The organism is Marinomonas vulgaris (genome assembly GCF_018145875.1).
GTDB lineage: Bacteria > Pseudomonadota > Gammaproteobacteria > Pseudomonadales > Marinomonadaceae > Marinomonas > Marinomonas vulgaris.
The window spans coordinates 1-57,671 of record NZ_JAGSSV010000017.1; the positions used below are offsets into that span (position 1 = coordinate 1).

Here is a 57,671-nt window from a genome sequence, read left to right on the forward strand (position 1 = left end):
GACGCTTGTTGTTGAATTCGCTGTCGGCAAAAGTGAGTTGATGTGACATGGTCAGGCTCGAAGGTTAAAAATGAATTCTTCGTTAGGAACAGGTGCATTGACCCTGCTTGGTGGCGTTGGTCAGTTTGTTGAGCTTGAGAAAAGTGCGATAACCTTGGGCTTCTTCATCGCCTTGATCGTCATAACTTTTGTTTTCTCTGCTGCCCGCGGATTGATAAAAGGAATTGCACGGCTGTCTCAAATTAACTTTTGGTTACTGATAGCCTTGTTTGTTTTCACCTTGGTCTTTGGGCCTACGTTGTACATTTTAGGTATTGGCGTTGAAGGGTTAGGCGCTTTCCTACAGAACTTTTTCCGCTTGAGCTTATTTACAGGTCAGGCTTCTGGTGATCTTTGGCCACAATACTGGAGTGTATTTTATTGGGCTGTGTGGTTTGCCTGGGCTCCAATAACAGCCATGTTTTTGGGTAAAATCGCCAAAGGTTACACGGTTCGAGAATTTATCCAAGTGAACCTTATTTATCCAAGTTTGTTTATTTTATTATGGATCTCTGTGTTCTCTGGATCCGCTATTTTCATGGATCAGTCTAGTACTGGCGGTTTGTATGATGTCCTTAATAATGGTGGTATTGAGCAGCTGCTGTACCATATTTTTAATGAGTTACCATTAAGTGGCTTAACATCATTAATGTTGGTATTCATTGCTTTTATCTCTTATGTGACGGCGGCCGATTCAAGCACAGATGCCATCGGTGATTTGTGTGTGAAAGATTTCAAAGCAGACTCAAAAGAGGGTGCAGGGCTTCCGATTAAAGTACTGTGGGGGACAATCATTGGGCTAGTGGCTTGGATCATGGTCAGCACCGTGGGTGTTGCTGGTATTAAATCTTTGTCTAATTTAGGTGGTTTGCCGGCGACCTTAATTATTTTAAGTTGCAGTTTAACCTTGATAAAGTGGCTTCATAATCCATCTGAACTGAATAAGTAAAGAATTAATATGGTATCTGCTGCCTATTATAGTAGGTGAAGAAATCTATACTTCCTTGTTAAACGAAAAGCCGAACATTACGTTCGGCTTTTTTGTTCTAAACACGACTTTAGTATTTTGTCATTGTGCACAAAACAGCAATCTCTCTTTTTTAGTTTCGCCTCTTTTTGAACAAGTCCAACCTGGGTAGTGCGTCGAGGCGTTTTTAGATTGAACAATAAAGAACGGCTGTTGCTGTGAAGGCAGCCATGTGGTCAAGTCTCCTTGTCGCTGCTTTGCTTTTCCAGCGGAGTAATATTGGCCGGAGAAAGGGCGTTTGTGTAGAAAAAATAAATCACTTTCTGAGGCTGCTGCTTGTTGTGCCCAAACAGTCAAAATCGCTTTTTGTGACTTCGGGTGGACAATGTCAAAACGCAAGACACTAACGAGCACGATAAGCAGAATGGGCGTAATAAATCCTATTTTGTATAGCCAGCTCGGTAAAGGTCGTTGTTGATTCAGGTGCGCCAACAACAAAGCAGCGGGTGGTAAGCAGGGCATGGTGTAGCTGGCGAGAATATTGCCCGAAAAGCTGAACAGCAACAGCGGCGCCAACATCCACAACACCAAAAAACTGCCCAATCCATCGGACCTTTCTTCGGTATCTTTGCCTTCTTTTATTGAGCGAATCCATTGCCACAGCAAAATAGGGCTCCACGGTAACATAGAGATAAACGCATACACCCAAATGGTGCCGCGGGTTCTTTCGTGTGCTGTGCCATATAGATCTCCCTGCCAACCACTCACGATAAAGCGTTTTATGTGTTCACCAACGATAAAGTAGTCTAAAAAACCGGGAGTTTTGTACTCCGCCATGGCGTACCAAGGCACTGATATCAATAAGAAAAGTACGCTGCCATAACCCCAAGGCAATGCTTCCCAAAGTCGTTTCCAGCGTCCGTTCGGTAGTAGCCAAAGCGTTAAACTGATGCCGATTAACACCACCGCAAGCGGGCCTTTAGATAACATGCCCAAGGCGAGCCCAACAAAGAATAGATACCCCCATAACTTGCCTCGACCAGACCACGCTTGCCAAAAGCTCACCATGCTCAAAGTAATGGAAAAAGTGAGTGCCGTGTCTGTCATTACCGCGCCGCTGAGCAATATAAACGAAAAAGTAGACGCTAATAAGACCGCACTGAATAAGCCTATTTTGGTTGAGACAAAAATATTTTTAGCGAACAAGTAGACCAAACCAATAACGCCGATACCAACCACGAGGTGAGGCACTCGGGCGGCAAATTCATTGATGCCAAAGAGGTTAAATCCGATGCTGCTCAACCAAGTGAAAATGGGTGGCTTGCCCCAGAACGGTACATTGTAATCAAACATTGGCGTGACCCAGTCGCCGGTTTCGAACATGATACGGGCCATTTCAGCGTACCTTGCTTCGGTGGTGTCCATGAGCGGGTAGAGGGCCAAAGAGACAAGACGAAGCACTAGGCAACTGACTAATAACATCCATAAAAATCGACTGGAAGGCAAAGAAAAAGCGTGTTTTAACATTATTTGGTTTCCATCGACTGAAAGGTGGGTTTCTGCATGGCGTCTTCCATAAGCACATACAAGGGACGTTGTTTGGACTCGATAAACAGCCTGCCGACGTATTCACCAAGCACGCCAATGGACAAAAGCTGGATTCCACCAAGAAATAAGATAATCAAAATGGTTGACGGGTAACCTGCCACCGCATCGCCCCATACTAAGGTCTTGGTAAAAATAACTATGGCCATTACGAAGGCGATGAGTGAGGTTGCAAGCCCCGCCATGGTTGCCCAGCGTAAGGGTTTGGTGCTGAAAGAAGTGATGCCCTCTAATGCCAAATGCATCAGCTTGGGATAATTCCACTTTGTGGTGCCGGCCAGGCGTGCATCACGATCAAAAGACAAGACGGTGCGAGTAAAGCCCGGCCACGCGAGTAGTCCCTTCATGAATCGAGTACGCTCTGGCAAGGTGTTAATCACGCTCACTACTTTTTGATCCATCAAGCGAAAATCGCCGACATTTTCGGTGATTGGATGGTCGCTAACGTGCGACATAAAGCGATAAAAGCAATGGGCTGTGGTGCGTTTTAGCCAGCCTTCTCCGTGGCGTTCTTGGCGTTGCATCTCAACGACTTGTGCGCCCGCTTGCCACGCCTTGACCATATCAGGAATGTATTCCGGCGGGTCTTGCAAATCAGCATCAAGCAAAATCACACACCGACCAGAGGCGGCTTTCATGCCAGCGCTCATGGCGGCTTCTTTACCGAAATTACGGCTCAGCCTAAGGCAGCGTACTTGATGTAACCTGTGGGTGAACTCGCTGACCAACGACCAGCTGTTGTCTTGGCTTCCATCATCGATATAAATGATTTCACAATGTTGTTGCAGGTTAGACAAGGCTGCGCAGACTCTTGTGTGGCAAGTAGTGAGTACTTCCGCTTCATTAAAAAAAGGGATGACCACGGTTACTAGGGGTTGCGCCTTAGTGGCGTGAGCTAGGTGTTCATAAGCTTTATAAGACACTGTATTCATCAGAATTTTCCTAACATGTCAGTCGATGAGGCTATGCTAGAGGGGTGAGTGTCGCAAAAAGATGATTCACTTTTTTTTCATGCAGTTGTGTAACAATATAATGGTTTAAATCACCCAATTTACGCTGGGTAAATTGCCTGCCTTTTTTACAGAGAATTCAATGAAACTACTGTTAGTGGAAGACCATAAAGACATCGCGGGTGTCATTTTCGACTATTTTGAAATCAAACATTATGTGTTGGATTATGCCAATAATGGGCTGCAGGGCTATGAATTGGCCAAAGTGGGGCATTATGACGCTATTATTCTAGACATCATGTTGCCTAAAATGGACGGACTGACAGTCTGTAAATCGCTGCGCGATGCGGGAATTGATACCCCGATTTTGATGCTCACCGCACGAGATACAAAAGACGATATTCTGGCTGGGTTTGAACATTTGGCCGATGATTATCTGGTTAAGCCCTTCGATCTAGACATTCTCGATTCTCGTTTGCAGGCGTTGGTCAGAAGAAAAAAAGGCCATGTCGCCAATCGAACGCTTACTTTCGGTCGGCTTGAATTGGATATGAAAACACGCATTGTGCAACGCGAAGGCAGTCGTTATTCATTGAACCCTTCCCAGTACACCATTTTGAAATGCCTGATGCAAAAAGCGCCGGATCTGGTCTCAAAAGATGAAATTGGCGATGCACTGTGGGGCGATGAAGAGCCAGACAGTAAGGTGTTAAGAAGCCATATTTACCAGCTTAGAAGTTTAATCGATAAGCCCTTTGAGCACGCTTATTTAAGAACCGTTTCAAAAGTGGGTTATCACCTGGTTAAGGAAGGTGAGGAATGAAACGAATAAAAACCGCAAAGCAGCTAACGTTCACGTATTTTTCGATTGTGGCCTTTGCCATTATTGCTTTTCACTTTTCCATGTTTGAGTCCATGATTGAAGATGTTGAAAGCATTTACGCTGAAAATCGCATGTTAAAAGACAGAAATACTGCGATAGAACAGCTGCAAGGGACGAACCTAACCTATTTGTCCGTGCCACCATTCTCCGAAGCCTATGTTGGTAAAGCAAGTTTGCCTGCAGGTGTTATTTTGAATCCAGCCATGACAGACGATAAGCCCTATGAACTGGATGAGAGTTCGGACACGGATCGAGAGGTTTTTTCGATGCGATCGCTAGTGATGCTCAACGGACAGCCGCAAGAGTTGTATTTATTGCATTACGATGAAATCTACGAAGTCAGCGAAGTGCAAATGTTTAAGACCCAAAGCACTCAGCTGTTTTTGTCTATTTTGCTGTTAGCGGTGAGTTTGTGGGTGGTGATGCGCATTTCCAAGCGCTTAACCACGCCATTGGCCTTGTTGTCAGACAGTCTTGGTAAACGAAGTTCCAGTGACTTGTCGGCGATCGCTTTACCAGAAGGAGCCGTCACCTTTGAAGTCCACCAGCTGGTGGAGCGTTTAAACGCTTATCAAAATCAAATTAACACCATGATTGAACGAGAGCGTGCTTTTAATCGTCACGCCAGCCACGAACTTCGAACACCATTAATGGTGATGAAAGGCGTGGCGACCTTACTGGGAAAATCGGATTCAAAAGATTTTCTTGAAAGACAACGACAGCGGATGAACAAAGCCTGTCAGGAAATGGAAGATTACATTACCACCTTGTTGTCTTTAACAAGAGCAGAAGATTTATCTTCAATAGCGTATCGCTCAATCGAAAACAACGAACTTGAAGCCATTCGAGATGGCCATTTAGGGTATCTGGTGAATAAATCAGTGACGGTTCAGATAGAGCAGGTTGGACAGATCATGACGCAATTGCCTGTTCCTACTTTTCACATCTTGGTTGGTAATCTTCTTAAAAATGCCATGGCTTGCACCGAATCGGGACAAATCACCATCGCTGTGTCTGACGATCGTTTGTCTATTATCGATACTGGCTGTGGATTGCAGGGTAAGCCCGATGGTGAAAGCTACGGTTTAGGCTTGATGATAGTGCGTGATATTTGCACTAAATATCATTGCGACTTTTGTTTAGTGGACAATGAGGGTGCTGGCTGTACGGCAACAGTGAGTTTTCCCCAGGCGCGTTAACTTTTATGATTTGACATGGACAAAAACCCAAAATCGGGAGAAGGCATAGTTAATTAGCATGCCAAGGATTACGCCGGGGGCCATTGCTAAATACGGCCACAAAACATGAAGCGTGTGATGGGTAACACTGTCATGAAAAGACAGCAAAACCACATAACACCCCCAATTAGGCACAAAGGCAACGACAGAACCGCCGAGAAATTTTAACCACTGTCGAACCGCAGCCTGTTTGAATTGGCTTTTATTACGGCCTGCGGCAAAGGTGATGTTTCTGTTTAGCCACCAGTTTGATGTGGCTGCTATCCAAAACGCCAAGCACCTTGCCACAGCAAAAGGCAGCCACAACGAAAACAGCAGCATACAAGCCACATCGACAACAAAGCCGCTCGCACCCACCAAAGCAAAACGCATAAAAGCCTGATCAAAAAATCTCGTCATGGGCCGAAATATAACCCTTCGGACATCGAAAAAAGGTGAAAACGAGGGGTTAGTTAGTGTTTATTCAAATTTTGATGCGAATTATTAAAATAGTCGGTGCGCAAAAATATAAGCTAACCGATGAAAGAAGCTGGTCAAATTGAGGTTGATCTTAAGGAGTTTTTACCAACCTCTGCAGATTTAAAGAAATAGTTCTCACTTATTTTTAGCAAGCTTTTCTGTGTTGGCTTGGATATCGCTGACCAATAATTCTACTTTTTGGTAGCCTTGCTGTGCATGATCTTGGGTATGGATTTTCCAACAACTTTACCACCAGAATTTGGTTTATACACAGCCATTGTCTCAGCAACTTTAGCGGCCTTGTCGATAGTCGCCGCTACTGTGGTGAGTAAAGCGACGACCATGACTTCGGTGGACTACATTAGCTTAATGTTGACACTAACCCTAATGGTCGGGGTAATTCAGCTGGTACTTGGTTTCTTAAAAGTGGGGGTGCTGGTGAATTTTATCTCTCATTCCGTTGTGCAAGGGTTTACCGCTGGTGCGGCTATTATCATTGCAGCAAGCCAGTTAAAAAACCTATTAGGGCTTAACGTTCAGAGCGATGGCAGTTTGTCGTCTTATTTTTTAGGTGTGGTCGTAAATATAGAACAAACCAATATGTTCTCTCTTAGTATTGGCTTGGCCACTGTGTTATTCGCTGTACTGCTTAGGCGTTATGTCAAACGGGTGCCCTATTTATTAGGGGCCATGGTACTTGGGGCGGCGTTGTGTTTTGTCCTTGGGGCAGAGCAGCAAGGCGTTATTGTATTGGATGCGTTATCCGGTGCGCTTCCCGTGTTTCGTTTGCCCAGTGTTGATGCTGACGTTTTGTCTGTATTGCTTTCTGGGGCTATTGCGGTTGCATTATTGGGTCTAATCGAGGCGGCTTCTATCGCTAGAAGTATCGCTATGCGTTCTAAGCAGCAGATTGACGGCAATCAGGAGTTTGTGGGGCAGGGCATGTCGAATATCATTGGCAGTGTCTTTTCCTGTTATCCAAGCTCTGGTTCTTTTACTCGCTCTGGAGGGAACTACGATGCGGGTGCCAAAACGCCCTTGGCGAGTGTTTTTGCGGCGTGTTTTGTCGTGTTATTCTTACTGTTTTTGCCGTCGGTTACCCACTATATTCCAGTGCCTGTGATGGCTGGAAGCATCATGGTCATCACATGGAATTTATTTAATATTAAAGGCTTTTTGACGACACTTCGTGCTGAAAAATCAGAAGTACTGACTTTTTTAGGCACTTTCCTGTGTACCTTATTTTTACAACTTGAATACGCTATTTATGCTGGAGTCTTTATTTCTATTGGTTGTTATCTTTATCGGACTTCAAGACCAAAAATCACCCGTGTTGCCCCATTAGTACAGGAAGGGGCAAAACGACAAATACGCAATATTGTGCGTTATGACCTTGCGGAATGCCCAGAAATAAAGCTGATTCGTGTTGATGGTTCAGTGTTTTTTGGTTCATCAGATCACTTACAAAAGGCGTTGCAGCAACTGCTTGCTCAGCAGCATCGTAAAATCATCTTGATTGCAAAAGGCATTAACTTCATTGATTCAAGCGGGCAGCATATGTTGCTTGATGAGATTAAAAAGATAGAAGCTGCTGGTGGACACGTGTTTTTCAGCTCTTTGAAGGGGCACGTATGCGATGATTTGGAAGGCAGTGACTTCAAAAACTTTCTGGATCAGGGGCGTCTCTTTACCTCTTCCACAGCCGCCATAAACACCATGATTGCGAAGGTGGAGCCCGACAAATGCGCAGCTTGTGTTAACCGGGTATTTTTAGACTGTCCCAATAAAGATAAATAATACCAACAGTTTCTTTTTTCAATAATAATCACGTAATTGACTCGTTAGGATTTTAGTTTTATCAAGAAATTCATTATTCGAGAGGTTAGCTTCCCATAGGGCGGCATGAGCAATTTGACGCTTGATATATTCGCTTGATAGAAAACAGGTCTCATTTTCGAAAAAGTAACAAAACCCTCATAGCCGTGATAATGCCCCATACCACTTCCTCCAATGCCACCGAATGGAAGGTCATGCTGGCCCACATGAAATAAGGCATCATTTACCGATACCCCACCCGAAAGCACATTGTCTAAATAGTGTTTTATCGTAGCTTTATTATCGCTAAACGGATAGAAAGCCAATGGACGATCGCGCTTAACAATGTAGCGAATTACTTCCTCGGCTTGTTGGTAGGTTTTGACCATTAAAATAGGTCCAAACGTTTCTCGCTGACTGATGATCATCTCATCTGTCGTGTCTAAAATAAGCATTAATGGAAATTTCCGAGTGTTAGTGTCCGGCTCTTGCTCGCTTAAATTTATCACCGTCGCCCCTTTCGCCTGGGCATCGTCAACCGTGTCGAGCAAACGCGTAAAGGCTGTTTTGTCTATAATCGCGGTGTAATCGTTATTATGGATATCTGGGCAATGCTTTTTAACCCATTTCTTACAAGCCGCGATAAAAGGCGTTAATTGTGTTTGGTGTACAAAGGTATAATCGACGGTAGTACATATCTGCCCCGCATTAAACTGCTTAACAAACATAATCCTTTCAACCGCTTTTACTAACGGAAATTCAGGGTCGATCACCGCTGGTGACTTGCCGCCTAATTCCAAGGTAACTGGTGTTAAATTAGAGGCACAAGCCGCCATCACTTTTCTGCCTGTCTCTCCTGACCCTGTGAACATTAGGTGATCGAATGGCAAGGCCGAAAAAGCAATGCCGACTTCGCCCGTTTCGGTGAAAAACTGCAGTTTATTTGAGTCAAAATACTTTGGGCTCAACGCTTTAAATAATTCAGACAAAGCCACTGAGTTTTCCGACATTTTCACCATGGCTCTATTGCCTGCGGCAAATGCCGCAGATAACCCAGAAAAGCTTAAGTTAAGCGGAAAGTTCCAAGGAATGATAAAGCCAACAACACCAATACCTTGAGGAATAACTCGGTTTTTAGCCCCAAAATACAAGCTGTGATCGACACTGCGCTTTTGAACTCGCATCCATTTTTTAAGATGCTTAATGGTACTTGTGATATCACTGATCACGGTAATGACTTCAGCCAATAGGGTCTCATGATATGAGCGATTACCGTAGTCTTGATTTATCGCTTCAATGATAGCTTCACGATTTTCGGTGAGCATTAGCTTGAGGTTAAGGAGATGCTGCTTTCGCTCCTCGTAGCCTTCTTGACCTTGCAAGACAAAAGATTCACGCTGCTGAGCAAGACATTGCGTTAACATGTCTGTGGTGTTTTCTACATCTACTTTAAAGGTATCAAACGCAGTTGTGTTATCCATAAATACTGTCTCTCAACAATCAATAAATGTTACGGCATTTTAGGGCGTACTACCGAGTTGCAATGACAAAACTACTCTGACGAAACAATAGAGGCAAGGCAGGCATAGTCACATACTGTCATAGGGATGATAAATGTTGGAGCTGCTTTAACACATGCCAGTCTAGTCAGGCGGTCAACTAGTAACCCGTTTGCGCGTTAGCGCTATCCCTAAAATGATTAATAACATCGCCGCCAGGCTGTGCCATTCAATGCTTTCGCCTAAAAGAAGCGCACCAGTAAAATACGCCACGATAGGAATCACGTAATTGATGTATGAAAGAAACGTAGGGCCTGCCGTGGCGATAACGGAAAAACTTTGCTGCCAAGGTAAATCTTGCCACAGCCACAATGGCACGACAGCAATGCTTGAAACAATCGTCATGTCCGCTGCGGTGACAACCGGGTTATAAGAAGGTAATAGTCTTACCAAAATGGCATTTATTGCATAGCTTAAAGTGGCGAGTAAAATCAATAAGCCACTCAGTAAGTTACTGTGAGCGCCAACTAATGACGGCCAAAGCACAACCACCACGCCAGTAATACCTAACAAAAAACCGAAGCTTTTAAAGCGATTGAGACTGTCTCCTGACACAAAATAATGCGCCAAAATCATGGTCGCCAGCGGCATAAATGCCACCAACAACCCGGTAATGCCTGAGCTAATATTCTTTTGCCCGGTGGAAATCAAAAAGAATGGCAACACAGTTACTCACTATGCACGATAAGGTTTCCTTGGTTAAAGGCTTCTGCGGTAATTGGCTTGCTGACATAGTACCCTTGCCCAAAATCGCATTGGAACTCTTCCAACAACTGCCACTGCTTCCTAGTCTCGATACCTTCCGCAAGTGTCTTTATATTAAGCTTATGCGCCATAGCAATGATGGCCTCTACAATTTTCTGATCATCTTCATTACTTTCAAGCTCAATAATAAAGCTACGATCAATTTTTAGCATATTGACGGGGAGCTGTTTTAACTGGGATAAAGATGAATACCCCGTGCCAAAATCATCAATAGAGAAGCAGATTCCCATATTTTTTAAAGTGTGTAGAATTTTTTGAGCGAGTGGGACATCCGTTAAAATGGTACTTTCTGTGACTTCAAATCCAACTAAGTGAGCAGGCACTTGATATTTAGTCAACAAAGTCTTTACACGCGTAACAAGGCTAAAATCTGATAATTGGGCCGGAGCTAAATTGATATGTATAGTGATATCAGGTCGGTTGTCTAGCTTGCGTTGTGCTAAGTAAGCAATACTACTTTCTAACACCCAATACCCTAAGTCCACTATTTTTCCTGTTCTCTCTGCTATAGGGATAAACTCATCAGGAAAAATTAAGCCTTTCTCTGGGTGGTTCCAGCGGACAAGGGCTTCCGCGGCAAAAACTTGATTCGTTTTAAGATTAAATTGAGGTTGAAAATACACTTCAAATTCTTCTCGTTGAAGAGCAGCCGCTAGATCCTTCTCGCCTTTCACTAAATTGTGAGTAGTAAGTTTAATGTTTTCGTTATAAAAGGCATATTGATTCTTTCCTTCTTTTTTAGCCTGATACATGGCTAGATCGGCATTCTGCATTAAAGTAATTAAGTCTCGTCCATGGTCAGGAATCATCGCAATGCCAATGGAGGCGCTAATACTGTACTCTTTTGATCTGAAAGTAATTGGCCGTCTAATATATTGCAGTATCTGTTCAGAGCGTTGGGCGATGTATTCCCTTGTGTCTGTATTAGCCAATAACAGGGCAAATTCATCCCCGCCCAACCTAATTACTAAATCCGATTTTTGGCTGAATTTATCAAGGCGGTTGGCAATTATCGTCAAAATTTGATCACCAACGTTATGCCCCTCTGTGTCATTGATTCGTTTAAAGTTATCTAAATCAAGAAAAATAAACGCTGTAATGGGATTATGTTTAAGCTCAAGGCTTACAGATTTAGATAAATTATCCTGAAGAAAACGTCGATTTTTTAATCCTGTTAATGAGTCTTGATAGGCTAAGTTTTGTAGCGCTAAGGTTTTCTCTTTGACTTGCTTCTGTAGCTTCAATGGTTGAATTAGCATTGCGTACAACGAAAAAGAGAGCAGTAGAGAAATACATAATGTAAGCAAATAACTGACGCTTCTGTTTGTTCCAAATGATGAGCTAGATTGCCTGCTGATACTCAAAGACAAATTACCAACAGGCAACATAAGATTAGTGATCGCGTAAAGATCGCTCAGTGGCTGGGCCGAGGAGGCTAAACTAATCGTTTTTTGGTTCGCGGTGTGCTGACGTGTTAAAGAAAATTGAAACCCTTCGCTTTCCAGTGTTCTTAATCGTGTTGCATTTAACAAGCTATCCAAATAAATAACCGCAGAGGCAAAGCCCCAAAAAGTCTCTTTTTGAGTTCCTCTGTTAAGGAATACTGGCACTCTACAGATTACGGCGGCACCACCTTGAACTAGATCAATTGGGCCGATGATAAACATTTTTTGAGTTTTTACGGACAAAGACGCTTCTTTTACGTACTTCGGAGTGGTGAGAATATCCAAACCAAGAATAGGCTGATTATCTTCAGGGTAGACATCTGTAATGATGCCATCTGGAGCAAGTTGGAGGTGTTTAATATCACCAATTGAGTTCACTAAAGTATCTGCGTAATCATCAAACCAATCAGTTTTTCCGTTATTTTGTTCGATCTCATAAGCAAGTATTTGTGTCGAAGTAAAAGCAGCTGAAAGTTGCCTCTCCAAAATAGCAGACTGCGTGCGAGCGATGCCGCTGAGCAATAATTCCTGCTGGCTAGCGATAACGTGTTGTGTTGATTGCACCCAAGAAAAGCCAAGAAAAATCATACCGATAAAAGCAAATGCAGAAATAATGCCTGCATGCTGCTTCTTAAATTCCAAGCTTCTCAATTAACTCTCCTTAATTATCAATAAGATAAGCATAAAAAGATGCTGATTTTAATCCAGTATGAAGTTTGGTCTATGAATGTATTTCAATTTCAATCTATGACAATAAAATATTTGTTTTTGTTAATTTAGTACTAGATAATTGAGTGTATCTAAACGTAAAAAGTTAAGACAATCAAGCAATAAAAAGAACTCGTTAGTGGCCACAACAATCTGTGGCAGCAACAGAAATTTCACAAAATATGGCAGAAATTCAAACTGCTATCGATAAAACAATGGCCACAACTAACGATGCTCATGGAGCTAGCGAAGATGTTAAGAATATTGCTGGGCAAATAGAAGCGATTGCCTCTAGATTTAAAGTTTAGCTTGCTTATGCCTAAGAAAAAATGGCCTCAGACTCCCCTATATAAGTAGGGGAGTCTGAGGCCTTGGGCGGTAATTAACAGTACATTTTCAACAATTGCTTCTCTTGGCAGAGATGTATGGTTCTCCTGCCTTTCATTTCAAAAGACACCATTAACGGCTTTTTTTTACTGCATAATACCTCTACCTCCTACATAGGCAAACAGAGCTATTTCATATTTCTTGACAGCATTTAACTTAACATGTTAATTATATTTCTATGTTGTAGCTTTGGATTATAAAAATTAGAGGATCATCGTAATGCAATATCACTTGAATGGTTTTAAACCAGGTAATTATCAGGTTTCTGACAAGGCTCGCAAGCCTTATCCCACCCCTCCTATTGTTGATTTGCCAAGCCAAGTAGATGTTTTAATTGTCGGTACCGGCCCTGCTGGTTTGACAATGGCAAGACAACTATCAGAGTTCGATGATATCAAAACATGTATCGTGGATATGGCGCCAGGCCCCTTACTTTTTGGCCGCGCCGATGGTATTTCATGTCGTACGATAGAGATCATGGAAGCCTTTAACAGCAGTGAAATGGTGGTGAAAGAGACGTATCAGCTGAAGCAAAATACCTTCTGGGAGCCGGACGCAGAGAACCCTAATAACATCAAACGAACTGAAAAAATTGCCGACGCTAGAGCGGGGTTGTCTGAATTTACGCATGGTATTGTAAACCAAGCACGATTGCATGAATTACTCATTGATGGCATGCGCAATTCAGTGACCAATCTAGAACCGCATTACAGTCGTGAGCTCGTAGACTTAATTATTGACGAAGACGCAACTCAAGATGTTACAGCTTACCCGATAACAGCCACCTTCAAGCGTATCGATGAGGCGGGTAACGACAAAATTGAAACGGTGAAAGCACGTTATGCGGTCGGCTGTGATGGCGGTCGCAGCCGTGTCCGTAAAAATTTAGGCATTACTATGCAAGGCGATTCCGCCAACAAAGCATGGGGTGTTATGGATATATTACTTAACACCGATTTCCCTGATATTCGTGTAAAAAGCTTCATACAGTCCAAAGATCACGGAGCCGTCATGACGATACCTCGTGAAGGTGGTTATCTTTGTCGTTTCTATGTGGAGCTGGATCATATTGATAAAGACAAGCGCGCCAGTGATGTCAAACTGACGGAAAAGGATTTGGTCGCCAAAGCTCAACAAATTTTCCACCCTTACAAGCTTGATGTTAAAGAGGTCGCTTGGTGGTCTATTTACGAAGTTGGGCAACGAATTGCGGAACGCTTTGACAATCGTCCACTTGGTTCCACAGAGGAAATTATTCCTCGTGCGTTTGTTGCTGGGGATGCATGTCATACTCACAGCCCAAAAGGGGGTTGGGGGCTTAATACCTCTTTGCCAGATACCTTTAATCTTGGGTGGAAGCTGGCGTCTGTATTGCAAGGCAAATGCGATCCTAAATTGCTTCATACTTATGAAACAGAGCGTCGCAAGGTTGCCCAACAGTTAATTGATGCTGATCGTGAATTGTCTAAACTGGTGGCAACGCGACCTGCAGCGGGTGAAAGCACAGATCACGCGAGAGTAGATACCGCCAAAATCGAAGCCTTTATGAAGCGTCAAAGCGGTTTTGTTTCAGGTGCCTCTATTGAATATTACCCGTCTTACCTTTGTACTGGTCAGGAAAATCAGGGGTTAGCGACAGGCTTCAAAATAGGTCAGCGCTTCCACTCAGTTCAAGCACAACGAACCGCAGATGGTCGTATTCAGCACCTTGGGCATTTGGTCAAAGCCGATGGACGCTGGCGTTTATTTGTCTTTGGTGGTGAGCAAAGCCCTACAGACAATTCTTCAGAGGTGTATAAGTTGATTGATTATTTGGCAAAAGATAACACCTCACCTGTGGTGAAATATACGCCAGACGGCGCCGATATCGACTCGGTAATTGACACCTATGCGATCTTTCAACAAGAAGATCTATCGATGCATGATCTCCCTAACTACCTGTGGCCAGCGAAAGGCAAATATGGATTACACGACTACGAAAAAGTCTTTCAAAAGTCTGCTGAACATGACCCTTATCGCTTTAGAAGCATAAATACAGAGAAAGGTTGTGTAGTGGTGGTTCGACCAGACCAGCACGTTGCCACTATCCTTCCGTTAACGGCGCACCATGAATTAGCGGAATTCTTTGATCACTTCATGATAGAGCAGCAATAAATGCCATTAAGCTCGGAAAGCCAAGCTTTCTGAGCTTAATATTATTAGGGAAGATGTTGAAAAGTCTGGTTCATTAAAGCTGACTAGAGCAAGGAGTTAATCTGTTTAAAACACCCTAAACAAGGTTAAATAAGCTTGTTTAGGGTTAAAGGCAGTAAAATAGATGAGATATTGCGATTTTTCGAATCAAAAAGTTATCTATGTTACGACTTCTTCATCTTAGTTTCTTTAAGCCTTTGTTATGTCACTCTGTTTCCATTGATCGTAAACATTAGTGTGATTGACATTCCAACGAACAACAATATCTGTTCCTGCCGCAATTTCACAATGGTCTTTTGAAATGTATTTACTCATTAGGCGTTGCCCAGACTCTGTTACAACAGAGCAGGTGTAGCTTTCTCCAAGAAATACGGTTTCTTCAACAGTTGCCGCTATTTGATTCATCTCGACAGTGAGTGGTTCTTGTTCTGCTTGTTGCTCCGACAATACGTGTAGGTTTTCTGGTCGAACCATCAGTAGAATGTCAGCTTGTGTCTTTATCGGGGTAGTTTGTTCGCGAAACTTTAACGTTTGTTGTTCGAATTGAGCCTCAGACGTGGATACGGCACGGACTTTGATAAAATTAGAGTTGCCCAAGAAAGACGCCACAAACGCATTTGGTGGAGAATCATATAAGTTCCGACCTGAGCCTAGTCCAACAATCTCGCCTTCTTTAAAAATTGCGATACGTTCAGAAAGGCGCATCGCTTCGTCTTGATCGTGTGTTACATAAATAATAGTAATGCCCAAGCGTTTATGGATTTGACGCAATTCGTCCTGCAAGTCTTCACGAAGTTTTTTGTCTAAAGCACCAAGTGGTTCGTCCATGAGTAATATTTCAGGTTCATACACTAACGCTCGAGCAATGGCGACACGTTGCTTTTGACCACCAGATAATAGCGTCGGCGGTCGCTCGGCAAAATCTTCCAATTGCACAAGTTTTAAAATGTCGTCGACTTTTTTATTGCGTTCAGCCTTTGGGGTTTTACGGATATCTAATGGGAAGCCTATGTTGTCTCTGACGCTCATGTGTGGAAAAAGCGAGTAGTGCTGAAATACCATGCCAATACCACGTTTGTGTGATGGCACATTAATAAGAGATTTATTGTGTAATAGGATTTCACCTGAGGTCGGTGTTTCGAAGCCAGCTATCATCGATAGCGTTGTACTCTTACCTGAACCACTTGAGCCTAGGAAAGTTAAAAACTCACCTTGTTGAATTTCTAAATTGATCTTATTGACGGCTGTAAACCGTCCATATTCTTTATTAAGTAACTTAAGCGTTACGAGTGGTGCAGAACTTTGTTGTGTAGTCATAGAAAACTCCTAACGTTCAGCCTAGAGGCTGCGCTTACGTAAAATGTTGGCGACAAGCATGATGAAGATAGATATAAAGATCAGTAAGGTAGAAGCAACTGCAATGACGGGAGTGAGGTCTTGCCTAAGAGTCGACCACATTTTTACAGGCAGTGTTTGTAATTCAGGGCTTGCCATCATCACACTGATCACCACTTCGTCCCAAGAAACCAAAAAAGCAAATAACGCACCGGCAAAAATACCGGGTTTAATCACTGGAAACGTGACTTTGAAAATGGCTTCGAGTCGACTAGCACCACATATCACGGCAGCGTTCTCAATGGACTTGTCGAACAACTTTAGAGAGTTGATGATTGAAATCATGGCGAACGGTAGGGCAACGATAACGTGGCTAATTACAAATGCAACTAGGGTTCCAGTCAAACCTAAGCTGAGAAACATGCTGTAGGTAGCGACGGCAATGATTACAACCGGCACAATCATTGGGAGCGTGAATAGGCTGTACAGATAATCTCTTCCAGCAAATTTACCGCGCACCAACGCAAACGATGTGGGCAATGCAATAGCGGTTGCGATAATCGACGTCATAAGCGCAACTTGTAAGCTGGTTAATGCGGCTTCTATCCATTGTGGGTTGTCAAAAAAACGCTCGTACCATTTTGTCGTCCAATGAGGTGGTGGAAAGATCAGCCATTGTGACGAACCAAACGACAAGGCGACAATGAAAAAAATTGGGAGCGCTAAAAACGAAGCAATAGCACCGGTTATAAAATACAAAGTGGACTTTAATTTCCACCCGATAGATTGAGGGGTCAATAACATATCAGCTGCCTTTGTTCGAGGATGTTGGTGAGTCTGATTGCACTTTTAGATAGATATAAAATATCACCAAGGTCACCGCAATTAGGATAGAAGCGGAGGCGCTTGCTACTCCCCAGTTCAAGAAATTCTGAATCTGCTGAACGATAAATTCAGGAAGCATCATGTTACTCACACCGCCCAAAAGAGCAGGTGTGACGTAATAACCCAGCGACATAACAAACACCATTAGAGCACCCGAAAAAATACCTGGCTTACACAAGGGAATGAAAATCTTAAAAAAAACAGAACGAGCTGAAGCACCACAAATAGAAGCCGCTTGTAATACCATGGGGTCGATTGTGCTCATGGAAGCCTGCAGAGGAAGCACAACGAAAGGAATCATAATGTAGGTCATTCCGATAATGACGCCAGATAGGTTATGAACCAGCTCTAAAGGTTGATCAATTAAACCAATGCCCATTAGTATTTTATTCAGGACACCAGAAGATTGCAGCAGAACCAACCATGAATAGGTGCGTGCCAGCAAACTGGTCCACATTGACAGTAAGACGACATTGAGTAAAAAACGTCCCCATCCTTTTGGAAACAAGGTGATACACCAAGCGAGTGGAAAGCCAAGCAGTACAGCAAACACAGTGACCAATGTGGCCACTAAAAAAGTGTTACCGAGAATCTTAATGTACGTGGATGTGGCCAGTAATTCATAAAAATTTCCTAAGCCGAACGAGGGCACGGTAACGCTTTTTATCAGAAGAATAACAAGAGGGATAAGAAAGAAAATACCTAAGAACAAACAAATCGGAAAAAGAAGAGACAAGTCCTTCCATTTTCGACTACTAAGAAGTAAAGACATATCAGTCACCTTAAAGCCCGCTGGGAGCGTGGTGTTCCCAGCGGTAAACGGGTTAAAAAGAGCCAGAAGTAGAGGTTACTTCAGTAACCAGCTGTTCCATTGAGAACTAATAGCCTGTCCATTTTTCGCCCAGTACTGATAATTTAGAGACACTTGATCTTCAGAATAGCTGGTCGGTAAATAAGCGTTTAGACCTTCATCGATAAGGGCGCTACTTTCATTATTAATTGGTGAATACGCTGTTAGAGTGGCAAAGTCAGCTTGGCCTTGCGCACTGGTTGAATAAGCTAAGAACTTCATTGCCGCGTCTTTATTTTTAGCCCCTTTAGGGATGACTAAAAAATCCGACATAACAAGATTATTGTCCCAGCTTACGCCAACCGGTAAGCCATCTTCTTGCAAAGAAAACACGCGCCCATTCCAAAACATGCCCATGCTCGCTTCACCAGAGGCGAGGAGTTGCTGTGATTGCGCGCCGCCGCCCCACCAAACAATATTATCTTTAATGGTATCTAGTTTTTTGAAGGCACGATCAAGATCCAGAGGGTATAGGTCTTTTTCAGCGACACCATCAGCAATAAGTGCCATTTCTAAAACACCCGGGCTTGGCCATTTATACAAAGCACGCTTACCTGGGTAATTCTCTATATCGAAAAGTTGTGACCACGAAGTAGGCTCGCTCGATAAGCGATTTTTGTTGTAGGCAAGCACAAAAGAGAAGTAAAACGACCCTATACCGTAGTCGGAGACAAAGCGCGGATCGATGTTTGTTTTATCAATAACACTGAAGTCCAGTGGCTCAAGCAAGCCTTCACTTGCTGCGCGATAGGCAAAATCGGCTTCTACGTCGACAAGATCCCATTGCACATTGCCGCTTTCAACCATGGCTTTTAATTTACCGTAATCTGTTGGTCCGTCCTGAACGACTTTGATGCCTGTATTGGCCGTAAAGGGCATAGCCCATGCTTGTTGTTGAGCGTCTTGAGTTGATCCGCCCCAGCTAACGAAGTTCATTGAGTCACTTGCGTTGGCACCGGCTACAGCCATACTTAGGGCAAGCGTTAATGCCCCTTTTTTTATCAATTTGTTCATTTTATAAGTTCCTTATGTGTTCTATTTTTTAGTTATATTTTGGCGTTCTGCATTCGAATTTAGCCAAAAAAATGACTGTTTAAAAAACAAACTCGCCAGACCATATTATGGTATTCCATAATATGGTCAAGCAAGTTTTGACTTTTATGCAATTTGATTTTTATAAAACGAGAAAGGAATTAATATTAGAAAAGTTAAATGTTGGGGGAAGATTGGAGAAAGAGGTGCCTGAAAATGCAAACGGCGACTATTCAAATAGCCGCCGTTTGTCTAACTCTGGGGATGTTAATTTAATAAACGTTAATTCTGAGGAAGTCCTTTTAGAATCAAGACAGTTGCGTCAGCACAAGCCAAGCGATGCTCACGAGCACTTTGGTAGGCCTCTGAATGGTAGCAATCAAGAGCAGCTTCATAGCTATCAAATTCAAACACCACAGCACGGGTTGGCGAAGGTTGATTTCCTTCTAGCATGGTAAAGTCTTCTCCGCGAGAAAGCATGCGCGCGCCGTGTTGAGCCAAAGCCCCTGGTGCTAACGCTAAATACGCTTGATACGCTTCTGCGTCGTCGACTTTGACATGGGCAATCCAATAACCTTTCATAGTCATTCTCTTGTTTGTGTTTATGAGTGTTAGTTGTTGTCTGCCAAAAGGCCTTGTTCTGTCAGCAATGCACGAGCAATACGGAAGCACTCGACACCTTGAGGAACGCCACAGTAAATAGCGATAACATGAATAATTGAACGTATTTCTTCCACGCTGACCCCGTTGTTAATGGCGCCTTTTAGATGCAACTCCCATTCTTCCATTTTGCCCAGTGCAGCAATCATAGAAAGATTCATCATGGAGCGTGTTTTGGCATCGATGGTGTCATCCCCCCAGCCAAAACCCCAACACCACTCTGTCATGGCTTCTTGAAACGGAAGATTAAATGCATCTGCTTTTTGCAGATTTTTCTCGACATATTCATCGCCCAACGTGGATTTGCGCTGCTTAATGCCTAATTCAAACAATTCTTTGTTCATAATTTTGTTCCTTTATCGATTTGTACTGCTATTTCATACGCCTGACGTAGGTGTCGTTCGCATATTTCAACCGCTCTCTCTGGATTATGCTCTTCAAGTGCTTTTACAAGATCGTAAAGATCTTTAGGGCCAGCGGTTTTACGACCTTCTGAATTTAGCGTGAAAGCGCGCAGGCGCGATATTCTAGAATTTAATTGCTCAACAAGAACCCAAGCCACATGCTTCTCACCCGTTTTAAAGATCAGTTCATAGAAACTGGTTGTGAGTTTGAGGGCGGTTTTGATGTCGTCTTTTTCAAGATACAGAGCGATATCATCATGGATCGCATAAAGCTGAGAAATGACTTCAGAAGTGATGACTTTACTGCATGCTTTTACCGCTGCGCCTTCTAATAAGGCACGGATTTCATAGATTTCACGGGCTTCAGAATCGCTTATAGAGGCGACAACAAAACCAGAATTTGGTATTCCATGAACCAGGCGTTCGCTCTCTAGATGGCGAATACATTCTCTCACTACTGTTCTGCTTACCCCCATTGTTTCGCATAAAGTTCTTTCAACTAGGCGTGTCCCCGGCTTTAGCGTATTGCTTGTAATCGCATCACGTAATGATGTAAGCGCACTTTCTTTAAGCGTTTTAGGGCGTTCAACCTTTTGCATCGTTTTTCTTTTCCTTGTTAGTTAAAACAGTATTTTTAAATATTAGCACATTATCGATTGAACTGGATAAGATAGTATGTTTATGATTGCATATTATGGTATACCATACTACAAGAATGAACCTTACAATATCCATCGGGAAAAATTATGACTTTAGAAATTCGTAAAATAGTGTGCTTTGAGGAAGAAACTCTAGTTGAAGGTTTTAAAGCAGCAGATAAACCTTTACGCATGTTTGCGGTGGCAGCAGTAGTAAAAAACCCTTGGGCAGGTCGTTATGTTGAAGATTTAAGACCCGTTGTGTTGGACTACGGCCCTCAATTGGGCAAATTGTTAACAGATCGTATTTGTGAATTAGCGGGAGGCGCAGAAAACATTGAAGCTTTCGGTAAAGCGGCCGTTGTTGGTTTAAAAGGTGAAATTGAACACGCTTCTGCGCTTATTCATACCTTGCACTTCGGTAACTTTTATCGCGAAGCGGTTGAAGCTAAATCCTTCCTTTCGTTCACCAACACCCGCGGTCCAGCTAATGCCTGTATTTCTGTACCCATGATGGACAAAAACGATGGCGGTCGTCGCTCTCACTACTTAACTCTACAATTCAATATTTGCGATGCACCTGCAGACGACGAAGTCGTTGTCGTGTTAGGAGGAGCATCCGGTGGTCGTCCTCATCATCGAATTGGCGACCGTTACCAGGAGTTGAAGGAGCTTGGACATGATATCGAAAATCCCGCAGCGGTTTAAATCGTCGCAGGGCTTAGCTTATATCAAGGTTGGCACAGGACCTTCTCTTGTGCTGATCCATGGTGTGGGTTTAAGACTCGACGCATGGATTCATCAAATAGAATATTTAGCACAAACGTTTACTGTTTATGCTGTGGATATGCCGGGGCATGGTGACAGTGATCTGTACCCAGAATGTCGAAACATTGACCAATACACGGATGTCATTGCCTCATGGATTACGTCAGATGTTGAAACGCCAGTGGTCATGGTTGGTCATTCAATGGGCTCCATGATCGCATTGAATTTCGCGATACGTTACTCAAACAGTTGTGTTGGTGTTGTTGCTCTCAACTCTATTTTTAGACGATCTGAAGAGGCCAAAAAAGCCGTCTTGAAGCGGGTATCTCAGATAAAAGAGAGTCTTTCAACGGATGATGTTACCGCACCGGTAAAGCGTTGGTTTGATTTTCCATTGTCTTCAGCCGACACAGAAAACGCCAAACTGTGTAGCGAGTGGCTAAGCAAAGCATCACTGAAAGGCTACCAACAAGCCTATGAAGTGTTTTGTTTTAATGATGGTCCATCCAATGACGCTCTGTCATCGCTGACAATTCCCGCGCTGTTTATGACCGGAAGTGGGGATGCTAATTCAACGCCAAAAATGTCTGAGGCCATGGCCGACTTATGCCCAAAGGGCAGTCGATACATCGTTGAGCATGCTCGTCATATGTTGACGTTAACGCACCACAAAGAAATTAACACAATAATAAAAGCATTTGGGCAACATTGCTTTGACCCAATAGAAGAGGTTTCTTATGAGTACATATGATCCACGAGCATTACGTGACGCTTTTGGCTCGTTTATGACGGGCGTCACAGTAGTGACTGCCGTGAGTAAAACAGGTGAGAAAGTGGGTTTTACCGCAAACTCTTTTACCTCGATATCCATGGATCCACCGCTATTAATGGTGTGCCCAGCGAACAAACTATCGAGCTTTGATGTGTTTGAACAATGCGATCATTTTAGTGTGAGTGTATTAGCTGAAGATCAGCAACATGCTTCAAACACATTCGCCAGCTCCAAGGGTGACCGTTTTTCCGAAGTAGAGTGCTCAGCAGATGAATTTGGAACGCCACTAATAGAGGGTGCTGTCGCGCATTTTTCCTGTTCTGCGTTTCATAAAATCCCTGCCGGTGATCATTTAATGTTGGTCGGAAAAGTAGAAAGCTTTTCAAGCAATGACAAACTTGGTTTGGGCTATGCAAAAGGCGGTTATTTTAGCTTGGGTATGGAACACAAAGCAGAAGACATGGCACATGGCAAATGCGCTAGCGTTGGTGCGTTAATTGAGTCTGCTGGCAACCTACTGGTGCAAAAAACCGACTCCGGTTACACATTGCCTGTTGTTGATATCTCACAAAATGAAGGTTCTCGTGCTTCCCTCGCTCGTTATTTGACGACACTGGGCGGCGACTTTGAAATTAGTCAGGTGTTTTCTGTCTATGAGAAAGCCACCACCAACAACTTTGTTGCTTTCTACCGAGTAGATTGTTCATCGGGCTCTATCCCATCGGATTGTGAATATGTATCTCTGGATGCGTTGAGCACATTGCCATTTATCTCCTCCGATTTGACTGCCATGGTTAAGCGTTTTGTCACAGAAAAACAAAACGGTGTTTTTAAATTGTATTTTGGTAATGAAGTAGAAGGAGATGTGCGATGAAATTTTCATTATTTGCTCACATGGAGCGCGTTAACGAAAGCCAGCGTCAAATGGAACTTTATGATGAATTTATATCATTGTGCAAGATGGCTGATGAGGGTGGCATGGTCACCGTTTGGACGGGCGAGCACCATGGCATGGATTTTACTATTGCGCCGAATCCATTTTTAAACCTTATTGATATTGCTCATCAGACGAAACAAGTGCGTTTGGGAACAGGTACCGTGGTTGCGCCATTCTGGCATCCTATTAAGTTAGCCGGTGAGGCCGCTATGACGGACATTATCACCGGAGGTCGCTTGGAGTTGGGGATCGCACGCGGTGCTTATTCGTTTGAATATGAACGAATGGTTCCAGGTGGCATTGATGCTTGGCAAGCAGGCGAATGCTTACGTGAAATGATACCGGCCATTAAAGGTTTGTGGAAAGGGGATCATACTCAGGAAAGTAAGCACTATAATTTTCCTAAAACCACATCATCACCAAAACCCTCTACGGAAGATGGTCCACCAATTTGGGTAGCGGCACGCGATATCAACAGTCATGAATTTGCCATCAGCCAAGACTGCAATGTTCAAGTGACCCCGCTTTGGCAAGGTCTTGAAGAGGTTGAGTCACTTATTAGTAAATACAAAGAAGCGTGTGAGAAATTTGAAAAACGCACCAAAATTATGATTTTGCAGCATACTTATGTGTCGAACGACGAACAGGAACTCGAAAAAGCGGCTCGCAAATTACATGAATTTTATTGTTACTTTGGGTCATGGTTCAAGAACGAGCGCCCTATTACTCAAGGATTGATTGAAGCATTAAGTCAAGACGAAATAGACAATCACCCATTTTATAAGCGTGACGCCATTCGAAAAGATTTAATGATTGGCTCTTCGCAGCAAATTATAGATCGCCTCAAGTACTATGAGGATCTTGGCTATGACGAGTTTTCCTACTGGAGCGATTCAAGTATGTCCAGAATCGAAAAAGAAACGTCTTTGCGCCGCTTTATTGACGAAGTGATGCCTGCATTTAACTAAGACCCTAGAGAGACAACATGCTTAATTTAACGTTACCTCACTACGCACTTTTTATTGACGGTGAATCGGTTGAAGGCGCCACTGGTAAAGTGATGACGACAATAAACCCAGCAACGGGTGAGCCGTGGGCAACTTTTGCTTGCGCTGAACCTCAAGACGTCGATCGTGCTGTTGCTGCCGCTCGTCGTGTATTGTCTGAACCAGAGTGGGCAGGCATCACCGCCACACAACGGGGAAAGTTGCTTAATAAACTGGCAGATTTATTGGAATGTCATTCGTCCGAATTAGGGGCGATAGAAACCACTGACAGTGGTAAATTGGCTGCTGAGACTCAGTCTCAAGCGCATTATGTGGCGAATTATTATCGTTATTATGCGGGTCTGGCAGACAAGATAGAAGGACACACTCTTCCCATCGATAAGCCTGATATGCATGTGTTTACCAAGCCAGAGCCGATTGGGGTCGTGGCAGCGGTTGTGCCTTGGAATGCTCAAATGTTTCTTACGGCAACTAAATTAGCGCCTGCTCTTGCTGCTGGTTGTAGTGTGATTATCAAAGCCTCGGAAATCGCGCCTATCGCCATTCTTGAGTTTGCTAAATTGATTACTGAAGCGGGCTTTCCAAAAGGGGTTGTGTCTGTCATTACGGGCGACGCCCCAGGCTGCTCAATTCCGTTAACGTCTCATCATGATATTGATCGACTTGCGTTTACTGGCGGCCCGGAAACAGCTAAGCATGTTGTCCGCAACACGGCCAATAATTTCGCGGTGACTTCATTGGAGCTTGGTGGTAAGTCTCCGATTCTAGCGTTCAATGATGCTAATCTCGAAAGTGCGACCAATGGCATTATTGCGGGTAATTTCGGCGCATCTGGTCAGTCTTGTGTGGCCGGTTCACGAGTCTATGTGCAGCGTGACTTGTATCCAAGTTTGGTCGCTAATTTGGTTGAGCGTACCAAGCAAATTCATGTGGGTGATCCACTTGATCCTAGCTCTCATATTGGGCCGCTTTGTACTCTTGCTCAGATAGAAGGGATAGAGCGAGCGTTAGAAAAAGCAATTTCGCAGGGGGCGAAAATATTAACTGGAGGTCACCGAATCACAGATCTCGGTGCAGGTTATTATTTTGCACCTACGATTGTTGAATGCCCCAATACTGAGATTGAAACCTTGCATGTTGAGTTGTTTGGACCGGTTATGTCTATTGCCGTTTTTGATACGGAAGAAGAGGCTATCACACTGGCTAACGCGTCTGAGTTTGGTTTGGGTTCTGGGTTATTCACTGAGAATTTATCAAAATCCTTGCGTGTCTCGCAAAAAATCAGATCGGGTATTTGTTGGGTAAATACCTACAGAGCGGTATCGCCTATGGCACCTTTTGGCGGCATAAACCAGTCTGGTTACGGTCGTGAGGCCGGCATTCAAGCCATTCAAGATTATATTCGAGTTCGCACCACTTGGATTAGTACATCCAGTGAACCTATGTCGAATCCATTTGTGATGCGTTAATACCATATAACGTCTCCCTGTAACTTACATGAGCTAGCCTTTTCCGTCCTGAAAGGGCGCTAAGCTCGTTATCTTAAAATAAAAATAATATCTTCAATTTTGAAGGGAATGCTTAGGAGTTTGTATGAAACCGAGCAAGACAGTGTCGCCCAGTGGTTTGTGGTTGGGCACAAATAAGTTTATGTGTATTGCATCCAGTTTGATGGTGTTTGCCTTTGTTATGTTCGCTGTTACTGATGTGACCTTTTCGAATAAGGTTTTCAATGCATTTAATGGCTGGATTACGACCAACCTTAGTTGGTATTACATCGCGGTTGTGAGTGGTGTACTTGGGTTTTCTATTTGGGTGGCGTTAAGTCGCTTTGGTAAAATTCGCTTGGGTAGAGATGACGAAAGCCCAGAATTCGGCTTTGTGGCTTGGTTTTCAATGCTGTTTAGTTGTGCCATTGGTACTGGGTTACTGTTCTGGAGCATTGGCGAACCCATTATGCATATGCAAGGCAACCCATTTATGACCATGGAAGGCATTCAGCCTAACACAGTGGAAGCTGCTCAAATGGCCATAAAAATCACCATGTTTCATTGGGGACTTCATGGCTGGTCTGTGTATATTTTGGTTGGGTTGTGCCTTGCGTATTTTAGTTATCGCCGAGGTTTACCTCTGACGGTAAGGTCGGGGCTGTATCCATTGTTGGGTGAGCGTATTAATGGCCCGATTGGCCATGCGGTGGATTTGCTTGCCATCTTTAGTACCTTATTTGGTACGGCAACCACACTGGGATTAGGCGTATCACAGATGAATGCTGGATTGAATTATTTGTTTGGCATGTCAATTTCGACACAATCACAGTTGATTTTAATAGCGGTTGTGACCTTAGTGGCCACTCTGTCTGCACTATCGGGCGTGGGACGCGGCATTAAAACGTTGAGTATTTGGAACATTCGGTTGAGTGTTTTAGTTATTGTCTTCTTCGTTGTGGCTGGGCCGACGGTGTTTCTTTTAGACCTTGCTGTGTCGAGTGTGGGTGATTATGCGGTGTCATTTGTTGCTATGGGCTTTTGGGTAGATTTGAATCCAGAGGGGCAATGGCAAGGTTGGTGGACAATTTTTTACTGGGGCTGGTGGCTGTCTTGGGGTCCATTAGTCGGTATGTTTATCGCGCGCATCTCCCGTGGCCGAACCATTCGTCAATTCATGTTGTCGGCCTTGATCATTCCCCCTTTAGGCGGCTTTATCTGGATTGTTGTATTTGGTGGAACGGCGCTTCATATTGATTTGTTCCAAGGTGGTCATCTTACTCAAGTAGTGAATGATGACATTACGCAAGCCTTGTACAGCACGATCGAAGCCCTGGGTGTCGAGTCTTTGACGGGGCCAGTGGCGTTGCTGTCAACTATATTGATTGTAACTTGGTTCGTTACTTCTGCAGATTCAGGCACTCTGGTTATTAGTACCATTATCTCTCAAGGCAGTGCACATCCGCCTAAATGGTTGCGTTTGGCATGGGGTGTTGGGCTTGGTGTTGTGTCAGCGGTTTTACTGTTAGCTGGTGGGCTCGATGCACTTAAAACGGCGTCGATCATAGCGGCTTTTCCATTCTCTATCATATTGGTCTTTATGTGCTGGGCACTGGCCAAGGGATTAAATGACGAAAAAATGGGCGTAACGTACACCGAAAATGATTTAGCCAAACAAAACTAACTTATATCTGCTTCGTACGAACAGTGCGAAGCAGATTCACCCCATTTATTGGAGTTAATCAATGTTTAATGCAGCACTAAACGACAGCACCCTATTTAAATTTCAGGGCTTTATTAATGGCGAGTGGGTCGCCGCAGATTCTGGTGAAGAGTTTGATGTTATTAACCCAGCGAACGGAGAGTGCATTGCGAAGGTCGCCAATTTAGGTGCTTCAGAAACACAAAAAGCCATTGTTGCGGCTCATGAAGCACTGGAAGTATGGGCAAATATCACGGCAAAGGAAAAGTCGATTTATCTACGAAAATGGTATGACCTTGTTATCGAACATCAAAACGATTTAGCGCACATAATGAGCCTAGAGCAAGGTAAAATTCTGAGTGAAGCACTTGGTGAAGTGATTTACGGAGCCTCTTATATTGAATGGTTTGCAGAAGAAGCCAAGCGTATCTACGGTGACTTGCTTCCTAGCACCACGCTTAATCGCCGCTCCTTAGTGATGAAACAGCCTATTGGTGTGGTGGCGGCCATTACACCTTGGAATTTTCCAACGGCAATGATTACTCGTAAAGTCGCACCTGCATTAGCTGCGGGGTGTGCGATTGTTTTAAAACCAGCCGCTGAAACACCTCTATCTGCGTTGGCCCTAGCTGAGCTTGCACAGCGAGCAGGCATTCCTAAAGGGTTGTTTAGTGTCATACCAGGAACAGATGCTGTCGCGATAGGGGAGCAACTAACCAGTCATAAATTGGTTAAAAAAGTCACCTTTACAGGCTCTACACGAGTTGGAAAATTATTAATGGCGCAATCAGCGCAAACTGTAAAACGGACTTCCATGGAATTAGGAGGCAATGCTCCCGTACTGGTCTTTAGTGATGCGGATATTGATAAAGCCGTTGAGGGTACCTTTGCCGCAAAATTTAGGAACGCAGGTCAAACCTGTATTTGTGCAAATAGATTGTTGGTTCATGCCAGTGTCTATGATGAATTCGTGACAAAATTAACAGAAAAAGTGTCTCATTTTGTTTTAGGTAATGGGATGGAAGCAAGCAGTACCATGGGGCCTTTAATTACAAACGACGCGGTGGAAAATGTCTCTGATTTGGTCGCTGATGCGGTTGGTAAAGGGGCAACGGTTAACATTGGCGGAGCGGCACGAGAAGGCGAGGGATATTTTTATCAGCCGACAGTGATCTGTGGCCTAGATCAAACCATGCGACTTTCGAAAGAAGAAGTATTTGGGCCTGTTGCCCCAGTCTTTAAGTTCGAGTCTGATGATGAGGCCATTGCCATGGCCAACGACACAGAGTTCGGACTGGCAGCTTATATTTTTACGAATGACCAGTCGCGTTGTTGGAGAGTGAGTGAGCGTCTTGAATATGGCATGGTTGGTGTTAATGAAACCGCAATCAGTTCTGAAATGATCCCATTTGGTGGTATAAAAGAATCTGGCCAAGGCAGAGAAGGCTCGAAATATGGCCTAGATGATTACCTCGAAACGAAATACATTTGCTTGGGTAACATCTGAATTTTACAGAAATAAAAGACTCGTCATGTAGCCATTTGTATCATAATTGGCAGGGTGATGAGTCTTTGCTTTCAGTAAGTACTCAATTGCAATTGATGTTAACTTTCTTTCTCTATCATTCAAAAATGAAAACCCTACACACAAGTGTTTTTCATAATCCAACTGAACTGAACTGAATAAGTAAAGAACTAATATGGTATCTGAGGCCCCTGAACATATATCTTGAACTAAAAAGCCGAACTTTGTGTTCGGCTTTTTAGTTTTAAACACGACTAATCAGGGTAAGTCGTCGATGCACTTTTAGTCATGCCATTTGCTTTAGCCTCAGTGTTCATTTGGTAAGTGATTGCGGGTTACGGATACGGTGGCGACGGGAAAACTTGCCATTCTCTGCTTTCTCAGCCTGTTTGAGCGTGTCTTTAGCCATTTGTGCAGGCGATGCTAAGCCTAGCTCTTGCAAGGCTGTTTCAGCTTTAGCTGCCCGCTCTTCAAAAGTATTTAAAGCAGCTAAGGTGTCTTCAGTTAGGCGTTCTTTTGACTCTAAGTACTTTAGTCGCGGGTATCGTCCAGCCATCGCGACTCCCCAGTTAAGGGCAGGGTCCCACCATGAATTTATATCGCGTCCCATACCTGTAATATGATGCTTAAGTACATCGTCGAGTGCTCCGTTCAACAGTGCTAAATCAAAGTCGACGCCGTGCGCTGTATCCTTCGATTTATCACCATAGGCATTGACGCCGGTTTTTGAAGGCCCTGTACGTGTATCGCGGTAGCGTGCGAGTGTCATCATGTCGCTTGCTAATACTGGCTTGTTTACGGGTAAACAAATGGCTTCAGGATCCCCCATTAACTGACCCCAAGACATACGAATAAAGGTGTGCTGATCCTCCATTCCTGGGTGGGTACATCTGAGTCCGATAGCGTACGCTTCCAAGTCTTCTTGTAAAAATTGGAAGCCGGTGTAACGGGCCCAGCGAACAACTAGAAATTCGTCTGCAGAAGCGCCCGGCAAATGAAAATCAACATCTTGTAAGTAATCTATTACGATTTGAACTTGTTCATCTGATAGCTCAATGTCTTCATGTAATGGATACATACCCTCGAATGTGTTGCGCACCGGCCTTTGTTTTTTGGCCATGTGGGCGTCTAGTTCGACTTGAGAGCGTGGCCGTGTCTTTTTTGTCGTCATGAAATTATTTTCCTTTTTCGTGAACAATCAGATGGATTGGTTACGGTCGAAGAAATCAGTATCTTCAAAGTAGCCACCGCGGCCTTCAAGAATAATATCGTATCGGTTAACGACCTCGATGCGTTCGAGCCATTTTAAACTACGAAACCCCGTTGAGGTTTCTAGACGCAAACGTACAGGACCTCCATTTTTTGCTGGAATTTCACCCTCGTCATTTAGCTCGAAAGCGATGAGTGTTTGAGGCATTCTGGCTTCAACCATGGGGGTGGATTCATAGTAGGTGCCTCCTTCATAAAGGATGTCATCACGCCCCATATTCTGAAAACTGGTGTATATGACATCTGTTGCACCTGGCAAGGGATTCACCAGATCAAGAAGGTCAGATACGGTAATGCCGCGCCAGCGTCCGATCGAGGAAAACCCTTGGACGCAATGATGGAGTGTTGTTTGCGAATGACCTGATGCCAACTCACGAAGCTCCGCAATCGTAAGTGTCATCGGATGCTCTACATAGCCTCCAATTTCAAGCACATAGTCGTCCTCATAGCCGTTAGCCATAAGAGCAAGGTATTCATCGGTTTCTGGAGGTCGCCCGCTGCCACGAAAGTTTTGTGTTGTATTCTCAAGGCCGACGTCTTTACCAGTGATATTGGAACGATCGTATTGCATGCGTGCAGGCAGTTTATAAAGCAGATTTGACCATGGACGTACAATGACATTGTGTAGCCTTTCAACTGCGCGTCCATCAGATAGCGACCATCGTGTGGCTATCACATGCAGAGCCACGACAAGAGTGAGACCAACAGTAAAAATACTGCCGCCCAGAACAGGGTTGTTTGAATCTCCCAATACCATTTTTGAGGTTTCGTGTAGATAACCGTGTAGGAAGACCAACACGACATGAATAGCAAAAAATGCCAGATACCCCACAAGGCACAAAAAGTGCGTACTACGAATCACTTGGCGGCCACCTAAAAGCCGTGTTATTCGAGAAAAGTGATTGGCTATAGCAGGAGATTGAAACGCGCCAGTAAGGATTACCAAAGGTGTTAAAACTAATATGATGAAACCGTATGACAACTGTTGTAGGGCGTTAAACACCATTCCCTCAACAGGATGAGGCATGGTAAAGGCAAGGTAAGACAGCATATCTTGACCCGCCTGAGCAAACGTATCCCAGCTAGTAGGAACATAGCGTCGCCACTGACCAGTAACCAGCAATAACACAAAATAAATAACCCAACAGGTCACAAAACCAGTAACGGCCATAAAATGCCAATATCGCCCAAGACCAAGAAGACCTCGTCCAGGCAAAGATACACGAGGAGAGTAGTCGCTGTATTCACCACCTACCGTGTAGTACTTATGTTTAGGCTCTTTTTGTATCGTGAATTGCGCCCAAGAAGTGCCAGGTACAGTGTGTTGCGAGCGATACAGTTTGGGATAGGTTGATAAAATTTCTAGGCCTGATCTAACAAGAAAAGAAATAAAAATAATGTTGAGGAAGTGCTCCACGCGAAGCCACCAAGGAAATCCGAGATCCATTGAGAAACCCTTACTAGTCAGTAAAATTTTGATTATCAGGGGCGGCGACGATCATTCCAAAGCGCAGTGCCCAAAAGAGTAGGATGTAGATAACAGCGGCAAACAGTGTCAGATTCCAAATAGCCGCATCAACAATACTTGCGCCATTCCAGACGTAAGGAGCCTTTCCAAAAATTCCGCCTAAATAAACTAGCAAAGAAGATAAGGCAATGATCAACCCCGATGTCCAGATGCGAGCATTAGACATGAAACCAGTGGTGACAAACACAGCAGAGCCTCCGGTAATACACCAAAGTGCTTGAGTAGCAAAAGGAAAGATCTCATGGTTTGAAAAAGTCACCATTGCCGACGCCACACCGATCACAGCGATTAAGGCGACAAGTAGTAATCGAGTGACTCTGGGCAAGTTGATGCGGATATAGCGGAAAAGCGGAGCGCGCTTTTTACCTGGTTTGATGTGCTCAAGTACAGGTTCAGTGGCATTTTTGGTGCCGCGGAGGTCTATACCAGAACGCAAAGCAGGAGAGTTGTGGTCTTCCATTACACTGCCTCTATTAATGAATATTACACGTCAGTCAGCTTTTTACTGGTCTTGTCGAGCTGACATTTGTACAGGATAGTGTTTTTAACAGCAACAATGTCAGGCATTAAGCTGAAATCTAAGGAAACTGCGATTAAAAAATTGAACAGTAGCCAGTACTTCTAACTCGGCTAAAAAATAAAAATGTCACCCATTTCATTACTTTTAGCTCTTAAAAAAGCTCATTCAGCCTTGTTTACGGTCTCTTGAATGCATCAATCCCTTGCGACTCAAATCATCCTGTTAATCCTAAACCCATTAACCAGGTCAAGCCGTGTTGCTAGTTTGTCGTCATTTCACCAGTGTATTAACGACAGAAAAAAAAAGACTTTAGTGATCTGAAACAATTTTTTACTCAAAAAATACAAGTTTATTCCTTTTTATATACATATTTGTTGTAACCTCCACACTTTAATCATTCAATGACATGTTTTGTTCTTGTACCTCACGATCGGTCAAACAAGGACGTTGAGTTTTCTCGATGTTTGGTGGTTGTTAGTTTTTGCAAAGTACACAGGTAAGGTGTGTTTTAGCAAGATTTTGAGGGGTATACGGTGTTTCGTTTTTTTCTAAACAAAGTGTTTTTTAAAACAAGCATAGTGCTTGCTAGTGCAGTCTTCGTGGTGGGCTGTGCAAGTACAACGTTTGATACAAGCAATGTGGCATTAAGTTGTGACGATAATTTTACCCGATGTGCTCAGGTTGTTGAGCCACCATTAACAGCTTCCGATTCGCCATCAAACGTGGTCGATTCAGCAGAACAAGCCTCGATAGATCAATCTGCAAATGTGGTCACCACGGAGGAGATTGCTGCCTCCACACTTCCTGATGCCACTCCTGTGATCGCTCCAATTGAATTTGGCTTTGATAATGTCCACGCCACTGTTTCAGATATTCAGCAAGTCGTCACCTTTTTGTTGGCGAACCCAGAAATCACTCTGACTCTTCATGGCTACACAGATCCTATTGGCAGTGAATCCTACAACCGTGCCTTGTCTTACAATCGAGCAGAGTACGTTCGTCAACGTTTACTGTTATCGGGTGTTCCTGCCGAGCAATTGACTATTCAAGCCCATGGAGAGCAAGACCTTATTGTGGCGGAAGTTGATCAAGATGATTTATCAAGAGAAGCCCTCATTCGTCTTTACGCCCCTAATCGTCGTGTTGAGCTGTCGTTTGATTAGGCTATTGCCCAATAAACGCGACACAACCACTTCTCATTTTTATAATTTTTCGTTGTTTCATAAGGAGATATCATGGCTGCCCTTCCTACTTTTGGTAAAACACTTCTCGCTGTATTGGTTGCGGCGACGGTCGCAGGTTGTTCTGTTACCCCAAACCGTTTAACCGATGGCGATGTAATGACAAGTGTCAATGAAAACACAGCCATGCTGGAAAAGGATCTTGCGCCTATTACAGGTCCAATTGACCTAAATGAAGCCTTTGCGCGAACCATCAAATACAACCGAGATGCACGACTCAAAGCCTTTGAAGCAGTAGTATCTCAGGGACAACTGGCCGTCGATCGATTCGATATGCTGCCAGAGCTTGCGGCTCAAGCAGGCTATAATCGTCGAAACAACTACGCCGCTTCGGCTTCGGTGACTTTCGTTGGTGACGAACCTTCTAGTTTGGGCAGTAACCCTACTTATTCCGTTTCCTCCGACAAAACCACGGTCAGTGCCAGTATAGGTGCAACGTGGGACGTGTTGGATTTTGGATTGTCTTACTATCGTGCCAAACAGCAAGCTGATCGCTTTTTGATTTCGAAAGAGCGTGAACGCAAAGTGGTTCACAGCATCATGGAGCAATCTCGTCGCGCGTACTACCGTGCGGTGTCGGCAGAACGTCTGTTAACCAAGATTAATCCACTGATTGCCAAAGCACGCGGTGCACTGATTGATTCAGCAAAAATAGAACAGCTGAGAAGTCAGTCGCCTATGGAAGCCTTAACTTATCAACGTGCCTTGTTAGAAACCCTTCGTACTCTGCAAGATATCCGTAAAGACTTGGTGCCAGCGAAATCTGAATTGGCGATTTTAATGGGCCTAAACCCGGCAACGGAATTTGAACTCGCCGACGTTAACAACCCAAGTTTCACCACGCCAACTCTGTCATTGAAAATGGCGGATATGGAGCGCACCGCATTAGTGTTACGTCCAGAATTGAGAGAAGCCCAATATCAAGAACGCATCACCCAAGAAGAAGTGCATTCTGCCTTCTTGTCTTTGTTCCCAAGCTTAAGCCTTAGCGCGGGTCTTAATTATAACGATTCCGACTACTTACGTTACAACGACTGGACATCAACAGGGGTTGGCATTAACTGGAACCTAATGAATGTGTTCCGCTATGGCAGCATTGATAAATTGAACAATTTAAAAGTGGCGGCCAGTAAGCAAAAAGCGCTTGCCATGTCCATGTCGGTCATTTCGCAAGTCCATATTGCCAATTTGCAATTGAGCGAAGCCAACGATACTTACGCGCTGGCGGATCAATACTACGACGTGGCTCAGCGTATTAAAGGGCAAGTTGATTCAAGCCGTGCAGCACAGCAAACAGGCGAATTAGCCGTTATCCGCGAAGATCTTAACGCTTTGTTGGCAGAATTACGCCGTGATGTGGCCTACGCAGATTTGCAGAATAACTTCGGTAAAGTGCTGGTTTCCATGGGGTTAGATCCATTGCCAGAGGGTTTCGGTGGGATGAATTTAGACCAATTGTCCAATGCCTTTGACACCATGTTTGCTCGCTGGGAACAGGGCGACATTGCCTATGTGTCTGAAGACGAGATGCAGGCAGCGTTAGCGGCTCACACCACAGAAAAATAGGGTTTGATGGCTAAGGTGACGATTAGGATAAAGAATATGACGGCGGAAAAAGTGAAAACCAAAGCCTTGTTGATTTGTTTATTCGCGAGTCTCTTCTCATTGCCTGTTGTGGCACAAGAGACGGTGAAAGCGAGGGGCTTGTTGGTTGCAACCAACAAAGCCACCTTATCTAGCGAACTGGCCGCCCGTGTCATTGCATTACCCAAAAAGATGGGTGATGGATTTAAGCAAGGCGATACGCTTATCCAACTTGACTGCCGATTGTTTGCGGCCCAGTTGCAAAAAGTGAACGCAGAAGTCGCGGTTGCAACGGCAAAGTTAGACAGTACGCGCCAGCTTAGCCAGTTAAATTCCATCGGCACACTAGAAGTCGTTATCGCAGAGTCTGAGCTACAAAAGGCGCAAGCGGAACAAAGCATGGCGCAATTAAATGTTGATCGATGTGACATCAAGGCACCTTTTGATGGCTATGTTGAACAGCTTGATATTCAGCGTTTTGAAGTGGTGCAACAGCAACAGGCGTTGATGAACATCGTCAGCCGTGCCTCACTAGAAGCTGACATCATTGTACCCGCCCACTGGATGACTTGGTTGCAACTCAATAGCGCTATTGGCTTGCGAGTAGAAGAAACGCAACAAAGCCTGCGAGCGGTGGTGAGTCACATTGGACCGAGTGTCGACCCGACCAGCCAAACGTTACAGCTGCGTGCGACCATCTCCAGTATACCCGCTAAGGTATTACCCGGTATGAGTGTCGTCGCCGAATTTACATCACAGTAAAACGCACTTTTGCTCTTATTGAACAAGGGCAAAACAGCAAACGAATTCCATTATTAGCCCTAAACAGGTGGCCATTATGAAAAAGCACACAACCAATAACAAAATGAAGAAATCCGCTCGCAAACCTCTTATTACCGCATTAGAGCCACGCTTGTTATTGGATGGTGCTGCTGTAGCCACCGCCATGGACGTGCTGACCGATTCTCAGTTGTATGATGTTACTCAAGGGGAAGTGAACCAACAAGACAGTGACGCAACCATAGTGATTGCCCCGACGGAAGTGCGTGGCGTTGACTCTGCCCAAAACAACGGTAAAAAAGAAGTAGTTTTCATTGAAGATAATGTCGACGATTACCAAACCCTGATCGACGGCATTGGTGCGGGTGTAGAAATTGTCTTATTGGATTCCTCGCAAGATGGCTTGGCTCAAATGGCCTTGTGGGCCGAGTCAAACAGCGATTACGACGCCATTCATATCCTGTCCCACGGATCGGAAGGGGCAGTGGATTTAGGTGCCTTCAACCTTGATTCCACCAGCGTAACAACCCGAACTGACGACCTAACAACCCTTGGTGCCGCACTTAACCAAGAGGGCGACCTACTGCTTTATGGTTGTGAGGTGGCCAGCGGTAAAGGGCAAGACTTCATCACCGCCCTAGCCCAAGTCACCCAAGCGGATGTAGCGGCTTCAGACGATCTGACTGGTTCGGCTGAACTTGGGGGAGATTGGGAGTTAGAGAACACCAGTGGCTCAATTGAAACAGTACTTTCGTTATCTGAAAATGTTTTGAATCAGTATCGTTTTACGTTTGCAGATGAAACATTTGACTTCGAATCTGGTGTCACTGGGCTCAACACACAGACTGTCACAGCCGTCGGAATGAATGCGACATTTACTATTGTCGGAGAGCGAGATACGATTATTGATGATGATCATTTGGATTCACAGGGTTTAGATCCTATTAATGGTAGCACATCATTAGTTACTGGTGGTCCAAATTATGCCGAAACGAAATATACTTTTACTATTGACTCGGGAAAAACCTTTGATCTCTCAAGTATTTCCCTTCACAACTGGGATAACACTGAAACATTTATATTTGAGTCTTCTAAAGGATCGGCATCATTTGAAGTTGAATATAACAATTCAAATAAAGTTATTGATGTTGCATCTCATGCAAACGCTGCTAATTTCCAGGGTATTAGCTCGTTTACGATAACTGACGTAGATAATGGTTATCGGATGTACCTTCTAATGGATGACTTAGTAGTAACCAATATCACTTCCGTCTCTGCAAATAACGCTCCCACCATCTCCGGTACACCTACAGACATTACGGTAACCGAAGACGCGACTTCCAATATCGATCTCTCTGTAGTGACTGTTGCTGACACTGACGGCGATGACTTAACCGTTACACTCACAGCGTCTTCAGGCACTTTAGCAGCTGCAGCAGGCAGTGGTAGCGTTACTGTTGTGGATGTGGGAAGCGGTGTTTTGACACTGTCTGGATCTGCGTCTGCGATTAATACCTACCTTGATACCACGACCAACATTCAATACACAGGTGACACTAACGTAAGTGGTGAAAACGCCGCGACCCTAACGATCAAAGCCAATGACGGCACGGCAGATTCGGCAACCACACTTGTTAATATTGATATCACTGCAGTCAATGATATCCCAGTCATTAATAACCTTAGCGATGGGGCTCCTAGTACAGCAGTTAATGTTTCTGAATACATTGATGTGCAAGGCGCCATTGCTGGTGTAGTTGATGTGGACGGTGGCGATTTTAATGGCGGCTTCCTGTTGATTGAACAGACTTCAGGTACAACCAATGGCTCTTTTTTAAGCGACCTAGATGATATTACTTTTAAGTTTGGTACAACTGAATCGAGTGCTGATGGGACGCCTTCTGAGGGCGACACTGTTTGGTATTCTGATGGTTCTGCTTTCGTCGCGATTGGTGCAGTTGATAATAGCTTAACGGGTCAGGACGGTGCTGATTTGCGTATTGATTTCAATACAAATGACGCAAAACCAAATAGCGTAGGGGATTTCTTAGCCTATATAAAATATAGTGCTTCTACCGAAGGTGATCGTTCTTTCTCAGTGACTGTAAACGATGGTGATGGCGGTACTTCTGCGGCGGCCACCTTTACGATGCAAATAGTCGATAATATCGCGCCAACTGTAGTCAGTATAGATCGCCAAACACCGAGTAATGAAATCACCAATGCTGACAGTTTAGTGTGGCGAGTGACGTTCAGCGAAGCCGTTACTAATATTGACAGTGCTGACTTTGCGGTATCCGGTACAACTGGTACGGTAACCAATGTGACGTCAGCAGGTGGAAACGCTTATGATGTCACTGTTTCCGGCGGCGATCTTGTTTCCTACAATGGAAATGTCACTCTTAGCTTTGCTGGCGGTCAAGACATTACCGACAGCGCTAATACTCCTAACGCCCTGACCGCGACTACGCCTACTAGCACTAATAACACCGACTACACACTAGACAATACGGTATCAGTTCCAACCATGGACTTGTCGAATGGCTCAGATACAGGCTCATCTAACACAGATAATATTACCCAAGATACAACGCCAACCGTGACAGGAACCGCTGAAGTTGGCGCGACCGTGGCTCTTTATGATACCGACGAAACCACATCACTTGGTTCAGCAACGGCGGATGGTTCAGGCAATTGGAGTATCACCATCTCAGCGCTTTCTGCAGGTAGCCATACCTTAACGACAAAAGCCACAGATGCCGCTGGTAATGTCAGCGTAGCATCCTCTGGATTAACCATTACTGTCGATGACACCGCTCCGACTTTGTCTTCTAGTAACCCTGCTGATGGGGCTGTTTCAGTTGCTCCAAGTGGCGACATTACTCTGACGTTTAGTGAAGACGTTAATGGTCGCTATGACGACATCACTTTGGTGAATGTTTCCTCAGGTGCGATCGTAGAAACTTACGACGCTTACAATAGTGGACAACTTACTTTTTCTGGTAATACGCTAACGATTAATCCAACATCTGATTTATTAGAAGCTACGGCCTATGCGATTCAAATAAACAGTGGTGCGATTCAAGACACTGCGGGGAACTCTTTTGAAGGCATTAGTGACAACACCACACTGAATTTCACGACAGGCGTCACAGATACAGCAGCGCCGACCTTCTTAGCGATTCAGCGTACCAGCGATGATGTTATCACCGGCGATACCACCAGTTTCACTTTGACCTTTAACGAAGCGGTGAATGTGACCGCGGCTGACTTTGCCTTAGCAACCACTGGCTCTGTCGCTAGCACGATTGGATCTATTACTGGCTCAGGCACGAATACTATTACCGTGAATGTAACGGGAATTTCAGGCATTGGCACGCTTGGTTTAAACCTTGAATCTGGTCACGCTGTGACCGATCTCGCAGGCAATGCCTTAGCGACAGCAGAACCTGCGGACGATGAAGTCTATACCGTTGATACGGTCGCTCCGACGTTGATCTCGATTAACCGCCTCACCGATGCCAGTACTAATGCAGACTCAGTACAATTTGTCGCGGTGTTCAGCGAAAATGTCACCGGCTTAAGTGCGGACGATTTTGAATTAACCGGCACGGCTAAATCGGGCGCCAGCATTAGTTCCGTATTTGGTACGGCAAACGGTTACATAATTACTGTAAACAATATCAGTGGTGATGGTTCCTTGGGTGTGCAGCTTAAATCGGCCGCCACTTTGACAGATACTGCTTCAAACGCATTAACGACAACCACGGCCAGCGCCGTAACCGAGCAATACACCATCGACAATACCGCGCCAACCGCCACGGCGATTATTACCACCAATACAGCTTTGAGTACTGCAGATACCGTCACCTTTGATGTGACCTTTAATGAAGCAGTAACGAACGTCACTGCTGACGACTTTGAGATTACAGGGGATGTCTCGGGCACTATTACTGGAATTACGGGTTCTGGTTCATCTTATACTGTGACTGTGGCCTCGATTACAGGCGATGGTGCGCTGGGATTAAACTTCAAATCCGGTCAGAATATTACTGATACGGCGAGCAACAGTTTTTCTGGTAGTGAGCCAAGCACGGATGAAAGCTACACCATCGACAACACCTTACCGACTGTGGCGAGCATCAGCCGTGGCATGGTGAATCAAGTCAAAGCAGGAACCGCCACAGATGTGGTGTTTACCGTCGTCTTTAATGAAACCGTATCCGGTGTGGCGAGCAGTGATTTTGCTGTCACAGGTAACGCTACCAATACGGGTGTGAGCAGTGTTTCCAGCAGCGATGGTAAAGTCTTTAAAGTGACGGTAGCAGATGTCAATGGCACCATCGGCCAAACACTTGGGCTGAGTTTTACCGGCTCCGCAGATGATGCAGTCAGCCAAGCCTCGACCGCTACCTTCACGGCGGGCGACACCTACACCATCGCGGGCACCTTGTTAAACGAAGGCGCATTAACACAAACACAGCTTGATGCCATTGAAGACCTAAACCGTGCCGGCACTTTGTTAGAGCAATCCGTTGCTGATGCAACGCAAGTGGTCATTGTGGATTCTCGTGTTCCTGGTCTAGTGGAATTGACCAAAGAATCCAACCCTAACGCAGACATCTGGTTATTAGATGGCTCCCGTTCAGCGGTAGAGCAAATTACCGAAATTTTAGCCAACTACAGCGACCTAGAGGCTTTACATATTCTGTCACACGGTGGCGTCGGTGAAGTCTACCTTGGTGCAGAAACCCTCAGTGAATCTTCCATTACTCAAAACAGCGGTATTTATGCAGCGTGGGGTAATGCTCTAAGTGATAATGGCGACATCCTGCTTTACGGCTGTAACGTCGCTCAAGGTGATATTGGTCTAGATTTCATTAACCAACTGGCTCAAGTGACAGGGGCGGATATTGCTGCTTCTGATGACTTGACCGGCTCGGCTGTGCTGGGTGGCGATTGGGAGTTGGAAGTAAAAACGGATGTCATTGAATCTTCAGCTTTATCAGGTGGCAACTATTCTGGTGTACTAGGGAATCAATTCACATTAACCCAGGAGCCTTTAGCATTAGCTGGCGCAGTTACTGGTGATAGTAGCTGGCTGTATACAGTTGCTATTGATTACGATTCTGACGGCGACCAGGACTTTCTAGCTTATGATGGATCGGCTTATTCCTTTTTCGACAATGATGGAAGTGGAAGCTTTACGAAAGTAACTCCGAATACCTCTTTTCCTTTACAGAACAGTGAAGCGTTCCTAGTCGCTGATTTTGATAATGATGGTGATGAAGATGTTATTGTTGCGGATGGCACAGGGGTACCTTCTTACTATCAAAATAATGGGGATGCTACTTTCACACTCAGCCAAGACCCACTAGCATCAGCTGGCGCAGTTACTGGTGATAGTAGCTGGCTGTATACAGTTGCTATTGATTACGATTCTGACGGCGACCAGGACTTTCTAGCTTATGATGGATCGGCTTATTCCTTTTTCGACAATGATGGAAGTGGAAGCTTTACGAAAGTAACTCCGAATACCTCTTTTCCTTTACAGAACAGTGAAGCGTTCCTAGTCGCTGATTTTGATAATGATGGTGATGAAGATGTTATTGTTGCGGATGGCACTGGTATCCCCTCTTATTATCGTCAGGATGGAACGGTTGCAGGAACAAATAATAAGCCTCCAGTTATTAGTGCTACAACTCCCTTGGACAATGGCACTGGTGTTGAAACTACAGCAAACTTAGTTCTAACATTTGATGAAACTATTGCGAGTTCTGGCACTGGCACTGTTAACATTTATAAATCATCAGATGACTCTTTGGTAGAATCAATAGTTGGCAATGATGGTCGTGTCACAGGATATGGTACTTCAACAATTACTATTAATCCGACTGCAGAGTTAGATCCCAGTACTTCTTACTATATTCAAATCGAAAAGGGAGCTTTGTTTGATTTAGATGGTATGACCTTTATGGGGATTACCGATAAAACAACTTTAGGCTTTACTACAGGCGCGGGCGTTGATTCTACTGCTCCAACTTTTGATACAACGCCAGCAACGAGCAACATATCTACGACCACATTCGATTTAACTACAGATATTAATGAAGCAGGCAATTTATACTATGTAGTAGTGGCGGATGGCGCTCAAGCACCAACGGCTGCTCAAGTCAAAGCGGGTGTTTCATACGGCGATAACAATGGACGTGGGGCTGCAGTCATTACATCCGGCAGTGCCACTGTTTCTAGTGGTGCATTTTCTAATACCTTCAATGTCACAGGCTTAACGGCCAGCACCTCGTACGATATTTACGTGGTAGCGGAAGACGATGAAGGCAACCCTAATTTGCAATCCGCAGTAACTAAAGTCGATGCGACGACCATTGCTCCAGCAAACCAAGCACCAACTATATCTGGTGCAGCGGCTAGCCAAGCAGTGAATGACGCGGCTACTATGTCACCATTTGGTGCGATTACCTTAGCCGATGCGGATAACGACAATGTTTCTGTCACAGTTGCGCTGGATACCGCGGCTAAAGGGGCGTTTACCTCGGCGTCTTTGACCGACTCAGGCTTTACCGATGCGGGTAACGGTTCTTATACGTTATCGTCTACTACATTAGCATCAGCACAAGCTGCGCTGCGCGCGTTGGTGTTTGATCCAGCAGACAACCGTGTGGCGGTTGGCTCAACGGAAACAACGACTTTTACCATCACAGTAAACGACGGTACGGTGAACGGCACCAACAATACCACCACGGTGATCAGTACTTCTATTAACGACACGCCAACTGATATGGCCTTATCGGATGCGTCTTATAAGCACTCTGAAGGCGCGAGCAATGTTGTGGTCGGTAGCTTCTCTGCAACGGATGCAGATACCGGCGAAAGTTTAACGTACTCCTTAGTAGCTGGTACAGACGATACGAATAACGGCTTGTTCAACATCAACGGCGCGGATCTTCGCATTACCGATCGTGCCGACGTTTCGGCGGGAACATACAGCGTTCGCGTTCAGGTAAGCGATGGCGATGCGACTTACGAAGAAGTCTTCTCGATCACGGTAACAGACGATCAAGCCCCGAGTATTTCAACCATTGCTCCTATCGACAACGCGACCGGCGTTTCGGTAGCGGATTCGATTAAAGTCACCCTTGATGAGGATTTGCAACTAGGCGATTCTGGCACCATTACCTTGTATGACATTACTGGCAATGGCGCAAACAGTGTGAGCATTGATGTCACTAGCCATGCAAGCCAGCTATCCATTGCGGATAATGTGTTAACCATCAATCCAACTAGCAACTTGATAGCGACCAATCAATATGCGGTGCAATTTACGGCAGGGGTGCTAAAAGACGACACGGGCAACGCGATCACCGCCGTTACCGACATCACGAGCTATAATTTCACTACGGGGACGGTAGACACTACGAAGCCGACTGTAGCAATTGTGGATGTGGCTGATCCGACTCAACCGAATGCCGGCACGATCACTATTAACTTTAGTGAGCAAGTCGCCAATGTCGACATCAGCGACTTCACATTAACAAAAGATGGTACTTCAGTTGATATTAGTGGGCTATCTGTCACCGGTACGGGAAGCACTTATACCATTGATTTATCAAGTGTCACTGCGGCTGGTGGTACTTATATGCTGACACTGGCCACATCAAATATTACCGATACCTCAGGCAATGCATTATCTGCAGGCGACAGTGAATCTTTTGTGATTGATACGACTGCATCGACTGGCGTGGCGATCGTGCGTGCAGGTGCTCAGACAATAAATGGCAGTGCCGCAACTTTTACCGCGGTATTCAGCGACTCTGTGAGTGGCGTCGATGCTTCGGACTTTACCTTAACAGGTACGGCAACGGGTGGCACGATTAGTAACGTCACTCAAGTATCGGATTCGGTTTACACGGTTTCTGTTACGGGCTTAACGAGTGATGGCACATTAGGCGTTGACCTTAATAGCACTGGAACGGGTATCACAGACACAGCAGGCAATCCCATCAGTGGTGGTAAAATAGGTCAGCAAATCATCCGTGACACAACCGGTCCAAGTGTTAATGCGATCAACCGCGACGGTGCCGCCCTGACTACCGCTGATACCGCCACTTTTACAGTGAGCTTTAACGAAGCAGTAACGGGAGTAGATGCCAGTGATTTCAGTTTGACTGCTGGCGCTACAGGCAATATTAGCTCTGTAATCGGCTCTGGCAGTACCTACCAAGTCACCGTTAACAGCATTACGGGCGATGGTGATTTACGTCTTGATCTCAGTACTTCAGATACAGGGATCACCGATACCGCAGGCAACGCTATTAGCGCGGGCTTCACCCCAGGCGACACGCTAACCATAGACAATACCGCTGCCGTGGTCACAGGCTCGCAAAGTGTTAATCTTGATGAAGGTATGGCTTCAGGCACGATCATTGGTCAAGTAAAAGCCACGGATAGCAATGGCATCAGCGAGTTTAGTATTCAATCGGGTAACGATGCAGGGTACTTTGCGATTGATAACGATGGCGTGTTAACTCTGACCAGTGCTGGGGCAGCGGCTATTGACTATGAAACAATCACTTCCTATACATTAAATATCGTTGCAACAGATATTATCGGTCAAGCTTCCAGTGCAGTGGGTGTAACGATTGCTGTGCAAGATATTAACGATAATGCACCAACCATTGGCTCTTCATCTACAGCAAGCGTTGCTGAAAATACGGCCTCTACTGCTGTGGTTTATGATGCAAATGCGACTGATGCAGATAGTACTTCTGCCCACAATACGTTGACCTATTCATTGAAAGCTATCGGCGACCATAGCGCATTTACCATCGATCCGAGTACAGGCGAAGTCAAACTTAATGCCGTTGCTGACTACGAAACAAAAGCCTCATACGGCTTCACCGTGATCGCCACCGACGGCATGCGCAGCACAGAAAAAGCCGTGACCTTGTCCATTAATGATGTGAACGACAACACGCCGGTTATTACCTCTGGTACGACAGGCAGCGTCAATGAAAACGCTGCGACATCGACGGTCATTTATACCGCTTCAGCCACCGATGCCGATGGTACAGCGACCAACAATACCCTGCGTTACAGCCTAACGGGCGATGATGCGGCGTTATTGGATATCGATGACACGACAGGTGTGGTGACGCTGAAAGCCTCAGCGGATTACGAAACCAAAGACAGCTATAGCTTTAATGTCGTAGCGACGGATAACGGGGCGGGTAACTACAATTCCGGTAGTTTGAGTTCCAGTGAAGCGGTCACGATCAGTGTGAACGACTTAAACGACAACACGCCGATGATCACCTCCGGTGCGACGGGCAGTGTGAATGAAAACGTTGCGACCTCGACGGTCATTTATACCGCTTCAGCCACCGATGCCGATGGTACGGCGACCAACAACACCTTGCGCTACAGCTTAACCGGCACAGACGCGGGTTTGTTGAACATCAACGCCACAACAGGTGAGGTGACGCTGAAAGCCTCTGCGGATTACGAAACTCAATCTAGCTACAGTTTCAATGTCGTGGCGACGGATAATGGTGCAGGCAACTACAACTCCGGCAGCCTTAGTTCAAGTCAAGCAACAACTGTTTCGGTTATTGATATTAATGAGGCACCTGTAGCAAACAGTGATTCAAGCTCAGCGCTGGAAGCCGGTGGGGTTGGCAATAATATTGCTGGTAGCAATGCTACAGGCAATGTTTTGACCAACGATACCGATATCGACGCGTCGGATAGTAAAACGGTTACGGCTGTTAGTGTCAGTGGATCAAATGGAACGGTTGGGCAAGCATTAACTGGCGACTATGGCTCGTTAACGTTAAAAGCAGATGGTTCGTACACTTACATCGTTGATAACAGCAATACGACGGTACAAAGCCTGCAGGCTGGTTCCAATATTACGGATAGTTTTACCTACACCTTGAGTGATAACGGTAGCTTAGTTGACACGGCAACCTTGGTGATAACCATTAATGGTGCGAATGATAATCCAACTCAAACCGTAGATGATGCATCCGATATTTCGGAGTCTGTAGATGCTATCGCACAAGACTTGAATAGTTCCGGCTCTGTGAGTTTTGCTGACGTTGATGCATCCGACCTGATTGATGTGGGTTTTGTCAGTGACAGCAATATCGAGTGGTCAGCAGGAACACTGGATTCGGCTTTGGCAAGCAAACTTGTCGCTGGATTTTCAGTAACTGGTACAGATGAATCTGCACCGGGTACTGTTGATTGGTTTTACAGTGTTGATGACGTAGCTCTGGACTTCTTAGCTGTAGATGAAACCATCACTTTTAGCTATGTCGTCACCGTGACAGATAGCCAAAATGCTACAGCTACAGATACGGTTAAGTTCACTATTATTGGTAGCAATGATGCACCAACTGTAAGCGCAACGTTAGCCGCTGGTATCACAGAAAGTGAAGATGCATCTGAACAGGTATTAAAAGACAGCGGTACGGTGAGCTTTACTGATATTGATGATACTGATCTGATCGACGTGACCTTCGACAGTGATAACAACATCGTTTGGAGTGGCGGTGCGATTGACAGTGACCTTGCCACACAATTGTTAGAAGGATTTGCTGTCAGTGGTACGAGCCAATCGGCGCCAGGAAGTGTGGATTGGCTCTACGATGTGTCTGGAGTAGATCTAGATTTCTTAGCTGAAGGGGAAAGTATTACCTTTAGTTATACTGTTTACGCAGATGATAATTCCGGTGACTTCGCTTTAGAGTCTTCTGATGCGAGTAATACAGACTCCGCAACTGTCGGCACAGGTTTTGAGTCAGGGCTGGATGGATGGTCGGTTAATAATGATACCAATACGGTTGTTGTAAGTGGCGAACAAACTGTTGGACAGTGGGGGATTACGCCTAATGTAGGTTCAATGTTGAGTATAAACTCTGCAGGTGGCTCTAGTTGGGATATATCCGCAACAGCGCTTTCTTTAAGCGATGAAAGTAAAACATATATATCGAATACATATAATAATGGTATTACGCAGGCGAACTATGCTTATAAGGACGTTGAACTTGGTGCCGGTGAAACCCTTTCAATGGCATGGAACTATGTTGCGACAGATTATGCACCGTATAACGATTCTTCAATTGCCACGTTTGTCAATCTAGACAACTCTGATAGCGTTGGAAAGATCGACGGATTAACAGGCGAGGTAAGTTTGCTTGGCGCCACGGTTGAAGGGACGGCAAATTATACAACGGGTAATTACGGTGGTACTGGATGGCAGCAGGTGTCATTCACAGCCACTGATGCAGGTACGTACAGAGTTGGTTACCTAGTATTTGACTTACAAGATACAGCTAATAGTCCATACTTATTTATTGATGATTTAGCGGGCGAAACGACTAAAAATGGTGAGCCGTATGATGCCATTGATAGGGATGAAAATGCACCAACACCTATTTCAGGAGACGGCAGTACGGATAGTGGTAGCAATTTACCGCTTCCACCATCGACAGTCGTTTCTTTTACTATTACCGGTAGTAATGATGCGCCAACGGTCAGTGCAACGGCAGCAGCTGGTATTGCAGAATCTTCAGATGCATCTGAACAGGTATTACAAGACAGCGGTACAGTAAGCTTTACCGATCTTGATGATACTGATGTAGTGGATGTGTCCTTCGGCAGTGACAATAATATTACTTGGTCAGCAGGCACGCTGGATTCGGCTTTGGCAAGTCAACTGGTCACTGGTTTTTCAGTAACTGGCACTGGTGTGTCCGCGCCGGGTTCTGTTGATTGGTCGTACAGTGTTGATGATGCAGATTTAGACTTCTTAGCTGTAGATGAAACCATCACCTTTAGCTATGCCGTCACCGTGACAGACAGCCAAAATGAAACGGCGACCGATACGGTCAGCTTCACTATTACTGGTACTAACGATGCACCAGTTATTCAAGTAGTTGATGTTACTACCGCGATCAACGAAGGTGTCACGTTAACCGATAACGGTAGTGTAACCTTCACTGATCTAGATCGAACAGATCGTCCCGTTGCAACACAAGCGACTAAATCCGTAACTGCCAAAGCGCAAGACGGTACCATCGCCTTGACTCTAACCACGGCACAACAAACCGCGATTGAAAATGCGTTCAGCATCGAAAACGTCAGTGGCAATACCAACAACGGTACGGTGAACTGGACGTACAACATCACCGAAGCCAACTTAGACTTTTTGGGTGAAGGCGAAGTCGTTACGGCCGTGTTTACCATTACCGTGACCGACGATGAAGGCGCGACCGATACACAAGATGTGACCGTTACCATCACCGGCAGCAACGACACCCCTGATATCCAGGTGGTGGACGTTACCGGTGAGATAACCGAAGGCAACACCTTGACCGATACGGGCAGCGTGACCTTTACTGATGTGGATCTAACAGATCGCCCAACGGCAACCGAAGCCACTCAGTCTGTGACGGCCAAAGCGCAAGACGGTACCACCGCCTTGACTCTAACCACGGCACAACAAACCGCGATTGAAAATGCGTTCAGCATCGAAAACGTCAGTGGCAACACGAACAACGGTACGGTGAACTGGACGTACGACATCACTGAAGCCGACTTAGACTTCTTGGGTGAAGGCGAAGTCGTTACAGCCGTGTTCACCATTACCGTGATCGATGATCAAAACGCCACGGCCACTCAAGACGTTACCGTCACCATCACCGGCAGCAATGACACCCCTGATATCCAAGTGGTGGATGTCGCTGCAAGCATCACCGAAGGCTCTACGTTAACCGATACGGGCAGTGTGACGTTTACGGATGTCGACCTAACGGATCTCCCAACGGCCACAGAAGCGACTAAGTCAGTGACGGCCAAAGCGCAAGACGGTACTACCGGCTTGACGCTGACCAGCACTCAGCAGGCCGCCATTGAAGCGGCGTTCAGCATCGAAAACGTCAGTGGCAACACGAACAACGGTACGGTGAACTGGACGTACGACATCACTGAAGCCGACTTAGACTTCTTGGGTGAAGGCGAAGTCGTTACGGCCGTGTTCACTATTACCGTGACCGATGACGAAGGCGCCAAGGCCAATCAAGATGTGACAGTGACCATCACTGGTGCAAACGATGCGCCGACCATCAAGGCGGGTGATGTAGTTGGTGAAATAATCGAAGGCGCGACTGAGACTCTGACTGATACGGGCAGTGTGACCTTTACTGATGTGGATCTAACAGATCGCCCAACGGCAACCGAAGCGACTAAGTCTGTGACCGCCAAGGCGCAAGACGGTACCACCGCTTTGACGCTGACCAGCACTCAGCAGGCCGCCATTGAAGCGGCGTTCAGCATCGAAAACGTCAGTGGCAACACGAACAACGGTACGGTGAACTGGACGTACAACATCACTGAAGCCGACTTAGACTTCTTGGGTGAAGGCGAAGTCGTTACAGCCGTGTTCACTATTACTGTGACCGATGACGAAGGCGCCAAGGCCAATCAAGATGTGACGGTGACCATCACTGGTGTAAACGATACGCCGACCATCACGGTGGTTGACGTTGTCGCAAGCATCACCGAAGGCACTAACCTGACCGATACGGGCAGTGTGACCTTTGCGGATGTGGATCTAACGGATCGCCCAACGGCAACCGAAGCCACTCAGTCTGTGACGGCCAAAGCGCAAGACGGTACCATCGCCTTGACTTTAACCACGGCACAACAAACCGCGATTGAAAATGCGTTTAGCATCGAAAACGTCAGTGACAATACCAACAACGGTACGGTGAACTGGGCGTACAACATCACTGAAGCCGACTTAGACTTCTTGGGTGAAGACGAAGTCGTGACTGCCGTGTTCACCATTACCGTGACCGACGATGAAGGCGCGACCGATACACAAGATGTGACCGTTACCATCACCGGCAGCAACGACACCCCTGATATCCAGGTGGTGGACGTTACCGGTGAAATAACCGAAGGCACCATCCTGAAAGATACGGGCAGTGTGACCTTTACTGATGTGGATCTAACAGATCGCCCAACGGCAACCGAAGCGACTCAGTCTGTCACGGCCAAGGCGCAAGATGGTACCACCGCCTTGACGCTGACCAGCACTCAGCAGGCCGCCATTGAAGCGGCGTTCAGCATCGAAAACGTCAGTGGCAACACGAACAACGGTACGGTGAACTGGACGTACGACATCGCGGAAACGGATCTCGACTTCTTAGCGAAAGGCGAAGTGGTGACCGCCGTGTTCACCATTACCGTGACCGATGATCAAAACACTACGGCCACTCAAGATGTGACGGTGACCATCACAGGTGCAAACGATGCGCCAACAGTGACCAAAGAGTTGGCGGCCATGGCTGGCACATCGGGTCAGATTTTCACTCCAGTGACTTTGCCGGCAGATCTGTTTGCTGATGTCGACGCAAATGAAGTCAATACGCTTGTTTGGAGCATTGAAAACTTACCAACAGGGTTGGTTTTTAATCCGGCAAATCGAACACTTTCTGGTACTCCTCAAGGCGGTTTTGAAGGAGAGAATATACTTGTTGTAGTCGCAACTGATGCCCAAGGAGCTCAGGTAAGAGCTCTGGTTTCTCTGACATTAGACCCAGCTCCTGTGGTGGATTCTGGGAATGTGAGTTTGCCGCCAACAGAGACCTTACCACCTGCTAACAATCAAGAAGCATCAGTGACTGAGTTTGCAGACAACACAGGCACGCTTCCTCAAGGGACTTTAGACACTTCTGCTGGAACCAGTGGTTTTGCAGATAATACTGGGTTAGAAGCGAGCGCAGTAGTACCCACGGTACCAGTGAATGGCGTTGTGATTGCTGAGTCACGAGTTGCTGTTAATGTCGGTACTGATGGACAGGTACAAGTGTCCGATCAAGAGACTGCAGTTAATACGACAGATCTTACTGTCGCGAGCTTCACCTACGAGGCTCAAACGGTGCAGATTACTATCGCCGACGCAAGACCAGGTGGTTCATACAGTGCAACTCTGGCTGACGGCACGGCATTGCCGAGTTGGGTAGAAGTGAATGCGACCACTGGTGAAATCACCATGACACCGCCTGAAGGTCAGGGTGCTCTATCGCTAAAAATCAATGCCGTTGATGCGGATGGTAATATTCGTGTCTTGGAGTTGGATGTCGATCTTGAAGACACAGTAGAAAGCAGCGATGAAATAGAAGACCCGCTCGCGATGTTAGCGCCACAGGGGGACGGTTATATGCCTCTTGATCAGCAGTTATCGCTAGCCAGCGAGCAGTTTGACGATTATGGTAGTGATTTGATGAAGTTGTTAGTGTCGTAATCTATGTCTGAACAAGCTGTTGCACAGCTGCTCAAAATTGAGCAGCAAGTCCGTTGTTGTGAAAATGCAACGGACTTGGGTTTTATTATGGTAAACATGACAAGAAGCTTGGTTGAATACGACCAAGCGGCTTATTTGGTTGGCGATGAGTTATCACGCCTCAAGGTATCAGCAATCAGTGATATTTCTTTGGTGGATCGTGCCACGCCTTTTAGTGCTTGGCTTGAAAAAGTGTCGTCGACAATCGATGGTACGGCGTTAAGTACAAAAGCGCATCCCATTGACCCAACTCAATGGCCAGCAGAGCTGTCTCGAGAACTTAAAGAGTTCTCACCGCCTTTTATGCTGTGGTTGCCTTTATTGATTCCTTCTAAACCCAATCAACGTGTTGGGGTGATTTTATTGTCTAAGGCTCAGCCTTGGACCGACAAAGAAATAGGGTTGTTACAACATTTGGCGTCCAGTTATGCTCATGCCTTGCAACTGTTTACAAAGCGCTCTGGTGTTCGCGCATGGCTTAGTCATTTGGTGTCGAGAAAAGTGCAATGGGGCGTATTATCACTGATTTTATTGCTGGGATTTGTACCTGTTCGATTAACCGTATTAGCGCCAGCTGAGATCATCCCTAAAGACGCTGTATTAGTAACATCCGCCATTGCTGGGGCTGTAAGTGATGTGCTGATTAAGCCCGGTGAGCAAGTGCAGGTTAATCAGCCCTTAGTAAGAATGGACAGAACTGAGTTTCAAGGTTCATACGATGTTGCTCAAAGAGAGTTGGAAAGAACAAGGGCTGAATTAAGAACCGCTGAGCAAGCGGGTTATGTCGATCGCAAAAGAAAAGCCGAATTGGCTGAACTGGAATCGCAGGTCGAGTTAAAAACCATCGAACGTGATTATCTACAAGTCAAATTGTCTCAAACCGAGATTGTCGCTAAAAAATCCGGTGTGGTTGTACTCGATGACCCAGAGCAGTGGAAAGGTCGACCTGTTGTTGTGGGTGAGCGAATATTGTCGATTGCTGATCCTGCCAATGTGCAATTGGAAATTATGTTGCCCGTGGCGGATGCCATTTCTTTGGCGTCTGGTAATAAGGTAACTTTTTATCTGGATATTGATCCGTTAAATCCCCTGTCATTTCGTGTGGATCACTCTTCTTTTGAAGCCAGTGTCACGCCTGATCAGGTGGTTGCTTATCGAATTGTGTCTGATATTGAAGAAGGTACTCCACCACCACGAATTGGGCTACGTGGAACCGCCAAGCTTTATGGTGAAGAAGTGTCTTTGGCTTACTATTTATTACGCCGTCCGATTACTTTTGTTCGTCAGCGATTGGGACTGTAAATATGACCTCTTTGGGCGACGAAACGTTACTGCCTAAGTTACGTCAAAATTTATCTTTGCTATTGGCTTCCCCTGACGAAGATGGTGAGCCCCGTTGGCAACTGTTTGATCCTGTTACCAACACATTTTTTTACCTATCTCGCAGTGCCTTTTATTTGTTTCGTGAGTGGAGACACAAGGACCAGCCAGACGCCTTACTGTCTCGGGTGCAAAGCCGTGGTGTGGATGTCGATCAAACCGAACTGGAATATTTTTTACGATTTTTAGAGCTGAATCATCTGTTAGAAGTACAAACAGACAAGGATGTTAACCGTTTGGGGCAAGAAGCCAGCAAGAGAAAAAAGCATGCTTTGATGTGGCTTCTGCACAATTACCTCTTTATTAAAATCCCTCTTATTCGTCCAGATTTATTATTAAATCGTTTCTATCCCATTATAAAAATGCTCTTTAGTTGGCGACTGGATAGGGTAGCCCTGGTGATCGGTGCTGTGGGATTGGTCATGGTGTTAAGGCAGTGGGATACCTTCACACACACATTTCAAGACTTATTCAGTTTGTCTTCGATTGGTTACTATATTGTGGCTTTAGTCTTTGTGAAAACAGCACATGAATTGGGTCATGCTTTTGTTGCTAAGCGCTATGGTTGTCGAGTCAGTTCAATGGGATTGGCCTTTTTATTGATGACGCCTATTTTGTATACGGACACTACAGACGCTTGGCGACTACGGTCGCGGTTTCAAAGGCTGCGTATTGTACTGGCTGGCGTTAAAGTGGAAATTTATATCGCTTGTATGGCCACTTTTTTATGGAGTGTTGTGCCAGATGGCGGCTTTAGAAGTGTGTTGTTTTTTATTGCCACCACCAGTTGGATTTCATCGTTGTTGATCAATGTAAGCCCTTTTATGCGCTTTGATGGATACTATGCCTTATCGGATTTTCTGGGAATGGAAAACCTTCAACCGCGCTCATTTTTGGTAGGAAAATGGTTTTTACGTGAGCGACTGTTTGGTTTCGATTTTTTGCCTCCTGAACCCTTGAATCGTAAGAAGTGTCTGCTCATGGTCGCTTATGCGTGGAGCACTTGGGTCTATCGGTTCTTTTTGTTTTTAGGTATTGCCGCCTTAGTGTATTACTTTGCCTTTAAGCTGCTGGGAATTGTGCTTTTCTTAGTTGAAATTATTTGGTTTGTTTTGTTGCCTATCACCAAAGAAGTGAAGGTTTGGTTCAGTTTGAGAGATAAAATGTCGATAAATCGAGTCAGTGTTACTAGCTTATCCATAATATGCTTGGCTATTGTCGCATTGGTTGTGCCATGGAAAAATCATATTAGCGCTCCTGCCGTTGCGACTTTTGAGCGTTATCAGACCTTATACCCGAGTGAATCGAGCCGTGTTATCGCTTGGGAAGTGAACGCGAATAAGAAAGTGACACAAGGCCAATTATTGGCCTTATTGGAATCCCCTGACATTGAGCAAGAGATCTCTCTCACTCAAGCGACGCTTAACTCTCTAGAGACTCAATGGCAGCGTGCTAGCTCAGGCGCCATGGATAAAATGACGCAATTGACGCTGCAAACGCAGCTTTCACGGGAACAGTCGAGGTTACAATCTTTATTGAATCGCCGCGAACGTTTAGTAGTGACAGCACCTTACGATGGCTATATTGGTGAATGGCTGCCCTTATCGCAAGGCGACTATGTCAATGCGAAATCGCCTTTGGCAACCCTATACGATGAGCAAAGTGTGGTGGTGAAAGCGTACGTCAGTGGGAGTGTTTTACCTTTGTTAAAAGAGGGGCAGGAGGCAAGCTTTATTAGCAACGAAGGGGAAAAGCTGCCAACGACATTAACCGTTGTGAGTGTATTGCCTACCGCTATCAAACGCTTACCTTACCAAGCCCTAGGCTCGACTTATGGTGGGCCAATAGCCACTCAGACTCAAGAGGAAGCATTAATTCCTGAAGACGCGACCTATGAAGTTCAACTTGCTCTTTTATCGAATGTATCTGAAGAGAAACTGGCCTTGTTACGACAGCAATTTGGTCGCGTGGACTTAGCTGTGGAGCCACAAAGCTTTCTTGCTCAGGGCTTGCGTCGTTTGTATGGTGTCTTTATTAGAGAATCGGGCTTTTAATAGAAAATTTTATGTCATCAAATAGAACTACACCTGTTCAGATCACATGGACTCCTCAACAAGTTGATACTGTAATCGATACATTGGCACATTTACGATTACAGGCAGATATCGATTTGCTACCGAAATACCCATATTTTGGTACCAAACCTTACCCATTAGGCCGTTGTAAAGAAATCCGTGATGCGGTGTTTGGTTTGTTGCAGATACAATTAAAAAAACCAGACTCAGAGGGGCTGATGCTATTGCACGATGCTCTGATAAAAGGCGCCTCGTTAACAAAAGCATGGGGATCGTTAAGAGACCTTTATTTTCAAAATGCTTTAATACTCGGAAATTGGTATTTAGATGTGTCGAACGATACTGTGAATCCTAATAAGCCAAGAGTGGAGGTGCTTCCCGTAGAGCAATCTGGTTTCAATAGTATCCGAGATTTTGAACACTTCGCTTACATTGCAAAGTCTTACTGGGGAGTAACCATTTATCGCAATACTGTTTGCCCAGCCCTAGCGCCGTTTTTACCTTTTTTGTATGTAAAAAAAGATGGTACCAGCTGGATGGGTGAAGCAAGTGACGATATGCTTGCGGTGGCAATGAATAGTGAATTCACTGCTTCCGAGCGTATTTTGACTTCCTTACCAACACCACCAAAGCAAATAGAATTAGCTTGGGTAAAAGCCCTTTCTCGTCTTGAACATCACTCCCTTTTGCATGCGAAAGGCGATCCCACTGCCTATTGCGATATCTACCGTGGAAAACACTATTATAAGGATTCCGCGTTTCGTGACGCGCTTATCATGGCATTTTTGGCTCTGCCTAAAAGCGTTTGATGACTTGCTTTAATAGGCACTCATTTTTCTAAAATGCCCCTACTATTTTTATATTTTAAGATTGATGAAAGTACTTTCAGAGATTTGGCATAAAAATTCATTGTATTTAACAATAAATTTTAATACCTTATATTGATAGATAAAGGTGATTTTGATGCCACAAAGCTTTTTAAACAACATAAGTACATCTTCAAGAGGATACAGTTACCTGTGTCTTCTGTTTTTTGTGCTGTCGTTGTTTTCAATGGCTATGACCTCCAGTAACATGATTTCATCGGCTTCAAACATGATATTAATGGATATGCACGATATGGCAACGGAACCACATTCCGAGTCAAATTTATCTGATCATGACATGTCCTCTAGCGAAAAATCTTCGTGTATGTCAAATGGGTGCGCCGGTATGGCGGCCGATCATAACCATAAAAAATGCATAGACAATCATTGTAGTAGCTTTTCAGGTTTACTGGTCAGCTATCATTCTGATTCCGACAATGTTTCTTCTGTTCACACGACTCTGTTGTTTGAATTCTACGTTTCTACCCACCCAAATACGCCTTATTCCCCTCCTATAGTCATTTCTTAAATTCACGTTATTACTCATCGCTTCTTTACGCGCTGAGGTTTTATGAATCTAATAATGAGTATTCAAGCCAATGCCCAAAAACAATTTTTTGGCATTCTGTACTGTTTTCCAGAATGTCTATTACCGTCCACTCTTAAACGGTAAAACGTATCATATTGTCTGTATTTTCCTATTGTCATTACTGCCACCTATTGCAGATGCAGAAGAATACAGCCTGCAACAAGCGGTAGAAAAAGCCGTATCTCAAGACGATTGGTTGGTTTCCAGTTATAAAAAGGAAGGTGCTATTCGTGCACTGAGTCAGGGTATGACGGCTTTGCCCGATCCGAAAGTTAGCGTTGGCTTACTTAATATGCCAACCGATACCTTTGATTTTAACCAAGAAGCAATGACACAATTTAATGTGTCGGTGTCGCAGATGTTTCCAGCTGGCGATACCTTACGTTTAACAGGAGAAAAGTACGCCGCACAAGGTGATCAAATGCCCTTGATGCGTGATAATCGTCGCGCAATGCTGGTGATGGAAGTGTCAAATCTTTGGCTAACGGCCTACAGCTTCGAAGAAAGTATCAAACTCGTTAAGCAAAATAGAACCTTGTTCGAACAACTTCATGAGGTAGTGGAAAGCAGTTATAGCTCGGCGTACGGGCGAGCCAAACAGCAAGATTTAGTACGCTCTGAACTGGAGTTGATTAAGTTAGATCATCGTCTTACGCAGCTTCGACAAGCGAAAGAAAATGCACTGAAAAAATTATCCCAATATATTCTTCCGACAATGGCTGATCAGAGCATAGTTGATCAAGAAATCACTCTGAAAACAACGGGTGAACCCATTATGGTAACTCCGTCTTATATCCTTTCGTCGCTTTCATCGAATTCATTGGCATTGGCGGCTCGCCTGAGCCTGCATCCGTTGGTTCGCATTGTCGATGCTCAATCCAATACTGCGCAGATAGATAAAGCGATTGCCGAGCAAAAGTACAAACCAGAATGGGGTGTTACGTTAGGTTACGGTTATCGCGGTGATGATCTAAGCGGCAAAGATCGAGCCGATCTGGCGTCGATTGCGGTGAGTGTTAGTGTGCCCATTTTTTCGTCTAGTCGTCAGGATGCTCAGGTGAAAGCCGCGTCCTTACAGGTTGAGTCTTTTCTTTCTGAAAAGCAGCTGGTGTTCAATGAGCTCATGGCGAAATACCGTACTCTGACATCTGATATTGCTCTGTTGGATCAACGAATCCGTCTCTATCAAACAAAATTGCTTCCCAGTTACAGAGAAAGCGCGCAAGTCATGTTGAATGCTTATACCAGTAATGATGGTGCTTTTTCGGATGTGGTTCAGGCGCGTATCGCGACACTGAATGCGCATATTGAATTGTTGAATATTCGCATTGAGCGTTTTAAGCGATTGGCAGAATTGAATTATGTGATGGCACAAGGTGAAGAGGTGAGACTCAAATGAAAGCAATCAGGTATATCGGTGTATTTGTACTAGGTGGTGTTCTTTCGGCCGC

38 protein-coding genes (1 of these 38 running past the window's edge) are annotated in these 57,671 nt (G+C 45.0%); 22 read left to right on the top strand and 16 right to left on the bottom strand.

Features of this window, described 5'->3' with window-relative positions; translation table 11 throughout:
- Positions 1 to 70 precede the first annotated feature (70 nt).
- Positions 71 to 988: a BCCT family transporter gene (locus J9B83_RS11945; RefSeq protein ID WP_211536997.1), complete on the top strand. Its 918-nt coding sequence runs from the start codon at positions 71 to 73 to the stop codon at positions 986 to 988.
- Between the two features lie 120 nt (positions 989 to 1,108).
- Here J9B83_RS11945 and J9B83_RS11950 read toward each other — a convergent pair whose 3' ends face one another.
- Together J9B83_RS11950 and J9B83_RS11955 are read right to left on the bottom strand one after the other, a co-directional pair.
- Positions 1,109 to 2,533 carry an ArnT family glycosyltransferase gene (locus J9B83_RS11950; protein ID WP_211537001.1) on the bottom strand — a complete coding sequence of 475 codons (1,425 nt, stop codon included), beginning with the start codon at positions 2,531 to 2,533 and terminating at the stop codon, positions 1,109 to 1,111.
- Positions 2,533 to 3,543: a glycosyltransferase family 2 protein gene (locus tag J9B83_RS11955; RefSeq protein ID WP_211537004.1), complete on the bottom strand. Its 1,011-nt coding sequence runs from the start codon at positions 3,541 to 3,543 to the stop codon at positions 2,533 to 2,535. Before J9B83_RS11955 ends, J9B83_RS11950 begins: the two co-directional genes overlap by 1 nt.
- Before the next feature lie 160 nt (positions 3,544 to 3,703).
- On the opposite strand from J9B83_RS11955, the gene J9B83_RS11960 reads away from it, so the two are divergent.
- Positions 3,704 to 4,384, top strand: a complete 681-nt coding sequence (locus tag J9B83_RS11960; protein WP_211537006.1) for a response regulator transcription factor — start codon at positions 3,704 to 3,706, stop codon at positions 4,382 to 4,384.
- Positions 4,381 to 5,643: a sensor histidine kinase gene (locus J9B83_RS11965; RefSeq protein ID WP_211537007.1), complete on the top strand. Its 1,263-nt coding sequence runs from the start codon at positions 4,381 to 4,383 to the stop codon at positions 5,641 to 5,643. The genes J9B83_RS11960 and J9B83_RS11965 overlap by 4 nt, the downstream gene beginning before the upstream one ends.
- A 3-nt stretch (positions 5,644 to 5,646) precedes the next feature.
- On the opposite strand, the gene J9B83_RS11970 is transcribed toward J9B83_RS11965, so the two are convergent.
- Positions 5,647 to 6,081, bottom strand: a complete 435-nt coding sequence (locus J9B83_RS11970; protein ID WP_211537014.1) for a GtrA family protein — start codon at positions 6,079 to 6,081, stop codon at positions 5,647 to 5,649.
- Between the two features lie 288 nt (positions 6,082 to 6,369).
- Between J9B83_RS11970 and J9B83_RS11975 the strand changes: the two genes are divergently transcribed.
- Positions 6,370 to 7,938 (top strand): SulP family inorganic anion transporter, encoded by a 1,569-nt coding sequence (locus J9B83_RS11975; protein WP_211537023.1) that lies wholly within the window; start codon positions 6,370 to 6,372, stop codon positions 7,936 to 7,938.
- A 44-nt stretch (positions 7,939 to 7,982) separates the two neighbouring features.
- Here J9B83_RS11975 and J9B83_RS11980 read toward each other — a convergent pair whose 3' ends face one another.
- From J9B83_RS11980 to J9B83_RS11990, 3 genes are all read right to left on the bottom strand, one after another.
- On the bottom strand, positions 7,983 to 9,437 hold the full coding sequence (locus tag J9B83_RS11980) for a coniferyl aldehyde dehydrogenase (protein WP_211537025.1): 1,455 nt from the start codon (positions 9,435 to 9,437) through the stop codon (positions 7,983 to 7,985).
- A gap of 174 nt (positions 9,438 to 9,611) precedes the next feature.
- A complete protein-coding gene (locus J9B83_RS11985) occupies positions 9,612 to 10,181 on the bottom strand; it encodes a DMT family transporter (protein ID WP_211537027.1) in 570 nt (189 codons plus the stop codon).
- A 2-nt stretch (positions 10,182 to 10,183) separates the two neighbouring features.
- Positions 10,184 to 12,376, bottom strand: a complete 2,193-nt coding sequence (locus J9B83_RS11990) for a bifunctional diguanylate cyclase/phosphodiesterase (RefSeq protein WP_236037271.1) — start codon at positions 12,374 to 12,376, stop codon at positions 10,184 to 10,186.
- A 212-nt stretch (positions 12,377 to 12,588) separates the two neighbouring features.
- Between J9B83_RS11990 and J9B83_RS11995 the strand changes: the two genes are divergently transcribed.
- Together J9B83_RS11995 and J9B83_RS12000 are read left to right on the top strand one after the other, a co-directional pair.
- Positions 12,589 to 12,741: a hypothetical protein gene (locus tag J9B83_RS11995; protein ID WP_211537029.1), complete on the top strand. Its 153-nt coding sequence runs from the start codon at positions 12,589 to 12,591 to the stop codon at positions 12,739 to 12,741.
- Between the two features lie 298 nt (positions 12,742 to 13,039).
- Positions 13,040 to 14,974 carry an FAD-dependent monooxygenase gene (locus tag J9B83_RS12000; RefSeq protein ID WP_211537031.1) on the top strand — a complete coding sequence of 645 codons (1,935 nt, stop codon included), beginning with the start codon at positions 13,040 to 13,042 and terminating at the stop codon, positions 14,972 to 14,974.
- Between the two features lie 228 nt (positions 14,975 to 15,202).
- Here the strand turns inward: J9B83_RS12000 and J9B83_RS12005 are convergent, their stop codons facing one another.
- The 7 genes from J9B83_RS12005 to J9B83_RS12035 all read right to left on the bottom strand — a co-directional run bounded on the left by J9B83_RS12005 (position 15,203) and on the right by J9B83_RS12035 (position 20,778).
- Positions 15,203 to 16,330 (bottom strand): ABC transporter ATP-binding protein, encoded by a 1,128-nt coding sequence (locus J9B83_RS12005; protein WP_211537033.1) that lies wholly within the window; start codon positions 16,328 to 16,330, stop codon positions 15,203 to 15,205.
- A gap of 21 nt (positions 16,331 to 16,351) precedes the next feature.
- Positions 16,352 to 17,152, bottom strand: coding sequence for an ABC transporter permease (locus J9B83_RS12010; protein WP_211537041.1), 801 nt, complete (start codon positions 17,150 to 17,152; stop codon positions 16,352 to 16,354).
- A gap of 1 nt (position 17,153) precedes the next feature.
- Positions 17,154 to 18,005 carry an ABC transporter permease gene (locus tag J9B83_RS12015; RefSeq protein ID WP_211537043.1) on the bottom strand — a complete coding sequence of 284 codons (852 nt, stop codon included), beginning with the start codon at positions 18,003 to 18,005 and terminating at the stop codon, positions 17,154 to 17,156.
- Positions 18,006 to 18,080: 75 nt separating this feature from the next.
- On the bottom strand, positions 18,081 to 19,097 hold the full coding sequence (locus J9B83_RS12020; RefSeq protein ID WP_211537045.1) for an ABC transporter substrate-binding protein: 1,017 nt from the start codon (positions 19,095 to 19,097) through the stop codon (positions 18,081 to 18,083).
- A 300-nt stretch (positions 19,098 to 19,397) separates the two neighbouring features.
- On the bottom strand, positions 19,398 to 19,697 hold the full coding sequence (locus J9B83_RS12025; protein ID WP_211537047.1) for a DUF1330 domain-containing protein: 300 nt from the start codon (positions 19,695 to 19,697) through the stop codon (positions 19,398 to 19,400).
- 29 nt (positions 19,698 to 19,726) lie between these two features.
- Positions 19,727 to 20,119 (bottom strand): carboxymuconolactone decarboxylase family protein, encoded by a 393-nt coding sequence (locus J9B83_RS12030; RefSeq protein ID WP_211537054.1) that lies wholly within the window; start codon positions 20,117 to 20,119, stop codon positions 19,727 to 19,729.
- Positions 20,116 to 20,778 carry a GntR family transcriptional regulator gene (locus J9B83_RS12035; RefSeq protein ID WP_211537056.1) on the bottom strand — a complete coding sequence of 221 codons (663 nt, stop codon included), beginning with the start codon at positions 20,776 to 20,778 and terminating at the stop codon, positions 20,116 to 20,118. Before J9B83_RS12035 ends, J9B83_RS12030 begins: the two co-directional genes overlap by 4 nt.
- A 147-nt stretch (positions 20,779 to 20,925) precedes the next feature.
- Here J9B83_RS12035 and J9B83_RS12040 point away from each other — a divergent pair, with 147 nt between their 5' ends.
- The 7 genes from J9B83_RS12040 (at position 20,926) to J9B83_RS12070 (ending at position 28,997) form a co-directional block, all read left to right on the top strand.
- Positions 20,926 to 21,525 carry an amino acid synthesis family protein gene (locus J9B83_RS12040; RefSeq protein WP_211537058.1) on the top strand — a complete coding sequence of 200 codons (600 nt, stop codon included), beginning with the start codon at positions 20,926 to 20,928 and terminating at the stop codon, positions 21,523 to 21,525.
- Positions 21,497 to 22,336 (top strand): alpha/beta fold hydrolase, encoded by an 840-nt coding sequence (locus tag J9B83_RS12045; protein WP_211537060.1) that lies wholly within the window; start codon positions 21,497 to 21,499, stop codon positions 22,334 to 22,336. The genes J9B83_RS12040 and J9B83_RS12045 overlap by 29 nt, the downstream gene beginning before the upstream one ends.
- Positions 22,323 to 23,231: a flavin reductase family protein gene (locus J9B83_RS12050; RefSeq protein ID WP_211537062.1), complete on the top strand. Its 909-nt coding sequence runs from the start codon at positions 22,323 to 22,325 to the stop codon at positions 23,229 to 23,231. Before J9B83_RS12045 ends, J9B83_RS12050 begins: the two co-directional genes overlap by 14 nt.
- The gene (locus J9B83_RS12055) at positions 23,228 to 24,262 is read left to right on the top strand and encodes an LLM class flavin-dependent oxidoreductase (RefSeq protein WP_211537063.1); all 1,035 of its coding nucleotides are present in this window, start codon (positions 23,228 to 23,230) and stop codon (positions 24,260 to 24,262) included. Before J9B83_RS12050 ends, J9B83_RS12055 begins: the two co-directional genes overlap by 4 nt.
- A 17-nt stretch (positions 24,263 to 24,279) precedes the next feature.
- Complete coding sequence (locus tag J9B83_RS12060; RefSeq protein WP_211537065.1) at positions 24,280 to 25,770, top strand: aldehyde dehydrogenase; 1,491 nt, start codon at positions 24,280 to 24,282, stop codon at positions 25,768 to 25,770.
- 124 nt (positions 25,771 to 25,894) lie between these two features.
- The gene (locus J9B83_RS12065) at positions 25,895 to 27,472 is read left to right on the top strand and encodes a BCCT family transporter (protein WP_211537067.1); all 1,578 of its coding nucleotides are present in this window, start codon (positions 25,895 to 25,897) and stop codon (positions 27,470 to 27,472) included.
- A 61-nt stretch (positions 27,473 to 27,533) separates the two neighbouring features.
- The gene (locus tag J9B83_RS12070; RefSeq protein ID WP_211537069.1) at positions 27,534 to 28,997 is read left to right on the top strand and encodes an NAD-dependent succinate-semialdehyde dehydrogenase; all 1,464 of its coding nucleotides are present in this window, start codon (positions 27,534 to 27,536) and stop codon (positions 28,995 to 28,997) included.
- A gap of 331 nt (positions 28,998 to 29,328) precedes the next feature.
- Here the strand turns inward: J9B83_RS12070 and J9B83_RS12075 are convergent, their stop codons facing one another.
- From J9B83_RS12075 to J9B83_RS12085, 3 genes are all read right to left on the bottom strand, one after another.
- Positions 29,329 to 30,135 (bottom strand): hypothetical protein, encoded by an 807-nt coding sequence (locus tag J9B83_RS12075; protein WP_211537071.1) that lies wholly within the window; start codon positions 30,133 to 30,135, stop codon positions 29,329 to 29,331.
- A 78-nt stretch (positions 30,136 to 30,213) separates the two neighbouring features.
- Positions 30,214 to 31,731 carry a molybdopterin-dependent oxidoreductase gene (locus J9B83_RS12080; RefSeq protein WP_211537078.1) on the bottom strand — a complete coding sequence of 506 codons (1,518 nt, stop codon included), beginning with the start codon at positions 31,729 to 31,731 and terminating at the stop codon, positions 30,214 to 30,216.
- A 13-nt stretch (positions 31,732 to 31,744) separates the two neighbouring features.
- Positions 31,745 to 32,272 (bottom strand): hypothetical protein, encoded by a 528-nt coding sequence (locus J9B83_RS12085; RefSeq protein WP_211537080.1) that lies wholly within the window; start codon positions 32,270 to 32,272, stop codon positions 31,745 to 31,747.
- 593 nt (positions 32,273 to 32,865) lie between these two features.
- Here J9B83_RS12085 and J9B83_RS16015 point away from each other — a divergent pair.
- From J9B83_RS16015 to J9B83_RS12130, 9 genes are all read left to right on the top strand, one after another.
- Positions 32,866 to 33,495 (top strand): OmpA family protein, encoded by a 630-nt coding sequence (locus J9B83_RS16015; RefSeq protein ID WP_211537082.1) that lies wholly within the window; start codon positions 32,866 to 32,868, stop codon positions 33,493 to 33,495.
- 72 nt (positions 33,496 to 33,567) lie between these two features.
- On the top strand, positions 33,568 to 35,139 hold the full coding sequence (locus J9B83_RS12095; protein ID WP_211537084.1) for a TolC family protein: 1,572 nt from the start codon (positions 33,568 to 33,570) through the stop codon (positions 35,137 to 35,139).
- Between the two features lie 36 nt (positions 35,140 to 35,175).
- Positions 35,176 to 35,919, top strand: coding sequence for an efflux RND transporter periplasmic adaptor subunit (locus J9B83_RS12100; RefSeq protein WP_211537085.1), 744 nt, complete (start codon positions 35,176 to 35,178; stop codon positions 35,917 to 35,919).
- Between the two features lie 76 nt (positions 35,920 to 35,995).
- A complete protein-coding gene (locus J9B83_RS12105) occupies positions 35,996 to 51,271 on the top strand; it encodes a DUF4347 domain-containing protein (RefSeq protein ID WP_211537087.1) in 15,276 nt (5,091 codons plus the stop codon).
- Positions 51,272 to 51,274: 3 nt separating this feature from the next.
- Positions 51,275 to 52,612, top strand: a complete 1,338-nt coding sequence (locus tag J9B83_RS12110) for an efflux RND transporter periplasmic adaptor subunit (protein ID WP_211537089.1) — start codon at positions 51,275 to 51,277, stop codon at positions 52,610 to 52,612.
- Positions 52,613 to 52,614: 2 nt separating this feature from the next.
- A complete protein-coding gene (locus tag J9B83_RS12115) occupies positions 52,615 to 54,744 on the top strand; it encodes an HlyD family efflux transporter periplasmic adaptor subunit (protein WP_211537091.1) in 2,130 nt (709 codons plus the stop codon).
- A gap of 11 nt (positions 54,745 to 54,755) precedes the next feature.
- On the top strand, positions 54,756 to 55,574 hold the full coding sequence (locus J9B83_RS12120; RefSeq protein WP_211537093.1) for a hypothetical protein: 819 nt from the start codon (positions 54,756 to 54,758) through the stop codon (positions 55,572 to 55,574).
- 656 nt (positions 55,575 to 56,230) lie between these two features.
- Positions 56,231 to 57,619: a TolC family protein gene (locus J9B83_RS12125; protein WP_211537099.1), complete on the top strand. Its 1,389-nt coding sequence runs from the start codon at positions 56,231 to 56,233 to the stop codon at positions 57,617 to 57,619.
- Positions 57,616 to 57,671: the 5' end (the start) of an efflux RND transporter periplasmic adaptor subunit gene (locus J9B83_RS12130; RefSeq protein ID WP_211537101.1), read on the top strand. Its footprint extends 1,498 nt past the window's final position; only the first 56 of its 1,554 coding nucleotides appear in the window; the start codon lies at positions 57,616 to 57,618; the stop codon falls past the right edge of the window. Before J9B83_RS12125 ends, J9B83_RS12130 begins: the two co-directional genes overlap by 4 nt.

What these genes read in the sequence shown, in the direction of transcription:
- J9B83_RS12055 (WP_211537063.1), top strand. Translation starts at nt 23,228, where the DNA reads ATGAAATTTTCATTATTTGCTCACATGGAGCGCGTTAACGAAAGCCAG.
- J9B83_RS12080 (WP_211537078.1), bottom strand. Translation starts at nt 31,731, where the DNA reads ATGGATCTCGGATTTCCTTGGTGGCTTCGCGTGGAGCACTTCCTCAAC.
- J9B83_RS12050 (WP_211537062.1), top strand. Translation starts at nt 22,323, where the DNA reads ATGAGTACATATGATCCACGAGCATTACGTGACGCTTTTGGCTCGTTT.
- J9B83_RS12000 (WP_211537031.1), top strand. Translation starts at nt 13,040, where the DNA reads ATGCAATATCACTTGAATGGTTTTAAACCAGGTAATTATCAGGTTTCT.
- J9B83_RS12085 (WP_211537080.1), bottom strand. Translation starts at nt 32,272, where the DNA reads ATGGAAGACCACAACTCTCCTGCTTTGCGTTCTGGTATAGACCTCCGC.
- J9B83_RS12100 (WP_211537085.1), top strand. Translation starts at nt 35,176, where the DNA reads ATGACGGCGGAAAAAGTGAAAACCAAAGCCTTGTTGATTTGTTTATTC.
- J9B83_RS12045 (WP_211537060.1), top strand. Translation starts at nt 21,497, where the DNA reads ATGATATCGAAAATCCCGCAGCGGTTTAAATCGTCGCAGGGCTTAGCT.
- J9B83_RS11945 (WP_211536997.1), top strand. Translation starts at nt 71, where the DNA reads ATGAATTCTTCGTTAGGAACAGGTGCATTGACCCTGCTTGGTGGCGTT.
- J9B83_RS12075 (WP_211537071.1), bottom strand. Translation starts at nt 30,135, where the DNA reads ATGGCCAAAAAACAAAGGCCGGTGCGCAACACATTCGAGGGTATGTAT.
- J9B83_RS12020 (WP_211537045.1), bottom strand. Translation starts at nt 19,097, where the DNA reads ATGAACAAATTGATAAAAAAAGGGGCATTAACGCTTGCCCTAAGTATG.
- J9B83_RS12105 (WP_211537087.1), top strand. Translation starts at nt 35,996, where the DNA reads ATGAAAAAGCACACAACCAATAACAAAATGAAGAAATCCGCTCGCAAA.
- J9B83_RS11980 (WP_211537025.1), bottom strand. Translation starts at nt 9,437, where the DNA reads ATGGATAACACAACTGCGTTTGATACCTTTAAAGTAGATGTAGAAAAC.
- J9B83_RS11950 (WP_211537001.1), bottom strand. Translation starts at nt 2,533, where the DNA reads ATGTTAAAACACGCTTTTTCTTTGCCTTCCAGTCGATTTTTATGGATG.
- J9B83_RS12015 (WP_211537043.1), bottom strand. Translation starts at nt 18,005, where the DNA reads ATGTCTTTACTTCTTAGTAGTCGAAAATGGAAGGACTTGTCTCTTCTT.
- J9B83_RS12125 (WP_211537099.1), top strand. Translation starts at nt 56,231, where the DNA reads ATGCCCAAAAACAATTTTTTGGCATTCTGTACTGTTTTCCAGAATGTC.
- J9B83_RS11975 (WP_211537023.1), top strand. Translation starts at nt 6,370, where the DNA reads ATGGATTTTCCAACAACTTTACCACCAGAATTTGGTTTATACACAGCC.
- J9B83_RS12035 (WP_211537056.1), bottom strand. Translation starts at nt 20,778, where the DNA reads ATGCAAAAGGTTGAACGCCCTAAAACGCTTAAAGAAAGTGCGCTTACA.
- J9B83_RS12110 (WP_211537089.1), top strand. Translation starts at nt 51,275, where the DNA reads ATGTCTGAACAAGCTGTTGCACAGCTGCTCAAAATTGAGCAGCAAGTC.
- J9B83_RS11965 (WP_211537007.1), top strand. Translation starts at nt 4,381, where the DNA reads ATGAAACGAATAAAAACCGCAAAGCAGCTAACGTTCACGTATTTTTCG.
- J9B83_RS12065 (WP_211537067.1), top strand. Translation starts at nt 25,895, where the DNA reads ATGAAACCGAGCAAGACAGTGTCGCCCAGTGGTTTGTGGTTGGGCACA.
- J9B83_RS12005 (WP_211537033.1), bottom strand. Translation starts at nt 16,330, where the DNA reads ATGACTACACAACAAAGTTCTGCACCACTCGTAACGCTTAAGTTACTT.
- J9B83_RS12060 (WP_211537065.1), top strand. Translation starts at nt 24,280, where the DNA reads ATGCTTAATTTAACGTTACCTCACTACGCACTTTTTATTGACGGTGAA.
- J9B83_RS12030 (WP_211537054.1), bottom strand. Translation starts at nt 20,119, where the DNA reads ATGAACAAAGAATTGTTTGAATTAGGCATTAAGCAGCGCAAATCCACG.
- J9B83_RS12070 (WP_211537069.1), top strand. Translation starts at nt 27,534, where the DNA reads ATGTTTAATGCAGCACTAAACGACAGCACCCTATTTAAATTTCAGGGC.
- J9B83_RS12025 (WP_211537047.1), bottom strand. Translation starts at nt 19,697, where the DNA reads ATGAAAGGTTATTGGATTGCCCATGTCAAAGTCGACGACGCAGAAGCG.
- J9B83_RS11960 (WP_211537006.1), top strand. Translation starts at nt 3,704, where the DNA reads ATGAAACTACTGTTAGTGGAAGACCATAAAGACATCGCGGGTGTCATT.
- J9B83_RS12095 (WP_211537084.1), top strand. Translation starts at nt 33,568, where the DNA reads ATGGCTGCCCTTCCTACTTTTGGTAAAACACTTCTCGCTGTATTGGTT.
- J9B83_RS12010 (WP_211537041.1), bottom strand. Translation starts at nt 17,152, where the DNA reads ATGTTATTGACCCCTCAATCTATCGGGTGGAAATTAAAGTCCACTTTG.
- J9B83_RS11955 (WP_211537004.1), bottom strand. Translation starts at nt 3,543, where the DNA reads ATGAATACAGTGTCTTATAAAGCTTATGAACACCTAGCTCACGCCACT.
- J9B83_RS12040 (WP_211537058.1), top strand. Translation starts at nt 20,926, where the DNA reads ATGACTTTAGAAATTCGTAAAATAGTGTGCTTTGAGGAAGAAACTCTA.
- J9B83_RS12120 (WP_211537093.1), top strand. Translation starts at nt 54,756, where the DNA reads ATGTCATCAAATAGAACTACACCTGTTCAGATCACATGGACTCCTCAA.
- J9B83_RS12115 (WP_211537091.1), top strand. Translation starts at nt 52,615, where the DNA reads ATGACCTCTTTGGGCGACGAAACGTTACTGCCTAAGTTACGTCAAAAT.
- J9B83_RS11970 (WP_211537014.1), bottom strand. Translation starts at nt 6,081, where the DNA reads ATGACGAGATTTTTTGATCAGGCTTTTATGCGTTTTGCTTTGGTGGGT.